This window comes from Streptococcus lactarius, assembly GCF_016642265.1.
In the GTDB taxonomy this organism is placed as follows: Bacteria; Bacillota; Bacilli; order Lactobacillales; family Streptococcaceae; genus Streptococcus; species Streptococcus lactarius.
This window is the reverse complement of record NZ_MRXX01000011.1, coordinates 36,059-76,512: the sequence shown is the minus strand read 5'-3', so window position 1 is coordinate 76,512 and position 40,454 is coordinate 36,059. Positions and strand designations below refer to the sequence as shown.

Sequence of the window (40,454 nt, the reverse complement as noted above, 5' to 3'; positions counted from 1 at the left end):
TAACTATTTATTATCACTAGTATATCATAGATTCATATCTCCAATATGTTTTCGATTGTAGTTTTCTTACTTTTTTATATTCTTAAAGACTTTTTGAACAGTCTCATAGTACTTTTTCTTCAATAACTAAATATGTGGTATTCTATCCATTAGCAACAACGCACCAAAAATGGTGCGTTTATCTTTTTTGTGCTATAATAGAAATAAATAAAAGGAGGGCTCTCATGATCGGAGAAAATATTAAAGCGTTACGTAAAACACATAACCTAACCCAGCCTGAGTTCGCAAAGATTGTTGGTATCTCTCGAAATAGCCTAAGTCGTTATGAAAATGGAACAAGTTCAATTTCGACAGAATTAATAGATCGTATCTGCCAGAAATTTAATGTTTCCTATATCGATATCGTAGGGGAGGAAAAGATGCTCACACCAGTAGAAGATTACCAGTTGACCCTGAAAATTGAAGTGATTAAAGAACGAGGGGCGAATATCTTAGCGCAACTTTATCGTTTTCAAGATGAACAAGGAATTGCATTTGATGATACTTCTAATCCTTGGGTTCTAATGAGCGATGATTTGTCTGATTTGCTGAACACGAAGATTTATCTTGTGGGGACTTTTGATGAAGTAGAGCGATTTAATGGCTATTTGGATGGCATTGAACGGATGCTAGAACAAGCTAGTCATCTGGTGGTGGCCTAATGAAACTAGAAGAGTTTAGTCAAGATGATTTTGAACGAGCATCCAGACGACTCGTTCGTTCTTTAACTCGTGGTAAAACAACTTCGTCTCAGCCCAAGGCTATCTTGCTAGGTGGACAGAGTGGTGCTGGGAAAACTACGATTCATCGTATTAAACAAAGGGAATTTCAAGGAAATATCATTATAATTGATGGAGATAGTTATCGCTCTTTTCATCCCAACTACCTTGACCTACAGGAAAAGTATGGCAAAGATAGTGTGGATTATACCAAGGTTTTTGCGGGAAAAATGGTTGAATATCTCGTAGATGAATTGAGTAAACTAGGCTATCATTTGTTAATCAAGGGAACCTTGAGAACAACAGAAGTTCCTAGAAAAACGGCACAATTATTGACAACTAGAGGTTACCAAGTCTCACTTGCACTGATTGCGACCAAGCCTGAATTGTCCTATATTAGCACCTTGATACGTTACGGAGAGCTCTATGCTATAGATCCTCGTCAAGCTAGAGCGACTCCCAAAGAGCACCATGATGGAATTGTAGAACATTTAGTTGATAACTTACGAGAGCTAGAAAATAACAAGATTTTTAATCAAATTCAAATTTTTCAAAGAGATCAATCGTGCGTTTATGATTCGCAAGTAGATCAAACCTCAGCAGCAGAAGTTCTACACGAATGCCTCTTCGGAAAATTGAGTAAGGTGGAGAAAGAAATGTTGAAGTTGGGACAAGAACGGTTGAGGGAGTTCAACACGGAAACTAAAAAGTAAGAGAGAATCTTTTTATACAGCGAAGATTTAAGCTACACAGTAAGGGAGACGTATGAGAAAAATTTTAAAGAATCAGCTATATTTAAGAGTTCTGCTTTCAGATCTGATATCAAATTTTGGAGACACCTTATACTTTATAGCTCTCATGACCTATGTGACGGAGCTGAAAGACAGTAATCTGGCTGTTTCAATCATCAATCTATCAGAGACGATCCCGATCTTATTTACAGTATTTTTTGGAATCATTGCAGATAGGACACTGAATAAAGTTGAGACCATTATTAAAACCTTGTGGATACGGGTAGGTTTGTATTTATTAGTGGCTATGGTGATGAATTTTAAGGCATCTATTATGGTAGTCATACTGGCTAGTATGGTGAATCTTGTCTCAGATACACTGGGACAATTTGAAAATGGTCTTTTCTACCCAATTTCGAATCGAATTGTGGAAAAATCAGAGAGAGAAGAGGCGATGGCTTTTAGGCAGACGGTAACGTCAACCATGAACATTGTCAATCAATCATTGGGGGCCTTTTTGATCACGGTTCTTAGTTTCTTTCACTTAGCTCTTATCAATTCTCTGACCTTTGCGATTAGTTTGTTCATCATGCTAGTGATCAAACATCAAATTGATGATAATTATGACGATCAAACCTCGTCTAGCACGGGCTCTACATTTCAGTTCAGAGCTTTGTTTTCCGAGATCATGTCAAACTTAAAACTCTCCATCAAGCATCTATTTAGTATTAGCAATATGAAGGCTGCCCTACTTGTGATACCGATTCTTAATGGAAGCTTAGCTATTCTCACACCATTAGTTGTCGTTAATCTTTCTAAAGGTTCTGCTCTGACCATTATGAATACAGCAACCACCATCTCACTTTTAGGCATTAGTACGGTTGCTGGAGGGATTTTAGGAGGTGCTTTCATTCTGATTAGTAAAAGATTTAAAAGCCTCTCCATAGGAGCTTTGCTAAAAATGAATTTAATGACTGTTTTGCTTTCATTTATTGCATTTTACTACCAAAATATTTATTTCATGCTATTTGCATCCTTTCTTTCGAGTGTATTCGTTAGTGCGATAAACCCTAAAATGGGCGCGATCATATTTAATCATATAGATGAAACGAAATTGGCGACCATATTTGGTGGAATGGTGACCTACTTCCAAATGGGGGATGTTATCTCCAGATTATTGTTTTCGACCTTGGTCATCTATCTACCTTCTAATTACATAGCAGTAGTGTATATGGTGTTAGTTTTGCTAGCATTTCTATATACAATTAAAAAAGTAGAGGTAACGATATAAGAAAATATTAATCGGCCCAACTCCACCTATCTGTTCGATGGCTAAACCAGTATGTTGCTAATATTAGCAAGGCTGGGATTGGAAATTGTCAATTCAAAAGAGTGATAATACGCCCAGGAAGCACCTTTCAGGTGTTTTTTGTTTACCTAATTGAATCAGAAGCAAACAAAAAACCACCCTATTTTCTAAGTCGAATACGACGATAGAAAATTGAGTGGATTTAGAACATTAAAGCTTATTTATCGTCTTTGTGAAAGATATTCTTCACGCCCTTGATAGCTCCTTCAACAGCTTCTTTTGCATCTTCAGCAACTTCTTTTGCTTTTGAAGCAACTTTTTCAGCAGTGCCTTCAGCTTCTGTTTTCTTGTCGCCGGTTAATTTACCGAAGCCTTCTTTAACAGAGCCTTTGGCTTGGTTCAGTTTTTCTTCTAATGACATAGCGTCACCTCCATGAAGTTAGTCGTTTATTCTCTGAATGCGATACAGTTGATTTAAAAAAATTAAAAATATTCGTCTCAGATTAGAATGAGTATATTCTTTTTGAAATTGATAGTCAAATTTTTGCTACGGCTCAAAAACAGGATCGCTTTCCGGTCACGAAGAATGACCGAATAATAAGTCACGACATTCCGTTTTTTAGCAAAGATTTGAAACGAAAAAAGGAAAAAACTTTCCTGTCTCCAATGAAATAAATGGTATAATAATCGTGAATGGAAACATCGTAACGTTATTTTTTGAAAAAGAGAAGATGAACATGAAAAAAATCCTCACAACCTACCCGGTTATCAGTACTTTAGCTCTAATCTGTTTATTGCTCGGTCTATTGACTTCCTTTTATGGGATGCTATGTATGACCTATTGGCTTTTCATTCGAAGCCGGTTTATGGTTGGCAATATGTCAGTGGGACCCTGATGCATGGCAGTAAAGGAGCCCCTATCTGGTTTTTATGGGTCCATTTGTTGTTAAATGGACTCATGATCCTTCCCTTCGGAGGACTGCTAGAAAGAAAAATAGGCTCTAGACAAGTCTTGATCGTTTTTGTGACGACGACAGTCCTCTCTTCTATCGTTTTTCACCTCTTAACCCAGGGGCAGGACATTCAAGCAACAGGAATTTCTGCTGTCGGATACGCCTTTGTGACCGGAGGGGTTATGATCCTGCCAAACGTGTGGAAAGAATTTTCACGTACCGTAAAATGGCTTTATCTATTCTTAATTTTTCTATCTGGCCTCATGCTCTTACCAGCAATTACCGGATGGATCTCAACGCTATTGCATCTTTCAGGGATTGTGAGTTATCTATTGGTCTTTATCGGAAGTAGAGGCTTGAAGAGGAGAAGTAAAGGTTCCTGATATAGTAAATGCAGGCTAGGGTCATCCATAACAGACGCTCGAGAGAAGAATCTTGGGCGTTTTTTTGATGAAAACTTTTTGCATTCTTTTAATTGAAGCTACCATTGAATAGTGGCTAGTTGTATGCTATAATAATCAAAAATTGAGTGATCGCTCAATTTTATAATGGAGGTATGTATTGTATGACTGTAAAAGCGGTTCAATTTCATCGTTTCAGTAATATAGATGTCTTAGAATTAGCAGAAGTAGAACCAGAACCACTAAAGGAAAATCAAGTGAGAGTCAAGGTAGCTGCCGTAGGATTAAATCCGGTGGATTATAAAATTTTTGAGGGTGTTAAACAGCTTCGTATGTTATCCCGTATAATGAAACTAAGGCATCCTAGTAAATGGTTTGAGAAAGCTTCTTCTATATTCCCTAGAGGCGTTGCACGTGATTTTGCTGGGACAATCATTGAAGTAGGTGAAAATGTGAATCAGTTTTCGGTAGGAGATAGAGTCTTTGGGACGATTATAAGTGCACCTGGTCTAGGTTCAAAAAGAGGAGCATTAGCAACTGAGATTTGTGTAAAGGAGACGGAGGTCGCTTCTTTGCCATCTAACATTGATTTTTTGCATGGCTCAGTCTTGGGAGTTAGTTCCTTAACGGTAGGTGGAGCTTTTAGAAAAATCGATATTGGAACGAAGGACACAATTGTTATTTCAGGAGCATCGGGAGGGATCGGATCGATTGCAGTACAATATGCCGTTTCAAAAGGTGCTAGAGTTATTGGAATAGCTAGTGCTGATAATGCGGACTACCTCAGATCGATTGGTGCCATCCCGATTTCCTATCAAGGATCGATCAAAGAAAAAATTCAAGAACTTTCAGGAACAACTGTTACCAAGATGTTGGATTGTTATGGGGGAGGCTATGTAACATTAGGTTTCCAATTGGGGTTGCGAGGTGATCAAATTGCTACCCTGGTTCCATCTCCTTCTGCTATCTTGAAAGGAGCTCAATTTACAGGACCACGGCATTCACAATATGATGACTTCCTAACACTTTCAGAACTTGTTTCCAAAGGGGAAATTTCAGTCCATTTGGATAAAATCTATCCATTCTCATTACCTGAAATAAAAGAAGCATACAAGGATCTTGAAAAAGGGCATACCAGAGGAAAACGCGTGATTGAGATTCAAGGAGAGCGAGGAAGAAAGGAAAATGGATAATCTAAATCAGGCTTGTGTTCGTCATATTCAACTCATGAGATTGAGTGATAAGCAAAAACGTGTTTTAATTGCAAGTTTAACCTTATTTTCCGAAATCGGTTTTGAAAAAACTACATCGCTTGATATTGCACGCCGAGCGGAAGTGTCAGAAGGAACTGTTTTTAGCTATTTTAAAACAAAAGAAGGCATACTCAATGCGCTTCTTCTCGTGTTTTTTGATCGGGTCATACCTGAAACAATTGCAACGTTTACTGATCAAAAAGTTCTGTGTAACGATGAAAGTGTAACAGTTTTTTTCCGGGGTATGATCGAAGATCGACTGAATTTTCTAATCAACAATAGAGATATTATAAAAATTCTCTTTTCAAGGTGTTTAATTGATTCATCTTTGTTTGAAAAAACTGGGAGCATCGTTCAGAACAATATTGTAACACCGCTCAATCCTATTTTAGATAGCTATAAGGCGAAAGGAGAGTTAGTTAATTGGCCTAATGAACGAATCATTCGTAATCTTATCTCCTTAATGCTATCTTACGCTGTGCCATCCATGCTAAATAGTACAGCAATTGACGTGGGAAAAGTTTCAGATGAGATGATTGAAATGCTAGCAAACAGGATAGTCTTGTGATGCCTATTCTGTACCAATGAAGTTCCAATGAGAGAGTTCATCTTTGATTTTTGTTCAATAAGAATCTCAAAAAATTGGAATGACCTCCTCTTACTTGACTCTTCCATCACCGCGCCGTATAATATTCAATATCAATGAAGAAATCACCTTTTGTCATTGTGCAAAGGGTGATTTTATAACGGTAAAAAGGAGACACGATGGGGTATATCTCTACTATTAAAACGGCTGTTCAGCTCTTTCCTTTTTTGGCATTTTTGCTGACCTTGCCCTACATGATTTTGAATTATCGAAAATATGGTTCGGTCAATAAATTGCGGGTGCTGATTTTCTATTCTTTTATGCTTTACTTGCTGACGGTCTATCTATTGGTGATCTTGCCTCTGCCAGATCCGAGTAAGATCCATACTAGCTACTCGGAAATGATCAATCTCCATCCCTTTGCTTTTGTGGTGGATTTTTTCAAGGAGAGCCCCTTTGATTTAGCGCAGACTGGTACTTGGATTCAAGCTCTTAAGCATCCGACTTTTTATGTGCCTGCCTTTAATGTCCTGATGTTGATTCCTTTTGGGATGTATCTGCGCTACTATTTCAAGTGTGGTTTTAAGAAAACGATTCTTCTGACAGCCCTCTTTAGTCTCTTTTTGGAACTGACCCAGTTATCAGGTCTCTATTTTATGTATCCGTGTCCTTACCGCCTAGCAGATGTCGATGATATTATTCAAAATACCACCGGTGGTGGAGTAGGCTACTTGCTCGGTTGGTTCCTGGTTTGGTTATTGCCAACACGAGACGAAATTGACGAGCATTCTTTCCGAGTAGGAACGAGAGTATCTGGTCTTCGGATGGGTCTTGCCTTCTTGATTGACTTTGTGATGCTATCCTTGCTTTATGCGGTAATCGAGCGTTTAGGGACGATTCCTTATGTAGTGGTTTTAGCACTTTACTTCAGTTTGCTTCCCTTGTGGCGAGGCAAAACCTTGGGAATGGCTTTACTGAAATTTCGCTTGCATTTTGACAAGCAAAAATGGCTTCACACCATCTTGCGGGGGATTCTAGTAGTGGGTTATTTCTATCTGATTCCTCAAGGATTGTTCTATTTGATTTCGCTCTTGAATAGCGATTTGACAGATAATTCCCTCTTAACCCTGTCCATGATTTTATTGCTCTTCTTTGTGGTTATATTGTACCTGATTCTCACTCTTGCTATCGTCTTGCTCAATCGTCGCTTTCCTTTTGACCGTTTAGCTGGAGCTGAGTATGAGAGTACGGTACGTACAAATGCGGCAAAATCAAAATAATTTCCGACGTTTACATAAATCGATTGCTAGTAACAAGGATATGACAGACATTCAGGGTGACCTTCTTGGATGTCTTTTTATTCTTTCAAAATAAAAATAAGAAACTATTTTTGTCAGAAAAGTAGAAAGAAAGGAACGAGGCAAATGTGCCTCGTTCCTTATTGAAACAGCTTTTTACTCATGATGCATCTTGTTCACTAGAGTAGTTATTTTTCAACTAGTCTTTTAGTTTCCGATGGAATACTAAGAGTGAGAGGATAGCGGTGATGGTAGCTAACCACAGTAAAGCTGTAGCTGTTTCTTCGCCTGTGTTTGGCAGTTGCTTTTCTGCTTTTGTGGTTTTCACACTTGAGGTGTTGCTATCTTTAGTTGGCGAAAGTGTAGCATCTTCTAACTTGGTGTTAACTCTTGTTCCCACTGGATTTGCCAGTACTGAAACTTCTGATGGCAATGGATATTCAGGACGAGCAACGATTGGAGGGAGCTCTGTTCCGAATGAATGCTGAGGAATTTCCTTGGTGCCTACTTCAATGATTTCATCTACTGGAGGAGTGGTTTCGATCAGTAGACTAGTTCGTTCGTTTCCATTTACCTGGATATATTCGACTTGATCGCCTGCTTTACCTTGAGTAAGGACTTGTTCGTTTCCTTTTTCAAGTTGAGTGGTATCACGGCGAATCGTCTTAAAAGGAAGGGCGTGGTGAACGATTTCCAGACTAGGAAGGTGATAAACTAAATCTTTGACACCTTCTGAAGGAGTGGAAGTGGCAAACACTTTTTCAACGGGTTTCACAGGTTCAGCTGGTTCCACAGGTTTTGCTGGTTCGCTAGGTTCAGCCGGGTTTTCAGGTTGCACTGGTTTCACAGGTTCAGCTGGCTTTTCCGGTTGAGTTGGTTCGCTAGGTTCAACTGGCTTAACAGGTTGAGCTGGTTCGCTAGGTTTAGCCGGCTTTTCCGGTTGAGTTGGTTCGCTAGGTTCAGCCGGGTTTTCAGGTTGCACTGGTTTGTTAGGTTCAACTGGTTCCACAGGTTTTGCTGGTTCGCTAGGTTCAGCCGGTTTTTCAGGTTGCACTGGTTCGCTAGGTTCAGCCGGTTTTTCAGGTTGCACTGGTTCGCTAGGTTCAACTGGCTTTTCCGGTTGCACTGGTTTAGTAGGTTCAGCTGGTTCCACAGGTTTTGCTGGTTCGCTAGGTTCAGCTTTTGGAGTGGCTTGAAGCTGGTGGATAGCGGTTAGGACATCTTGGAGAGCCTTGTCAAGCGCTTCTTGTGTTTTAGCTTCTTGTATTGTCGCTAATGCGTGCTCGGTTAGATCCACCAATTTCTTCAAAACTACTTTATTGCCAGTTAACTCTTTTGCTTTCTGATCAAAGGCTTCTGTCAAGTCTTGAATGGCCTTGTCATACACGATTTTCGAATCAGTTGGCTTACTTGGTTGAGCGGTTTCTTCAGGATTTTTGAGGTTTGGAATTTCTTCTACTTTGGCGAAGTTATCATCGTTCGCAAGAATTTCTTGCAGAGAAGTCACGGTTAGTAGGAGTTTTTCTACATCCACTGGACTTGTTGTCAGTTGTCTAGAGAATGTTTCCAAATTTGTTTTAAAAGCTTGACGAGCAACAGGGGTATCTTTTAAATCACTTTGATCAAAGGCTTCTAAATCCGTCTTCCATTGCTGCATGGCCTGAACGACTTCTTCTTTGGTGTAAAGAGCACTGTTTTCTCCATGTGTGATAAATTGGTCAACTTGAATACCAATGTTTCGGCCAAGATCGTTTCGTTCAGGATCCAATTGGAGGCGAAGGGCGTGCCAGCCTTCTTCTAAGTCCATCAAGCGAACGATGGTCTGATCCCCTTGCCGGCTAGAGGCTTTGCCACTGAAGTATTTTTTACCATCAAGAACAGAAGCATTGCCTTGCCCGTCTTGGTAATCCAGTACCTTTCCGTCTAGACTTACCTTGTAAATACCATGTCCTGGATCCACAAATCCTTTGATTTCCAGTCCAGTACCATAGAAATAAGCGGTCACACTTGTGTTTTTCTTTTGCTCATCCGTCATACGACCAAAGGATGCCCAAGATTCTGTATTTTGGTATTTTCCAGCTGAATTGGTTTCATGGTGCCAACCAGGACTATATTCTAGTTGTTTTGCCTGATCATCGTAGTTGTTTTCATGCTGTTTGAGCAAATCCGCTTTCATCACGCGTACGGTGGCTTCACTAGCAAATCCCAATAAAGCATTGTCTGAGGCGCTTGTCATCTTTACTTTGAAGTCAAAAATGGAGTCTGCTTGTTCGGTGAAGTCAATAGTTGGGACGGTCATTGCTTTTTCAGTTTCGCCGTCTGCAAAGGTCAGATCAGCTGTTGTATCCTTATAGACTTTACCATGAACCCCTGTTCCTGGTTCTGTTACTACATGGACAGTAGCGGTTCCATTATGACCGCCAACACGCTTGATGGTAATTGTTACGGGCTGGCCTTTTTGAACATCGTAGCTTGTTTCTTTTAGTTCAAACATCCCCTTACCAGCATTGTTTAGAGTATAGATCCCTTCTGTTGCAATCGGTTCACCTGTCTTATTGACCAATTTAAGGGTATGTTCACCAGGAGCTAAATCTCCTGTTTCATAAACCAGTTGGCTCCGTTTGCGACTCGCATTTTTGGTTTGTACATCGGCAACTTTCTGGCCATCAACATAAACGGACATTTCTCCGTGATGGGGATCCACAGTGGCTACTACATAAGCCTTGCTTCCTTGGAAGTGGTATGTAGCACTCGCGTTTTGTTGGTTGGTCCACATGGAAGTACCGCGAACCCCTTCCGCTTCATTGTACCAAGTTGTTCCAGCGGTATCAGCGCTTGTATTTGAATGGTATTCGAGCCCGAGTGGGAAACCATCGGTTTTTTCGATGCTACTTGGTACTTTATAGACGGAGAAGTTGTTTAGGATAGGAGTGGCTTGTGCATCTGTAATTCGTACCCGAATTTTTTGGGCTTCTACGGGTTGCCCTTGGATAAGGCGACGATAGCCAACGGTTGAGCCTTCTCCGTAGGGAACCCAGCGTCCGTTTAGTTCGACATCGATCTTAAATCCAGAAATACGTTGTCCTTTTGCGATATCTTCTTTGAGTTCAATGACATCAAAACGTCTCTTTTGCCCAAGATCCACCGTGAATTCCCCAGTTTTGGCATCATTTGCCGGTGCCCAGCTGGTATTTTCGTTTCCGTCTGTAAGGAAGCTTGCTTGATATAGATGATTTTTACGGGTCGAGCTTGCAGTAACGGTTGCACCCTTAGCGAAGTCAGTTGCGTACATCTGATCTAAAGTAGCACGAAATTCCTTCAAACGGGCAACATCTGCCTCAGCAAATTTTCCTTCTTTGTTCGGTGGAATGTTGAGGAGCAATGGCGTGCCACGACCAACAGACTTGAAGTAGATTTCCATCAATTCTTTGAGAGATTTTGGCTGTTGATTGTCATGGTAAAACCAACCTGAGCGAATAGAAACGTCTGCTTCACCGACAGAGTACATATCTCCGTCTGGATCCCCGTGGTTTAAATAGTCATTTGTAACATTATCTGTAATGTTGGCTTTCTTTACTTTTTGCCAAACGGGATCACCAGCAGTTCCGCGCTCATTTCCGATCCAACGGATACTGGTCGGTTGTGCAGAGAAAATAGCAATATCCCCTTCGGCTTCCTTGATGTATTGGAACCATTTGTCAAAGGTGTAGGTGACTTTTTGAGCGCCGCTTCCGCGAGCACCATCCATCCAAACTTCAATGAATTTGCCCTTGTTCCCATATTTAGGATTGCCTAGAATTTCTTTAAGCTGGTTGAGATAATATTCATTGTAGTCTTTTTCAGTAGCTACCGTATATTTTGGATTATTGACATCCCAAGGGGAGAGATAGACTCCTAGATTCATATCATACTTGGTAGCTGATTTTGAAATTTCTGCTAAGACATCCCCTTTCCCATCCTTCCAAGAGCTACTAGCGACAGTATGGTCCGTGTAGCGAGAGGGGTAGAGGACAAATCCATCATGGTGTTTGACAACTAAGATGGTACGTTTAAAGCCGGCATCCTTTAGGGTTTTTATCCACTGGTCTGTATCCAGATTGGTTGGGTTAAAATTTTTTGGATCTTCCTTCCCATTTCCCCATTCAGAATTGGTATAGGTATTCATACCATAGTGGATGAAGGCAGCCAACTCTTCCTTATGATAATCCAGTTGTGCCTTGCTTGGAAGAGGGCCATAGTTTCCGATTTCTGCTTCGTCATCCTGAGTATGAACGGAAGGAGTAGCAGGAGTGACGGGATTGGCATGGTTGATTTCGGATGGACTTTCAGAAGTGTTAGCAGATGGTAAAGGTTTATTGGAATTTGCTGTATCCAGCTTCATGTCAGTCATTTCAGAATTTCTAGTGGTTGTTTCGGGAGTTGGTTTTTCTGATGTATTTTCAGAAATCTTATCCTCAGAACTTGTAGGAACCTCTCTTTCGGTGACGGAAGGGGTTTGGTGGAGAAGGGCTGCGCGATCAGGTTTCGCGGCACTATCTAGTGTTGGTTTATCAGCTGAGACAGTATTTTCTAGATTTGCAGGGGTTTCTGACGCTTGGTCGTCAGCATGGGCCACCCCAGAAGCAAAAAAGCTAAGTCCGACAATGACAGAAGCAACCCCCACGCTTAACTTGCGGATACTAAAGGTTAATCCTTTTTCAAAAAAGTAACGGTTCATAATTGACTCCTAACTGGTAAGCAAGCAGTCAGCTACTGCTGGAGCCCAAGAGAAACTTGGATCGTATGCTGATGTGGTGTTCAAATGGATGCGATCATCCTTGCATTGTTTGTAGAATAAATCCCTCCTTTTTTATCTTATAATATTTAAGGAATATCAATATAATAACTATACTAAAATTTTAGGGAAAATGCAATAGAAAGGAAGAGGAAATTAAAACTATTTTAGGAAGAGAGTGGGACAGAAATCGGTAATTCGTTAGAATTCGATTTCGTCGTCCCACCTCCGCACAGTTGAGTAGGGCTGTAAAAGCTGATGAAATTAGCGTAGTAGAGCCCACTCAACCACTGCGTCTTGCTCGACAATCCAAAAACAATTGAGAGACTAGGACATTTGTCCCAGCCTCCGAGTAAGATATAGTAGAATCCCCGAACGATTCCAGCTGTTTTCGGCGATTTTAAGGGGAATGTGCTACAATGGAAGCAAATAGATAGAATGGAGCAGTGAAATGAAAGCAATTATTACAGTCGTCGGAAAAGACCAAAAAGGAATCGTAGCCGGTGTCGCAACGAAAGTGGCAGAGTTGGGACTCAATATCGACGATATTTCTCAAACCGTATTGGATGAATACTTTACCATGATGGCGGTCGTCTCATCGGATGAGAAAAAAGATTTCACCCAGCTTCGTTCAGAATTGGAAGAATTCGGTCAGTCTCTTCATGTGAAAATTAACATCCAAAGTGCTGCGATTTTTGATGCCATGCACAATTTGTAAGATAGGGGTTGAGAATTTATGGACATTAAACAGGTAACAGAAACCATTGCCATGATTGAGGAGCAGAACTTTGATGTTCGGACCATCACCATGGGCATCTCCCTTCTAGATTGTATTGATCCAGATATCGATAAGGCAGCGGAAAAAGTCTACAATAAGGTCGTGACAAAGGCCAAGGATCTTGTGGCTGTTGGAGATGAGATTGCGACGGAACTTGGTATTCCGATTGTCAACAAGCGGGTTTCGGTCACTCCGATTTCCATTATCGGAGCAGCAACCAATGCGACAGATTATGTGCCCTTTGCCAAGGCACTAGATCGTGCTGCTAAAGAAGTTGGGATCAACTTTATCGGTGGCTTTTCAGCCCTGGTTCAAAAAGGCTACCAAAAAGGGGATGAAATCCTCATCAATTCCATTCCTCGCGCTCTAGCAGAGACCGATTTTGTCTGCTCTTCAGTCAATATTGGATCGACTAAGACGGGGATTAATATGACCGCTGTCCGAGACATGGGCCGTATCATTAAAGAAGCATCGGAAGCAGATCCGATGGGGCCAGGGAAACTCGTTGTCTTTGCCAATGCAGTAGAGGACAATCCTTTTATGGCGGGTGCTTTCCACGGTGTTGGTGAAGCGGATGTTGTCATCAACGTCGGCGTTTCCGGTCCTGGTGTTGTCCAACGGGCCATTGAAAAAGTTCCCGGTGCAAGCTTTGATGTCTTGGCTGAAACCGTCAAGAAGACAGCCTTCAAGATTACCCGTGTCGGCCAATTAGTCGGTCAAATGGCTAGTGAACGTCTCGGGGTTGAGTTTGGAATCGTCGACTTGTCTCTCGCGCCAACACCAGCTGTTGGGGATTCGGTTGCCCGTGTCCTTGAAGCGATGGGGCTTGAAGTAGTCGGAACCCATGGAACTACCGCAGCGCTCGCTTTGCTCAATGACCAAGTGAAAAAAGGCGGCATCATGGCTTGTAACCAAGTCGGTGGGCTATCAGGTGCCTTCATTCCGGTCTCAGAAGATGAGGGGATGATTGCGGCGGTTCAATCGGGTCATATTAACCTGGAAAAATTGGAAGCCATGACGGCCATCTGCTCCGTCGGTCTGGATATGATTGCCATCCCAGCTGATACTCCAGCTACGACCATTGCGGCCATGATTGCCGACGAAGCAGCCATCGGGGTCATTAACCAAAAGACAACAGCAGTTCGTATCATTCCTTATGGAAAAGAAGGCGATATGTTGGAATTGGGTGGACTGCTTGGTTATGCTCCGGTAATGAAGGTGAACAAGGCCTCATCAGCTGACTTTATTGCCCGTGGTGGTCAAATTCCAGCACCTGTGCATAGCTTTAAAAACTAAAAGAAATTTAGTATAATAGATAGAAGAATGAAAAGGTCTGTGAAGAGGAAACTCCAGACTTTTTTCATTGTACAAAGGAGATCAGAATGGCTAAGACAAATTTATATGTTATCCGTCATGGAAAAACCATGTTTAACACAATGGGACGAGCCCAAGGGTGGTCTGATACCCCATTAACACCAGAAGGAGAGCGAGGGATTCAAGCTTTGGGAATTGGGCTACGTGAGTCCGGCTTGGACTTTAATCACGCTTATTCCAGTGATTCTGGGCGGGCCATTCAGACCATGGGGATTATTCTAGACGAGTTGGGGTTAAAAGATCAGATTCCCCATCAATTTGAAAAGAGGATCCGTGAATGGTGTTTTGGAAGTTTTGACGGAGCCTATGGAAGCGAGCTTTTTCATGGAGTGATCCCGCGCTTGTATCATATCACCAATTATAAAGACCTCTCTCTAGAAGATTTGGTCAATGGCATCTACCAAGTCGATACAGCCGGCTGGGCTGAAACTTGGGAAGCAGTCAGCCACCGAATTTTAGAAGGTTTTACCGCAATTGCCAAAGCAGTAGAAGTACAAGGGGGTGGAAATGCCCTAGTGGTCAGTCATAGCTGGACGATTCAGACCCTCATTTGTTTGTTGCAGGCAAAAGCCAATCTGAATCTGCCATTACCAAACGGAAGTGTCAGTCTCTTAGAATATGAAGATGGCCAATTTACAGTCCGCTCAATCGGAGATGCAAGTTATCGACAAATAGGTGAAGCCATACAGAAAGACTAAACGATCAGAAAAAGGCTATTTTTCATGGCGGGATGCTGTATAGATAAAAAATGTAAGAGCTTTCCTTCTGTCTGATAGGAAAACATGATATAATAAAGTGGACAAGTACGGAGGAATACAATGACAAAAACCAGATTATACATTGCTCGACATGGAAAAACTATGTTTAATACCTTGGGGCGTGCCCAAGGGTGGTCGGATACACCCCTGACACAAGAAGGAGAACGGGGCGTTCAAGAACTAGGAATTGGCCTAAAAAAGGCTGGAATTGACTTTGATCAAGCTGTTTCGAGTGACTCTGGTCGTGCGATTCAGAGTATGGGCATCATCCTTGACGAGATGGGCCTGGCCGGTAAGATCCCTTATCGCTATGATAAGCGTATCCGTGAGTGGTGTTTTGGTAGCTTTGATGGTGCCTATGATGGAGACCTCTTTTTTGGTGTTCTCCCTCGGGTTTTTCAAATCGATGATTTTAGAAAACTAAGTCTAATGGAAATGGCTGAAGGCATTGTTGAAGTGGACACTACAGGCTGGGCAGAATCCTGGGAAAAATTAAGCAAACGGATCAAAGAAGGTTTTGAAGCGATTGCCAAGGACTTAGAAGCAGCAGGCGGTGGCAATGCCATTGTGGTCAGCCACGGTATGACGATTACGACCCTAATCTACTTGATTGATCCAAAAGCTGTAGAGGAATTGGTTCTTGACAATGGAAGTGTCACGGTCGTGGAATATGAAGAGGGGACTTTCACCATCAAAAAAGTTGGGGATCTCTCCTATCGTCAGGTAGGAGCGCAGATCCTAGAGGAGGGGCATGAGTAAGAAGTTCAAGCGAGCACGAAAAAAGCGCAAGAAATGGTGGCCTTACTTAGTGAGCCTGCTTCTCTTGGTGGTTGTTGGAGCAGGAATTGGTGCCTATATGGCTAAGCCAAGCCTCTTTTCAGGGCTTGTATTTTGGAAGCCTAAAAAAGGAGCTGTAACGACTCCATCTTCAACCAAGAAAAAACGATCCGATCTACCAGCTGTCTCGACAAAAGATTGGCAGTTGATCTTGGTCAATCGCGAAAATGTCAAGCCTGAGCTGAACCCACAGTTGACGGATATCGATGCTATCAAAGTGGATAGTCGGATTGTGGATCCAACCCGACAATTTTTAGAAGCCGCTCGAAAAATCGCTCCTCAAGAGACCTTGATATCCGGTTATCGTAGTGTGGCTGATCAAACCGAACTCTATAATGAACGTGTCAATCAGTTGAAAGCTAACGGTCTTTCGCAAGAAGAGGCTGAGAAACAAGTGCAAACCCAAGTGCAAGTTCCAGGTGCTAGTGAGCACCAGACAGGACTTGCGATTGATATGAGTGTAGAGGCAGGGCAAAGCGATGAGTTAGGTCTACAGCTTGCTGCGATTGCACCGCAATATGGCTTTGTCCTTCGCTATCCAGATGGCAAGAGCAACATTACGGGTGTGAATTTTGAAAATTGGCATTTCCGTTATGTTGGAGTGGAGTCCGCTCGCTATATGCAGGCCCACAATCTGGTCTTAGAAGAATACATCCAACTTTTAAAAAAAGACGGTAAGTAGCAAGAAATGGCCCTTTCTAGGTCTGAAGAATGATTTTTAGCACTCTTTTAAAAAGAGTGCTAATTTTTTTGGTTTTTTCTCTTGACTTTCTTCTGGATGGGTGTATAATAGAATCATGGTTTAGCACTTGAGTGCATCGAGTGCTAAATGTGAAAGAGAGGTGAGGTCATGGTTACAAAACGTCAAAATGAGATTTTAAATCTTGTCATCGATATGTTTACCAAGACCCACGAACCTGTTGGTTCTAAAGCTCTTCAGAATATCATTCAATCCAGTAGTGCGACGATTCGTAACGACATGGCTGCTCTCGAAAAACAAGGTTTACTAGAAAAGGCCCATACGTCTAGCGGTCGAATGCCAAGCCGAGCAGGTTTTCAATATTTTGTTCAGAACTCGCTCGATTTGGAGTTGATTGATGAGCAAGACATCTACCAAGTGGTGAAAGGCTTTGATTTTGAAGCCTTTCGGTTAGAAGATATCCTGGATGCCACCGCGAAGTTGTTAGCCCAGATGACGGGTTACACTGCCGTGATCCAAGATGTTGAGCCTACCAGACAGCGTCTGACAGGTTTTGATATCGTACCATTATCGAGTCATGATGCCCTAGCAGTCTTGACCTTAGATGAATCAAAGCCGGTAACCGTTCAGTTTGCCATTCCAAAGAATTTCTTGACCACTGATCTGGAAATCTTCCATCAGTTGGTGAGAGAACGCTTTGTTGGCAATACGGTCCTGGATATTCACTACCGCTTGCGAACAGAGATTCCACAGATCGTACAGCGTTATTTCAAGACGACAGACAATGTATTGGATCTCTTTGATTACATCTTCTCACAATTATTTAAAGAGCTGGTCTTCGTTGAAGGAAAGGTTTCATCGTTAAGCTATGCCGATCTCTCAACCTATCAGTTCTTGGATAATTCCCAACACGTAGCCCTCGAGTTGAGAGCGGGGATTCCGGAAGACCAACTGACTCAGGTATTGGTGGCAGAATCAAAAGATCCAGCCTTGAAAAATGTGACCGTCATTAGCCACAAGTTCCTAATTCCTTATCGAGGAGTCGCACTGATGCATGTGATCGGTCCTGTTGAGATGGACTACCGACGTGTTGTGAGTCTCGTCAATGTTATCGGACGAGTCCTCGTCATGAAGTTGACGGATTACTACCGTTACCTCAACAGCAACCATTATGAAGTAAATTAAGACCAAATGAAAGGGGTGTATGCCTTGACAGAAGATATCAAAAAAGAAGATGTGAAAGATGAGGAAGTTGTAGAGACGACAGAAACTGTCGAAGAAGAAAAGCAACCTTCTGAATTGGAAGCAGCACAAGCGCGTGCAGATGAATTTGAAAACAAATACCTTCGTGCTCACGCAGAAATGCAAAACATTCAGCGCCGTGCCAATGAAGAACGCCAACAATTACAAAAATACCGTAGTCAAGATTTGGCAAAAGCAATCTTACCATCACTGGACAATCTCGAACGTGCCCTTGCCGTTGAAGGGTTAACAGATGATGTGAAGAAGGGCTTGGAAATGGTCCAAGAAAGTTTGGTACATGCCTTGAAAGAAGAAGGCATTGAAGAAATTGTGGCAGAAGGAGACTTTGATCATAACTACCATATGGCTATTCAAACCATGCCAGCAGATGACGAGCATCCAGCAGACACCATCGCACAAGTCTTCCAAAAAGGCTACAAACTCCATGACCGCATCTTAAGACCGGCTATGGTAGTTGTCTACAATTAGGCTAAAGAACTTACCTTGTCCGAAACGACAATAAACTATGAAAGAAAGATTAACATTGGTTCAGCTTTACTAATAGTGAGCGAAGCGAACCAAAGGCGATGCTCTTCGCCGTGGCGCTATTTTCGCAAACTTTGAGACCTTAGGCTCAAAGTTTAGTCAAAGAGATTGGCGAAGTCAAGCTCTGACGGCGTCGCCACTTAAGAAGAGTATCAAAAGGAAAATTAAATTAAAAAGAGGAAAAAATAATGAGCAAAATTATCGGTATTGACTTAGGTACAACAAACTCAGCAGTAGCAGTTCTTGAAGGAACTGAATCAAAAATTATCGCAAACCCAGAAGGAAACCGCACAACACCTTCAGTAGTATCCTTCAAAAACGGTGAAATCATCGTTGGTGACGCTGCAAAACGTCAAGCAGTCACAAATCCAGATACAGTCATCTCTATCAAATCTAAGATGGGTACTTCTGAAAAAGTTTCTGCTAACGGTAAAGAATACACACCACAAGAAATCTCAGCTATGATTCTTCAATACTTGAAAGGTTACGCTGAAGATTACCTTGGTGAAAAAGTAACTAAAGCTGTTATCACAGTTCCAGCTTACTTCAACGATGCTCAACGTCAAGCAACTAAAGACGCTGGTAAAATCGCTGGTCTTGAAGTAGAACGTATCGTTAACGAACCAACTGCAGCAGCCCTTGCTTACGGCTTGGATAAGACAGATAAAGAAGAAAAAATCTTGGTATTCGACCTTGGTGGTGGTACATTTGACGTGTCTATTCTTGAATTGGGTGACGGTGTCTTCGATGTATTGGCAACTGCAGGGGATAACAAACTCGGTGGTGATAACTTTGACCAAAAAATTATTGATTACATGGTTGAAGAATTTAAGAAAGAAAATGGTATCGACTTGTCAACAGACAAGATGGCGCTTCAACGTTTGAAAGATGCAGCTGAAAAAGCGAAGAAAGACCTTTCTGGTGTCACTTCAACTCAAATCAGCTTGCCATTCATCACCGCTGGTGCTGCTGGACCTCTTCACTTAGAAATGACCTTGACTCGTGCTAAATTCGACGATTTAACTCGTGAACTCGTAGATCGTACAAAAACTCCAGTTCGTCAAGCTCTTTCAGATGCAGGTTTGAGCTTGTCAGAAATTGATGAAGTCATCCTTGTTGGTGGTTCAACTCGTATCCCAGCTGTTGTTGAAGCTGTTAAAGCTGAAACTGGTAAAGAACCAAACAAATCAGTGAACCCTGATGAAGTAGTTGCTATGGGTGCTGCGATCCAAGGTGGTGTCATCACTGGTGATGTCAAAGACGTTGTCCTTCTTGACGTAACGCCATTGTCACTTGGTATTGAAACAATGGGTGGAGTATTTACAAAACTCATCGAACGTAACACTACAATTCCAACTTCTAAATCACAAGTCTTCTCAACTGCAGCAGACAACCAACCAGCCGTTGATATCCACGTTCTTCAAGGTGAACGCCCAATGGCAGCGGATAACAAGACTCTTGGACGTTTCCAATTGACTGATATCCCAGCTGCACCTCGTGGTATCCCACAAATCGAAGTAACATTCGACATCGACAAGAACGGTATCGTATCTGTTAAAGCCAAAGACCTTGGAACTCAAAAAGAACAAACAATTGTTATCCAATCAAACTCAGGTTTGACAGATGAAGAAATTGAAAAAATGATGAAAGATGCCGAAGCAAACGCTGAAGCAGATAAGAAACGTAAAGAAGAAGTTGACCTTCGTAATGAAGTAGACCAAGCGATCTTTGCGACTGAAAAGACAATCAAGGAAACTGAAGGTAAAGGCTTCGACGCAGAACGTGACGCAGCTCAAGCAGGATTGGATGACCTTAAGAAAGCTCAAGAATCAGGCAATCTTGATGACATGAAGGCTAAATTGGAAGCTCTTAACGAAAAAGCTCAAGCTCTTGCCGTTAAACTCTACGAACAAGCTGCAGCAGCACAACAAGCTCAAGCAGGAGCAGAAGGCGCACAAACAACAGGAAACGCAGGCGGCGATGACGTCGTAGACGGAGAGTTTACGGAGAAGTAAGATGCAAAGCCCGTTAAAACCTCACAGTGAAAATAGGAAATCTGACGCAGAAACTTTAGTTTCTAGAAAGATTTGTCTTTTTCACCAAGAGGTTAGGGCGTGCTCGATTTAAGCTGAAACTCAATTCAGCCTTACTAGTAAATGATAAAAAGAAATCCAGAGGTTGCAACCCAGCCTCTGTTTTTCGGTAAAATGGGACGATGCTAATATTTTAGTTCGTTTCGCAACACTAGAAAGAAAGGAACAAAGAGTGTTCGCAACTGAACACGGGTTCCAAAGTTTCTAATTCGATATAAAAGAAAGGAATCGACCCCGACCTAAATCGAGGTTTGATTCGCAATATAAAAGAAAGGAACAAAGAGTGTTCGAGTAATTGAACACGGGTTCCAAAGTTTCTAATTCGATATAAAAGAAAGGAACTGAACCCGACCTAAATTCTCGGAAAAAAGATAAATCTGTCTAGGAGCATCGCTCCTGCGTCAGATTTCCTATTTTTCAGTCGAATTTTACGGTCTTGGTATCTTAAATGAACAATACTGAATTTTATGACCGTTTGGGCGTTTCTAAAAATGCATCTCAAGATGAGATCAAGAAAGCCTATCGGAAATTATCTAAAAAATATCACCCAGATATCAACAAGGAGCCTGGTGCTGAGGAAAAGTACAAGGAAGTTCAAGAAGCTTATGAGACTTTAAGTGACGAACAAAAACGGGCGGCTTATGACCAATATGGTGCTGCGGGTGCTAATGGTAGCTTCGGTGGTGGAGCTGGTGGCTTTGGTGGCTTTGATGGCGCTGGTTTTGGTGGCTTTGAAGACATCTTCTCTAGCTTCTTTGGAGGCGGTGCAAGCCGCAACCCTAATGCTCCTCGTCAAGGAGATGATCTCCAATACCGCGTCAATCTCAAGTTCGAAGAAGCGATTTTTGGTGTTGAAAAAGAAGTGAAGTACAATCGGGAATCCAGCTGTCATACTTGTCATGGCTCTGGGGCGAAACCAGGTACGAGTCCAGTGACTTGTGGTCGCTGTCATGGTTCTGGTGTCATCAATGTCGATACGCAAACCCCTCTTGGTATGATGCGCCGTCAAGTGACCTGTGATGTCTGTCATGGTCGTGGTCAAGAAATCAAAGATCCATGTACGACTTGTCGTGGAACAGGTCATGAAAAGCAAGCCCATAGCGTGAACGTCAAGATTCCTGCAGGAGTTGAAACAGGTCAACAAATCCGCTTAGCAGGGCAAGGAGAAGCAGGTTTTAACGGTGGCCCTTATGGTGATTTGTATGTCGTTGTCAGTGTAGAGCCAAGTAATCAGTTTGAACGGGATGGTTCAACCATCTACTACAAGCTAGATCTGAACTTTGTCCAAGCAGCTCTTGGAGATACGGTCCATGTGCCAACTGTCCATGGAGATGTCGATTTAGTCATTCCTGAAGGGACTCAAACCGGTAAGAAATTCCGACTCCGTGGAAAAGGAGCGCCTAGTCTTCGTGGTGGTGCCATGGGAGACCAGTACGTATCAGTCAATGTCGTTACCCCGACTGGTTTAAATGACAAGCAAAAAGAAGCTCTTCGTGCATTTGCGGAAGCTGGTGATATCAAGGTAAATCCAAAGAAAAAAGGCTTCTTTGATAAGATGAAAGATGCCTTGGATGACTTATAAGAATAAACGAGTTTCCTTTTGAGTAAGGGGCTCGTTTTATTTTGGATCGAATCCAAGAACTTCCTCTCCTAATTAAAGAATAATGAGAAGCCTCATTGAATTTATTAAGATATCGTGGTAAAATTAAGAAAACGATTACAAAGACAATTTAGGAGGTCCTGATGAAATCACATCAACCACGTTATGCGATTCGTAAGTACGCAGTAGGGGCGGCTTCGGTGCTCATAGGATTTTTTGCTGGCGCGAATGTTGTAGCAGCTGATACACCAACGACTACTGAAAGTCCTTCAACGACAGTACCAACTCCGCCAAGCGAGGGTGAGTCGACTGCTTCCCTAAACGAGAAAGCTTCTCAGCCAGCAGTAGAAACACCGACTGCTCCTGCCCCGATCGTCGATCAAAGTCAACCGACACTGCCTGATCGTGAATTGCGGGTATCAGATCTTGACCGTTTGATTCACGAAGAAGCGAGCTCGGTCGCAGAGTCGAATGTGGCAACTCAACCAGCGACAGCAGCTACGGAAACTCCTGCTAAAGATCCTGATCAGGAAGAAAAATTAGCCAAGAAAAAGATTGTTTCGATCGATGCCGGTCGCAAGTACTTCTCACCAGACCAAATCAAGGAAATCATTGATGAGGCAAGTAAGACGGGCTATACAGACTTGCATCTCCTCGTCGGAAATGACGGCTTGCGCTTTGTGCTGGATGATATGTCTTTGAAAGTAGGATCTGCTTCTTATTCTAGCCAAGATGTGACAAATGCAGTTGAAAAAGGGACGAAGGCTTATTATGATGATCCGAACGGGACAGCCTTGACCCAGGCTCAAATGGATGATATTTTGGCCTACGCCAAATCGAAGAAAGTAGGCGTCATCCCAACCATTAATAGTCCAGGTCACATGGATGCGATTTTGACAGCCATGGAACAATTGGGGATCGAAAACCCTCACTTTAATTATTTTGGTACAAAGAAATCAGCTCGGACCGTTGATTTGGACAACAAAAAAGCCTTAGACTTCACCAAGGCTTTGGTAGACAAGTATGCGACTTATTTCAGTGGCAAGGCAGATATTTTCAATATTGGTTTGGATGAGTATGCCAATGATGCCACAGATGCCCATGGTTGGCAGGTTCTCCAAGCCAGCAAGCATTGGCCGGGTGAAGGGTACCCAGAAAAAGGCTATGAAAAATTCATACAATACGCCAATGATCTAGCAGCTATTGTGAAAAAACACAAGATGAAACCAATGGCTTTCAATGATGGAATCTACTACAATGGAGATACTTCCTATGGCACTTTTGACAAGGATATCATTGTGTCCTACTGGACAGGTGGTTGGAACGGCTATGATGTCGCTTCTTCAAAACTTTTGTCTGAACTAGGTCATCAGATTCTTAATACCAATGATGCCTGGTATTATGTGATTGGACGGGACAAGGCTGGATCTGGTTGGTACAACCTTGATCAAGGTCTCGAAGGAATTTCCAAGTCAGCAATTGATGTTGTTCAAAAAAATGACGGGGCTAAGGTGCCTTTCATAGGTGGAATGGTAGCTGCCTGGGCAGATAGGCCATCTGCAACCTACAAAAAAGAGCTACTCTTCAAGCTCATGCATGCCTTCGCGGACAAGAATGCAGACTACTTTGTAGCAGATCCTGAAGTCGTCGAAAAAGCTCTTTCGGAAGCTCCAACAGATTTGGATCGCTATACACCAGAATCTCTAGTAGCTTTTACGGCAGCTAAAAAAGCTTTAGAAGGGGCAGGTACAGACACCACTCGAGCAGAAGCTAAAACCTTGATCGACAATCTCAAAGCGGCTCAAGATGCTTTGGTATATACAGAAAGCTACGCGAAAGAAGTTGCAGCAAAAGAAGCAGAAGAAAAACTTGCCATGAAGAAGGTCATCTCGATCGATGCAGGTCGCAAATACTTCTCACTGGATCAGTTGAAACGGATCGTCGATAAGGCCAGTGAGCTAGGTTATTCTGACTTGCACCTCCTGGTCGGAAACGATGGTATGCGCTTCGTACTCGATGATATGACGGTGGAAGCCAATGGCAAGACTTATGCTAGTGACGATGTGAAAAAGGCCATTTTAGAAGGTACCAAGGCCTATTACGATGATCCAAATGGTCAAGCCTTGACCCAAACAGAAATGGATGAGCTCCATGCTTATGCTACTGCTAAAGGAATCGGCTTGATTGCGGCGGTCAATAGTCCTGGCCACATGGATGCCTTGTTAGTGGCCATGGAAAAATTGGGCATTGAAAACCCACAAGCCAGCTTTGATACGGTTTCAAAAACAACCATGGATTTGACCAATGAAGCAGCAGTCAACTTTACCAAAGCCTTGATTGGCAAGTACATGGACTACTTCAAAGACAAGTCTAAGATCTTTAACTACGGAACAGATGAATATGCCAATGACGCTACCAGTGCGCAAGGCTGGTACTACCTCAAGTGGTATGACCTCTATGGTAAATTTGCGGAGTATTCCAATAGTCTTGCAGCTATGGCGCGTGAAAAAGGCTTGCAGCCAATGGCCTTTAACGATGGTTTCTATTATGGAGATGAAGATGATGTTGCCTTTGACAAGGACGTCTTGATTTCATACTGGTCTAAAGGATGGTGGGGCTATAACCTCGCATCTCCACAGTATTTGGCAGATAAGGGTTATAAATTACTTAATACCAACGGAGACTGGTACTATGTTTTGGGCCACAAGGGGGATCAAAGTTATCCGCTCGAAAAAGCTATCCGAAATTCAGAAACTGTTCCGTTTGAACAGTTGGCTTCAACTAAATATCCTGATGTCAAGATACCAACATCTGGAAGTATGTTGGGAATCTGGGCTGATGAACCTGCCAATGAATACAAGGAAGATGAGGTCTTCCAGGTCATGGAAGCTTTTGCCAACCATAACAAGGACTATTTCAAGGCAGACTTCACTGCTCTTAGAAAAGTAGTTGCTACGGTGCCAACAGATCTAGCCATTTACACACCAGAATCTCGCGCAGCACTTGCGAAAGTCTTAGATAGCTTGAATTGGAATGTGAGCCGTGCTCATCAAGATCAGGTGGATCAAGAAGTGGCCACTTTGACCCAAGCCCTTGCGGGGCTCAAGCCAATCACGCAAATAGGTAGCTTGGCTGAAAATGACGTCAAAGCCCTAGTGGAAGACAAACCAAGTCTTGAAATCGTAGAGAAAGAACTTGATTTTGACCTTGTGGAACGTACCAATCCAGATCTCTCTAAAGGAGAACGCAAAGTGACCCAGGCTGGAGTTAAAGGGCAAGGCCTTGAGTATGTAGAGGTTTCGCAACTTGATCAAAGTCGAAAAGTGATAGCTACAGAAATTGACACAGAGCCGGTTGCAGAAATTGTTGAAGTCGGTACCAAAGAAGTCGTGATCCCGACAAGCCCTTCAGCAGAGGCACCAGTGAAATTAGACGTGCTCGTAAACAAAATGGCTCCAGATCAGTCAACACCTCATGTGATCTCGAAGGATCAACCAGTAGCACCAGTAAATACCCAAGCGTCAATTCCAGCAACTGTGGAAAAAGCAGTTCGTCCAGAAACAGTAAACCCTGATAAGCAACTTCCAGAAACGGGAGTGGAATCTGCTCTGGGACTCGCTTTACTAGGAGCGATCTTAGGAGCAGCAGGAATGAACTTGAAAAATAAAAAAGAGACTGAGACCTAGTTGATTTGTAACAGGTCGGAGTTAGGAGGCAGGATGTTCATCATTCTGCTTCTTTTTGTGTTTGTAAAACTGTACCCGGACAGTTTGCTTTTTCCACTCTTGTAACCCCTTCTATATCCTGTTAAAATAAAACCATGACACGATACAAAGCAACCATTTCATATGACGGGACCTTGTTTGCGGGGTTTCAACGCCAACCGCATGCTCGGAGTGTGCAAGAAGAAATTGAAAAGACCTTGACGCGTCTTAATCAAGGAAAGCCAGTGATGATTCACGGTGCCGGCCGAACGGATTCCGGTGTCCATGCTCTTGGTCAGGTCATCCATTTTGATCTCCCTCAAGCGCGGGATGAGGAGAAGCTCCGCTTTGCCCTGGATGCCCAAACGCCTGAGGATATCGATGTGATTCGTGTTGAGACAGTTTCAGATGACTTTCACTCACGCTACAACAAGCACAGCAAGACCTATGAATTTATCGTGGATTATGGACGTCCTAAAAATCCAATGATGCGCCATTATGCAACTCACTACCCTTATCCGTTGGATGTAGACAAGATGCAAGTGGCCATTCAAAAGTTGGAGGGAACCCATGACTTCACTGGTTTTACCGCTTCGGGAACCAGCGTGGAAGATAAGGTTCGGACGATTACAGAAGCTCGCTTGGTCGAGGACGCGGCAAATTATCGCCTGCTCTTTACCTTTTCGGGCAATGGCTTTCTCTACAAGCAAATCCGCAATATGGTGGGAACTTTGCTAAAGATCGGAAATGATCGGATGCCGATCGAACAGATCGATCTGATTTTGGAAAAGAAGGACCGCACTCTCGCGGGTCCAACAGCAGCGCCCAATGGCTTATATTTAAAGGAGATACGCTATGAGTAATGAATTAATTCTTGCAATTTCAGGAAATGATATTTTTAGTGGGGGAGGTCTTCATGCAGACCTTGCAACCTATACAACCAACAAACAACATGGCTTTGTGGCGGTGACCTGTTTGACAGCTATGACTGAACACGGTTTTGAAGTGATTCCAGTAGATCCAACTACTTTCGCTCAACAACTGGGTTCTCTCAAAGATGTTCCTTTCTCTGCTATTAAACTCGGCCTTTTGCCAAATGTTCAAGTGGCAGACCTAGCTTTGGACTATGTCAAAGCTCATGCAGATATTCCAGTAGTACTAGATCCTGTTTTGGTCTGCAAGGAAAGCCACGATGTAGAAGTTTCAGCTCTTCGAGACGAATTGATCAAGTTCTTCCCTTATGTGACCATCATCACACCAAACTTACCAGAAGCTGAGATCTTGACCCAAAGTCAGATTCAATCGCTCGATGACATGAAAGCTGCTGCTCGCAAACTCCATGAGTTAGGAGCTCCAACTGTTGTGGTCAAAGGGGGCAATCGTCTCAATAAAGAAAAAGCCATCGATGTCTTTTATGATGGCACAGATTTCACCGTGATCGAAGAACCTGTTTTAGAAAAGAACAATACAGGGGCTGGCTGTACTTTTGCATCTAGCATTTCTAGTCAATTGGTTCAAGGGAAATCTCCACTTGAAGCTGTGAAAGCCTCTAAAGACTTTGTCTTCCAAGCGATCCAACATTCAGACCAATATGGAGTTGTACAATATGACATCTAATCGAACTCAACTCATTGCCCGCCTTTCCATTTTGACAGCCTTGACAGTTGTGCTTGGCTACTATACCAAACTCCCAACTCCCACAGGGATTGTCACCCTGTTAGATCTTGGAGTGTACTTTACAGCCTTCTATTTTGGGCGCAAGGAAGGAGCGATTGTAGGTGGTGTCGGAGCCTTCCTACTCGACCTCATTTCAGGCTATCCTCAGTGGATGTTCTTTAGTCTCCTCTTCCACGGGGGACAAGGCTATTTCGCTGGCTTTAAGGGGAAAGCCCGTTACCTAGGCTTGCTTCTTGCGACAGTCGTCATGGTAGGCGGCTACGCACTAGCTTCTGCTCTCTTTTTAGGCAATGGCTGGGGAGCTGCTATCTCGGATATTCCAAATAACCTTGCTCAGAATTTTGTTGGAATGGCTTTAGGCTATGTGATCTATTATGCCTTCCAAAAGAAAGGAAGCTAACTCATGGATCTGGAGCAACTGAAGAAAGATACAGGGCTCATTCTTTTTGATGTTTTAGACAAGGCCAATCTTCGCCAGGGGCAAATTCTCGTCTTAGGCCTATCTTCAAGTGAAGTAGCGGGAGGTCAAATTGGCAAGGCGTCGAGTATCGAAATCGGTGAGGTGATTGTTAAAACCTTGCTGGACGAATTGACATCAAGAGGAATTTTTCTTGCAGTTCAAGGGTGTGAACACCTCAATCGGGCCTTGGTGGTCGAGCGAGAGTTGGCTGAAAAGAAGGATCTCGAAATCGTCAATGTCCTTCCGAGTCTCCATGCAGGAGGTGCTGGGCAACTCGCAGCCTTCAAGTATTTTAAAAATCCTGTCGAGGTGGAATTTATCACGGCCCAAGCGGGACTAGACATCGGAGATACCTCAGTTGGAATGCATGTCAAACATGTCCAAGTCCCCATTCGTCCAGCCCTGCGTGAACTAGGAGGTGCCCATGTCACAGCCCTGGCCAGTCGGCCAAAATTGATCGGTGGATCCCGAGCACGATACCAGGAAGACCCGATCCGAAAAGCATAACATCAACTAGCTTTCAGGAGCTAGTTTTTTTGGATGAAAAGAGAGGCAAAAACGTTTTAAAACTTGCTTTTTCAAACTTTTATGGTAAAATTATAGAGAATGACTATATTATTTTAAGGAGAGACAGAATGTCTGTATCATTTGAAAACAAAGAAACAAACCATGGTGTATTGACTTTCACAATCAGTCAAGAACAAATCAAACCAGCTTTGGACCGTGTGTTTGAATCTGTTAAGAAAACTTTGAACGTACCTGGATTCCGTAAAGGTCATATTCCTCGTCCAATCTTCAACCAACGTTTTGGTGAAGAAGCTCTTTACCAAGATGCTTTGAATGATGTTCTTCCTGCAGCTTATGAAGCAGCTGTGAAAGAAGCAGGTCTTGAAGTCGTTGCTCAACCAACATTTGACGTTGTTTCTATGGAAAAAGGTCAAGACTGGACATTGACAGCAGCTGTTGTGACAAAACCTGAAGTTAAATTGGGTGCTTACAAAGACCTTGAAGTTTCAGTAGAAGTTTCTAAAGAAGTCACAGATGCTGATGTAGATGCTCGTATCGAACGCGAACGCAACAACTTGGCTGAATTGGTCGTTAAAGAAGGCGCTGCTGCTGAAGGGGATACAGTAGTGATCGACTTCGTTGGTACAATTGATGGTGTTGAATTCGACGGTGGTAAAGGAGATAACTTCTCACTTGGACTTGGTTCAGGTCAATTCATCCCAGGATATGAAGAGCAATTGGTAGGACACTCTGCTGGTGAAACAGTTGATGTTGTTGTAACCTTCCCAGAAGATTACCAAGCTGCTGACCTTGCAGGTAAAGAAGCAAAATTTGTAACAACGATCCACGAAGTGAAATCAAAAGAAGTGCCAGCTCTTGACGACGAATTGGCAAAAGACATCGATGAAGAAGTTGAAACACTTGCTGAATTGAAAGAAAAATACCGCAAAGAATTAGCTGAAGCAAAAGAAGAAGCATACAAAGATGCTGTCGAAGCAGCAGCGATCGATAAAGCAGTTGAAAATGCTGAAATCGTAGAACTTCCAGAAGAAATGATCCATGAAGAAGTTCACCGTTCAGTAAATGAGTTCCTTGGAAACATGCAACGCCAAGGAATCTCACCTGACATGTACTTCCAAATCACTGGTACAACTCAAGAAGATCTTCATAAACAATACGAAGCTGAAGCTGAAAGCCGTACCAAGACAAACCTTGTGGTTGAAGCAGTAGCGAAAGCAGAAGGCTTCGAAGCAACTGAAGAAGAAATCAATGCTGAAATCGAACAATTGGCAAGCGACTACCATATGGAAGTTGCACAAGTTCGTAACCTTCTTTCACCAGAAATGTTGAAACATGACATCACTGTGAAGAAAGCTGTGAACGTGATTACAAGCTCAGCAAAAGTAAAATAATTTAGAACAAGGAGAAGAGTCGCGAGGCTCTTCTTTTTTGATTTCTGATTTCCTGGAGAATCCTGGAATTTTCCTTTGACGAAAGGGGAAATTTATCGTACAATAGAGTGTAACGATAAAATGCCTGATAGAGGCTTTTCGTCTATCAGTGAGGATAGGATGAGGTGTGAGACCGGATTCCTCTCCATTTAGGAAATGAAACATAAGGAGATCTACCCTTGGAATTAGAAGTATTTGCTGGACAAGAAAAAAGTGAACTTTCTATGATTGAAGTGGCGCGTGCGATCTTGGAATTGCGTGGACGTGACCATGAAATGTACTTTAGTGATCTTGTAAATGAAATTCAAAACTATCTTGAAAAATCAAACAGCGAGATCCGCGAAGCTCTTCCATTGTTCTACACTGAGTTGAATGTGGATGGAAGCTTTATCCCGCTTGGAGATAACAAATGGGGCCTTCGTTCGTGGTATGCCATCGATGAAGTTGATGAAGAAATCATTGCTCTTGAAGAAACAGATGAAGACGAAACACCTAAGAAACGCAAGAAAAAACGTGTCAATGCCTTCATGGATGGAGACGAAGATGCGATTGATTACAACGACGACGATCCAGAAGACGAAGAAGTTTACGAAGCAGATCCTGCTCTTTCATATGATGAAGAAAATCCAGATGATGAAAAGAGTGAAGTCGAAGCTTACGATGCTGAAATCAATGAAATCGTACCAGATGATTTGGGCGAAGAAGTTGAATTGAGCGAAGAAGACGACGAAGAAGAAGAGTCTGACGACGAAGAAGAATAAAACATATGAAGAGGCTGGGACTAAAGTCCAAGCCTCTTATCTATGATAGATAGAACTGCAAGAGGCAGTAGCTGATTGTTCAAAGCACTGCTTTGAGGTGGTGGATAGAACTTGCGAGCAAGTTTCCTAAGTCTTTGTTCGCCTTTTAAGCTCCAAAAATGACCTATGGTGACGGAAACTATGTTTCCTTTATCTGCAACCTCCAACAGTCTCCCAGACTGTTGGAGCCTTGCGTGGGTGGGAGAAGGAACGATTTTTAGTCAACATTCGTTCTGTCTCGCTCCCTTTTTGTTTGCATTGAAAACGGTGGCAAGTTAGAGTATAATGAACATGTAAGTATTTCCCAAATAGGAGGTGTTTCAAATGGACTTTCGTTTAGATGACAGTTTAGTAGATGCCGGTATTGACACGGTTGTGGTCGGCATAGCTAAACATGTGGATCCTCAAGCTGTTTTACCTGTCGCTTTTCTCGAAAAAAAGCAAGCGATGGAACAATGGGCGCTCCAGTGTGAGGTGGAAGAAGTTGCAGAATCAGCGGTTGTTACAGGTTATACGGATTTGTTGCAAAAGGTAGGGCGCAGTGTCAAGAAAAATCCGCCAACAATTCTTGCCCTCATCCGAAACATCCAGCATCGAGGTTCTCTGCCTCAGATCAATAGTATCATTGACATTTATAATGTTGAATGTCTGAAATCTTTTCTCGCTATTGGAGGACACGATCTGGATAAGATTGAAGGTCCGATAGAATTTACGATCAGTCAAAGAGAAGATCTCTTCTTACCTATCCTTTCTAGCGAAAAGCATGTAGCGCCGACAGACCCTGTATACAGAGATCAAAAAGGGGTTCTAGCTTGGTTGGATGTGCGGGATAGCGACCTTTACAAATTTGAGGAAACAACAAAAAACGCTCTCTTTGTCATCCAAGGAAATCAAGAGACCACAGTAGAGATGCGTTTAGAAGCGCTGGAACGAATCCACAAGGATCTTGCTTCCTGCATGCCTGATCTTCAATTTGAGAAATTTCTTGTCACACGAAATGGCGTTAAGCCAGTCTCTTAAGTATATGATAATTAGTATCATGAAATTTTTCAATTTGACAAAAAAGAGCATTTGCGGTAAGATATTGTTCGGGCACCTCATTTTGAGGTCGGAGCTCCCTATGGATTAGGGAGCTATTTTTGTTTTTCTACAAAGAGGAATGGCCTCTACAACATTAGAAGAAGAGGAAAGCGCATGTCAACAAAATATATTTTTGTCACGGGTGGTGTCGTATCATCCATCGGAAAAGGAATCGTTGCAGCAAGTCTTGGTCGCTTGCTCAAAAATCGTGGATTGAAAGTGACCATCCAAAAATTTGACCCTTATATCAATATCGACCCAGGGACGATGAGCCCTTACCAACACGGGGAAGTTTTTGTCACCGACGATGGTGCTGAGACAGACTTAGACCTTGGTCACTATGAACGCTTTATCGATATCAACCTCAATAAATACTCAAACGTCACGACAGGAAAAATCTATAGCGAGGTTCTTCGGAAGGAACGCCATGGGGAATACTTGGGAGCAACGGTACAGGTCATTCCTCATATTACGGATGCCTTGAAAGAAAAAATCAAACGAGCAGCGACGACGACCGATTCAGATGTCATCATCACAGAAGTTGGCGGTACCGTTGGAGACATTGAGTCCCTTCCATTCCTTGAAGCTCTTCGTCAAATGAAGGCAGATGTCGGTGCTGAAAATGTTATGTACATCCACACCACCCTTCTTCCTTACTTGAAGGCTGCAGGAGAAATGAAAACCAAGCCGACCCAACACTCTGTGAAAGAATTGCGTGGTCTTGGGATTCAACCAAATATGTTGGTCATCCGTACGGAAAAGCCTGTCGGGCAAGGAATCAAGAACAAGTTGGCTCAATTCTGTGACGTAGCTCCAGAAGCCGTTATCGAGTCTCTTGATGTGCAGCATTTGTACCAAATTCCGTTGAATTTGCAAGCGCAAAATATGGACCAAATCGTGTGTGATCATTTGAAATTGGATGTCCCACAAGCAGATATGACAGAATGGTCCGCTATGGTCGATAAGGTCATGAGCCTCAAGAAACAGGTCAAGATTGCCTTGGTGGGCAAATACGTAGAATTGCAAGATGCCTACATCTCAGTTGTAGAGGCTTTGAAACACTCTGGATATGCCAATGATGCTGAAGTCAAAATCGACTGGGTCAATGCCAATGATGTGGCAGCTGATAATGTAGCTGAACTCCTTGACGGAGCTGATGGAATCATCGTGCCAGGTGGTTTCGGCCAACGGGGCACAGAAGGCAAGATTCAAGCTATCAAGTATGCGCGTGAAAATGATGTACCAATGCTGGGAGTTTGCCTTGGTATGCAGTTGACCTGTGTCGAGTTTGCACGTGATGTTTTGGGACTAGAAGGAGCCAACTCAGCAGAATTGGATCCAGAAACCAAGTACCCTGTGATCGATATCATGCGCGATCAAATCGATGTAGAAGATATGGGAGGAACCCTTCGTTTAGGGCTCTACCCATCAAAACTCAAGCGAGGATCAAAAGCAGCAGCAGCCTATGACAATCAAGAAGTGGTGCAACGTCGCCACCGTCACCGTTATGAGTTTAATAATGCTTTTCGTGAACAATTCGAAGAAGCAGGACTGGTCTTTTCAGGTGTTTCTCCAGACAACCGTTTGGTCGAAATCGTTGAAATTCCAGAAAATAAATTCTTTGTGGCTTGCCAATACCACCCAGAATTGTCAAGCCGTCCAAACCGTCCAGAAGGTCTTTACACAGCCTTTGTGACCGCAGCTGTCGAAAACCACGATAGTAAGTAAGAAGAAGAGGTTAGGTTTCGTCACCTGGCCTCTTTTCATTGAAAGAGATGGCAAACCCTGAAAAAAGTTTGAAAAAAATCTTGACAAACATCTCGATGATTGATATACTAGTAAGGTACTCAATCGCGGGGATGGCGGAATTGGCAGACGCGCAGGACTAAGGATCCTGTGACCGCTTTAGGTCGTGAGGGTTCAAGTCCCTCTCTCCGCATCGGATGAAGATAGCTTCGGCTGTCTTTTTTTGTTTCTCGAAACCTTTGTGGTAGAATAGGTGTGAGATGAGGTGAGAACATGAAGAAGTATCTGATTTTGGCCGATGGGTTCCTAGCGCTCTTGGGAAGTGCCATTAATTTTTTCGGTCCTATTATGATTTTAGCTATGGCGATAGGCGCATACAAGGATGCTTTTAGATATTTTATCGCCTTAAACATATGGAACCTCCTCGTTTTTCTAGCAGCGATTGCTTCTAAGTATTTGCTCAGGAAAGAGAAAAGGATTAAAAAGTGGATTCCCAATCTTTTCTTGATGGCAGGCTGTATTCTCTTTCTTGCGGCAATACTTGCTATGTACGAGAGCTTTCCGTTTCTTGAAGGATTGGTAAACGGGCTTCTTGGAAAACTATTTACCGACAGTCAGTTATTTGATGCTTATTTCTATTCACAATGGGTTGCAGCGGTATCCCTTGTGATTTGCGGGATTGGCTTTCTAGTCTCATTAAAAAATTTCAAAGAGAAGGATTGAAAGGGGGTTAGCTCCCTTTTTTGCTTTTTGAAAAGGTAGGAGGGAGAGGGTTTCTCCTCAATTATCAGAAGAAATCACGTAAAGCTAATGGAAAGACTAGCAATTTTAGCGTAAAAGTGATAAAATAAACAATGTAAGTGGTTTAACCACAAAAAATTAGAGGAGGCCTACTACTAATGGCAATCGTTTCAGCAGAAAAATTTGTCCAAGCAGCTCGTGACAATGGTTATGCAGTTGGTGGATTTAACACAAACAACCTTGAGTGGACTCAAGCTATCTTGCGTGCAGCAGAAGCTAAGAAAGCTCCAGTACTTATCCAAACTTCTATGGGTGCTGCAAAATACATGGGTGGTTACAAAGTATGTAAAGCCCTTATCGAAAACCTTGTAGAAGCAATGGGAATCACTGTACCAGTTGCTATTCACCTTGACCATGGTCATTATGAAGATGCTCTTGAATGTATCGAAGCTGGTTACACTTCAATCATGTTTGATGGTTCACACCTTCCAGTTGAAGAAAACCTTAAATTGGCGAAAGACGTCGTTGAAAAAGCTCATGCTAAAGGCGTTTCCGTTGAAGCTGAAGTTGGTACTATCGGTGGTGAAGAAGACGGTATCATCGGTGACGGTGAATTGGCACCAATCGAAGATGCTAAAGCAATGGTTGCTACAGGAATTGACTTCTTGGCAGCAGGTATCGGTAACATCCACGGTCCTTACCCAGCAAACTGGAAAGGTCTTCACCTTGACCACTTGCAAAAATTGACTGAAGCTGTACCAGGATTCCCAATCGTATTGCACGGTGGATCAGGTATCCCTGATGATCAAATCCAAGCAGCCATCAAACTTGGTGTTGCGAAAGTTAATGTTAACACTGAATGCCAAATCGCATTTGCAAACGCTACTCGTCAATTCGTACGTGAATACGATGCAAACGAAGCAGAATACGACAAGAAGAAACTCTTCGACCCACGTAAATTCTTGAAACCAGGTTTCGAAGCAATTACAGCAGCTGTTGAAGAACGTATCGACGTATTCGGTTCAGAAGGCAAAGCTTAATAAAAATAGGAAAACAAGGTCCCATGTGGATCTTGTTTTTTTGTTTGGGAAAAGTTGCTTCCGGGATTTAATTTTTGTACAATAATGCTATGAAAAAACTGAAAAAATACTGTCTAGCCTTTCTTGGTTTCATTCTTTTGTTTTTAGTAGCAACATTTATCTTTCATCGTATCAGCTTAGAAAAGGAACAAGCATCTCTAACTCCTACGGGTAAAACTGTTCTCGTTAATGGGCACAAAATCAATGTTTACGTTGAAGGGGATGGTCCAGAGACAATAGTATTTCTTTCAGGTGCAGGTATTGCTTCACCTATATTAGACTTTAAGAATCTATTGGACCCTCTATCAAAAAAATTCAAAGTAGTCGTCGTAGAGCGAGCGGGATATGGTTTTAATGAAGATAGTGATCAATCAAGAGATGTGATGACGGTTCTTTCTGAGACCCGTCAAGCTCTATCACAAGCAAATATATCAGGACCTTTTATCATTCTGTCTCATTCAATGGCTAGTCTTGAAAGTCTGGCTTGGCAGGAAAAGTATCCTGATGAAGTGAAAGCCTTGGTTGGTCTGGATTGGGCATTACCAGCAAGTTATGAGGATTTAAAGGATAATCAGGCCTTGCTTACTGTGGCTTATTGGAGCAGTAAGATTGGCTTATTACGCTATTTCCCTGAGTCCTTTTATATAAAAAATCCAACTCTGACTGAAACTGAACGACAACAATATAAATTACTAGCATATAAGCAGTTGATGTCACAAGCCATGCTCCATGAATCCCGTTTGGCAAGGGAAAATGCCAAGAAAGTTCCCTCTAGCATTAATCCGAAAATTCCAGCCTTACTCCTGGTGTCTAACGGTGAAGGCACGACCTTTAGCCAATCAGAGTGGCAACGTTATGCAGAGAGATTTGCAAGCGACCAGTCTAATGTTCAAGTCGTCTATATGGATGCGCCTCACGACCTCTATCATTATCAAAGCGATGCTATTGTTTCTCGGATTAAAGAATTTTTGGAGAATAATTGAGGGCTTAAAAATCCATTGAGACTGATGATAATCATTAAATGCTGGAGGATTTACAGTAGAATCGTTAATTTTCTCGATTAAAAAAATTCTTTTTCTTAACAAAAAACCTGCCCCTAGGGGCAGTTTTTTTGGTGTCTTAAGGAAACTATTAAACATAATTTTTGCTTAAAAGTATCATTTTAAGAGAGAAATCTCTCATTTCATAATCAATAAGCAAACGCTTGCATTCCTATTTTTATTAGATTATAATAGGTTGGTATAAAGCCTTCTGTAATAATATTGAGAAAGTGTAGAAAGTAAGGATTTAGAATATTTGTAGTCAAAAATACAATGTTGCTTCTTACGATAAGGAGATAGATATGGCAATGATAGAAGTGCAACATCTTCGGAAAAATTTTGTGAAGACAGTTAAGGAGCCGGGGTTAAAGGGAGCCTTGCGCTCCTTTATTCATCCTGAAAAGCAGACCTTTGAAGCGGTCAAGGATTTAACTTTTGAAGTTCCAAAAGGGCAGATTTTAGGATTTATCGGGGCAAATGGTGCTGGGAAGTCAACCACCATCAAAATGCTGACAGGGATTTTGAAGCCCACATCTGGCTTTTGTCGGATTAACGGCAAGATTCCCCAGAATAATCGCCAAGATTATGTCAAGGATATTGGAGTGGTTTTCGGACAACGCACCCAGCTATGGTGGGATTTGGCTCTGCAAGAGACCTACACGGTTTTGAAAGAGATCTATGATGTACCGGACTCGCTTTTCCATAAGCGCATGGACTTTTTGAATGAAGTTTTGGATTTGAAGGAATTTATCAAGGATCCTGTGCGGACTCTTTCACTAGGTCAACGGATGCGGGCGGATATTGCGGCTTCTTTGCTTCACAATCCCAAGGTTCTCTTTTTAGATGAGCCGACTATTGGTTTGGATGTGTCGGTCAAGTACAACATTCGACGTGCTATCACCCAGATCAATCAAGAGGAAGAAACAACCATTCTCTTGACCACTCACGACTTGAGCGACATTGAGCAACTCTGTGATCGGATTTTTATGATTGATAGGGGGCAAGAGATTTTTGATGGAACGGTTAGCCAGCTCAAGGAGACCTTTGGCAAGATGAAGACTCTTTCCTTTGAACTGGTGCCAGGTCAAAGTCATCTCCTTTCTCACTATGAGGGCTTGCCTGATATGTCCATTGATAGACAAGGAAATACTCTCAATATTGAATTCGATAGTTCCCGCTACCAGTCGGCCGATATTATCAAGCAAACCTTATCTGATTTTGAAGTCCGTGATTTGAAGATGATGGATACGGATATCGAGGATATTATCCGTCGCTTCTACCGAAAGGAGCTCTAAGATGGTCAAATTGTGGAGACGTTATAAACCCTTTATCAATGCAGGAATTCAGGAGTTGATTAGCTATCGAGTCAACTTTATTCTCTATCGGATTGGTGATGTCATGGGGGCTTTTGTCGCTTTCTATCTCTGGAAGGCTGTCTTTGATTCCTCACAGGAGCCTTTGATTCAGGGCTTCAGTATGGCAGATATCACTCTCTACATCATCATGAGTTTTGTGACCAATCTGTTGACCAGGTCTGATAGCTCCTTTATGATTGGGGAGGAGGTCAAGGATGGCTCCATTATCATGCGCTTGCTGAGACCAGTGCATTTTGCGGCCTCTTACCTTTTCACCGAACTTGGCTCCAAGTGGTTGATTTTTATCTCAGTTGGACTGCCATTTTTAAGTGTCATTGTTTTGATGAAAATCTTATCTGGGCAAGATATTGTAGAAGTACTGGGCTTAACTGTCCTTTATCTCTTTAGCTTAACTCTGGCTTATCTGATTAACTTTTTCTTTAATATCTGCTTTGGATTTTCAGCCTTTGTATTTAAAAATTTATGGGGTTCCAATCTACTCAAGACTTCAATAGTGGCCTTTATGTCTGGCAGTTTGATTCCCTTAACGTTTTTTCCAAAGGTGGTTTCAGATATTCTCTCCTTATTGCCATTTTCATCCTTAATTTACACTCCGGTCATGATCATTGTTGGGAAATACGATGCTAGTCAGATTCTTCAAGCACTTTTGCTTCAGCTTTTCTGGCTTATAGTGATGGTGGGCTTGTCTCAGTTGATTTGGAAACGAGTCCAGTCATTTATCACCATTCAGGGAGGTTAGTATGAAAAAATATCAACGCATGCATCTGATTTTTATCAGACAGTACATCAAGCAAATCATGGAATACAAGGTAGATTTTGTGGTTGGTGTCTTGGGAGTCTTTCTGACACAAGGACTAAACCTCTTGTTTCTCAATGTCATCTTTCAACACATCCCCTCGCTAGAAGGTTGGACCTTTCAAGAGATTGCCTTTATCTATGGATTTTCCTTAATTCCCAAGGGATTAGATCATCTCTTTTTTGACAATCTCTGGGCTTTAGGTCAACGACTAGTTCGAAAAGGGGAGTTTGACAAGTATTTGACTCGACCTATCAATCCTCTCTTTCATATCCTCGTTGAGACCTTCCAGATTGATGCTTTAGGCGAACTTTTGGTCGGTGGCATTCTATTAGGAACAACAGTGACTAGCATCGCTTGGACTCTTCCAAAATTCCTGCTTTTCCTAGTTTGTATTCCTTTTGCGACCTTGATTTACACTTCTTTAAAAATCGCGACAGCCAGCATCGCTTTTTGGACCAAGCAGTCAGGTGCCATGATTTACATTTTCTATATGTTTAATGATTTTGCCAAGTATCCCATTTCTATTTACAATTCGCTCCTTCGTTGGTTAATCAGTTTTATCGTGCCTTTTGCCTTTACGGCCTACTATCCTGCCAGCTATTTCTTGCAGGGCAAGAATGGGCTCTTTAACATCGGTGGTTTGATTCTGATTTCCCTTGTCTTCTTTGGCATTTCCCTCAAACTCTGGGATAGGGGATTGGATGCTTACGAAAGTGCTGGTTCGTAAGAGGTAAAGTAAGACTAAAATCAAGAAAGGAACTGATGATGTTTGTAATTAAAGAAGTCAAGGATGAAGATCAAAAAATGGCAGTTGTCGCTGAGGTTTTAAAGGATTTGCCAGAATGGTTTGGAATACCAGAAAGCACGCAAGCCTACATCGAAGGAGCTAAAGATTTACGAGTTTGGGCTGCTTATCAAGAAAGTGATGTAGTAGGGTTTATAAGTTTATCATATTCGAGTGAAGATTGTGCTGAAATTGACTGTCTAGGCGTGAAAAAATCATTCCAAGGTCAAGGAATTGGAAGGGAATTAATTACGACTATAGAAAGAGAAGCAGTCAAACAAGTGGACTACCTACAGGTCAAAACAGTCGCAGAAGGTTCAAATAAAGATTATGACCGAACAAATCTCTTTTATCGCAGTCTTGGTTTTAAAAAATTAGAGATTTTTCCTCAACTATGGGATCCACAGAATCCATGTCAGATTCTGATTAAAAAGATCAACTAAAAGTGCTTGACATCCGTTCTCAGAGTGCTATACTAAGAAGGTAATCGCCGATTTAGCTCAGTTGGTAGAGCAACGCACTCGTAACGCGTAGGTCACAGGTTCGATCCCTGCAATCGGCATCAAATGATACAGTAAAAAGTCTGTTGTGACGGGCTTTTTTGATGTTTAATTGCTTTTTGTACCAAATTAATTATAAAAGGCTTCGATGAATATTAAAAGGACCTGCTTGATGTAGTAGTGATGGCTAGAAGCACCACTTGGAGGGGCGAGATAATGAATGATGGTGATAAACGATTCGTTCTGTCTCGCTCCTTTTTTTGACCGCATAGGCGCTATTTTTAACCACTTAGTCAAAAGTCCTTGTTACTTTTCACTCCCTCTGCTATCATAGAATCATCAAAGGAAGGAACCCTTCCGAATAGTGAAAATGAGGTGTTAGGATGAAAAAAATACTTGGACTTGGATTTATTCTTGCTGCTCTTGCGGTTGTTTCAATGGGAATGGGTGGCTTTCCAAAACTTGATGTGAATATCTGGCCTTTATTCCCCGTTCTCTTATTTGCTTTCTTTACTCTTGAAAATCTGATGAAACAGGACTACAAGGCAAGTGTCATCTGTGCTTTAATTGCGCTGATGATTGCAAACGCGATCTACGATCTTTTGCCGGTTTCAAATGGCTTAGTGATCACAGCGGGTGTTCTTGCTTGCGTGGGTCTTGGTTTTCTTTTACAAGATAAGGAAAGTAACAAATAAAGAAGGGAGGCTGGGACAAAAGTC

35 protein-coding genes, 2 tRNA genes and 3 pseudogenes are annotated in these 40,454 nt (G+C 42.4%); 35 read left to right on the top strand and 5 right to left on the bottom strand.

What is annotated here, in order from left to right; translation table 11 throughout:
• Nucleotides 1–224 precede the first annotated feature (224 nt).
• The 3 genes from pezA to BTU61_RS08365 are packed head-to-tail and all read left to right on the top strand — an operon-like array spanning nucleotide 225 to nucleotide 2,780.
• On the top strand, nucleotides 225–701 hold the full coding sequence (gene pezA, locus BTU61_RS08375; protein ID WP_200773150.1) for a type II toxin-antitoxin system antitoxin PezA: 477 nt from the start codon (nucleotides 225–227) through the stop codon (nucleotides 699–701).
• The gene (gene pezT, locus BTU61_RS08370; RefSeq protein ID WP_200773149.1) at nucleotides 701–1,471 is read left to right on the top strand and encodes a type II toxin-antitoxin system toxin PezT; all 771 of its coding nucleotides are present in this window, start codon (nucleotides 701–703) and stop codon (nucleotides 1,469–1,471) included. Before pezA ends, pezT begins: the two co-directional genes overlap by 1 nt.
• A gap of 52 nt (nucleotides 1,472–1,523) precedes the next feature.
• Nucleotides 1,524–2,780, top strand: coding sequence for an MFS transporter (locus BTU61_RS08365; protein WP_200773148.1), 1,257 nt, complete (start codon nucleotides 1,524–1,526; stop codon nucleotides 2,778–2,780).
• A gap of 235 nt (nucleotides 2,781–3,015) precedes the next feature.
• Here the strand turns inward: BTU61_RS08365 and BTU61_RS08360 are convergent, their stop codons facing one another.
• On the bottom strand, nucleotides 3,016–3,219 hold the full coding sequence (locus BTU61_RS08360) for a CsbD family protein (RefSeq protein WP_200773147.1): 204 nt from the start codon (nucleotides 3,217–3,219) through the stop codon (nucleotides 3,016–3,018).
• A 316-nt stretch (nucleotides 3,220–3,535) separates the two neighbouring features.
• Here BTU61_RS08360 and BTU61_RS08355 point away from each other — a divergent pair.
• The 4 genes and pseudogenes from BTU61_RS08355 (at nucleotide 3,536) to BTU61_RS08340 (ending at nucleotide 7,271) form a co-directional block, all read left to right on the top strand.
• Nucleotides 3,536–4,134, top strand: a pseudogene (locus BTU61_RS08355) (rhomboid family intramembrane serine protease).
• A gap of 182 nt (nucleotides 4,135–4,316) precedes the next feature.
• Nucleotides 4,317–5,345, top strand: coding sequence for an NADP-dependent oxidoreductase (locus BTU61_RS08350; protein ID WP_200773146.1), 1,029 nt, complete (start codon nucleotides 4,317–4,319; stop codon nucleotides 5,343–5,345).
• Nucleotides 5,338–5,973 carry a TetR/AcrR family transcriptional regulator gene (locus BTU61_RS08345; protein WP_200773145.1) on the top strand — a complete coding sequence of 212 codons (636 nt, stop codon included), beginning with the start codon at nucleotides 5,338–5,340 and terminating at the stop codon, nucleotides 5,971–5,973. The genes BTU61_RS08350 and BTU61_RS08345 overlap by 8 nt, the downstream gene beginning before the upstream one ends.
• Before the next feature lie 197 nt (nucleotides 5,974–6,170).
• Nucleotides 6,171–7,271, top strand: a complete 1,101-nt coding sequence (locus BTU61_RS08340; protein ID WP_200773144.1) for a VanZ family protein — start codon at nucleotides 6,171–6,173, stop codon at nucleotides 7,269–7,271.
• A gap of 217 nt (nucleotides 7,272–7,488) precedes the next feature.
• Here the strand turns inward: BTU61_RS08340 and BTU61_RS10405 are convergent, their stop codons facing one another.
• The 3 genes and pseudogenes from BTU61_RS10405 to BTU61_RS10385 all read right to left on the bottom strand — a co-directional run.
• Nucleotides 7,489–7,617 (bottom strand): LPXTG cell wall anchor domain-containing protein, encoded by a 129-nt coding sequence (locus BTU61_RS10405; protein WP_478078802.1) that lies wholly within the window; start codon nucleotides 7,615–7,617, stop codon nucleotides 7,489–7,491.
• Between the two features lie 93 nt (nucleotides 7,618–7,710).
• Nucleotides 7,711–11,592 (bottom strand): annotated as a pseudogene (locus tag BTU61_RS08335) (alpha-L-fucosidase); the annotation flags it as partial.
• 306 nt (nucleotides 11,593–11,898) lie between these two features.
• A pseudogene (locus BTU61_RS10385) lies at nucleotides 11,899–12,006 on the bottom strand (YSIRK-type signal peptide-containing protein); the annotation flags it as partial.
• 508 nt (nucleotides 12,007–12,514) lie between these two features.
• Here BTU61_RS10385 and BTU61_RS08330 point away from each other — a divergent pair.
• The 27 genes from BTU61_RS08330 (at nucleotide 12,515) to BTU61_RS08200 (ending at nucleotide 39,797) form a co-directional block, all read left to right on the top strand.
• A complete protein-coding gene (locus BTU61_RS08330) occupies nucleotides 12,515–12,781 on the top strand; it encodes an ACT domain-containing protein (RefSeq protein ID WP_003004214.1) in 267 nt (88 codons plus the stop codon).
• A gap of 18 nt (nucleotides 12,782–12,799) precedes the next feature.
• Nucleotides 12,800–14,137, top strand: coding sequence for a PFL family protein (locus tag BTU61_RS08325; RefSeq protein WP_200773142.1), 1,338 nt, complete (start codon nucleotides 12,800–12,802; stop codon nucleotides 14,135–14,137).
• Nucleotides 14,138–14,223: 86 nt separating this feature from the next.
• Nucleotides 14,224–14,913 (top strand): histidine phosphatase family protein, encoded by a 690-nt coding sequence (locus BTU61_RS08320; protein ID WP_200773141.1) that lies wholly within the window; start codon nucleotides 14,224–14,226, stop codon nucleotides 14,911–14,913.
• A gap of 120 nt (nucleotides 14,914–15,033) precedes the next feature.
• Nucleotides 15,034–15,732: a histidine phosphatase family protein gene (locus tag BTU61_RS08315; protein ID WP_200773140.1), complete on the top strand. Its 699-nt coding sequence runs from the start codon at nucleotides 15,034–15,036 to the stop codon at nucleotides 15,730–15,732.
• Entirely contained in the window at nucleotides 15,725–16,492 is a 768-nt protein-coding gene (locus tag BTU61_RS08310; protein WP_200773139.1) for a M15 family metallopeptidase, read from the top strand. Before BTU61_RS08315 ends, BTU61_RS08310 begins: the two co-directional genes overlap by 8 nt.
• A 168-nt stretch (nucleotides 16,493–16,660) precedes the next feature.
• Nucleotides 16,661–17,695 carry a heat-inducible transcriptional repressor HrcA gene (gene hrcA, locus BTU61_RS08305; protein WP_200773138.1) on the top strand — a complete coding sequence of 345 codons (1,035 nt, stop codon included), beginning with the start codon at nucleotides 16,661–16,663 and terminating at the stop codon, nucleotides 17,693–17,695.
• A gap of 24 nt (nucleotides 17,696–17,719) precedes the next feature.
• Nucleotides 17,720–18,241, top strand: coding sequence for a nucleotide exchange factor GrpE (gene grpE / locus BTU61_RS08300; protein ID WP_338058539.1), 522 nt, complete (start codon nucleotides 17,720–17,722; stop codon nucleotides 18,239–18,241).
• Between the two features lie 245 nt (nucleotides 18,242–18,486).
• The gene (dnaK, locus tag BTU61_RS08295) at nucleotides 18,487–20,313 is read left to right on the top strand and encodes a molecular chaperone DnaK (protein WP_200773136.1); all 1,827 of its coding nucleotides are present in this window, start codon (nucleotides 18,487–18,489) and stop codon (nucleotides 20,311–20,313) included.
• Nucleotides 20,314–20,839: 526 nt separating this feature from the next.
• Entirely contained in the window at nucleotides 20,840–21,973 is a 1,134-nt protein-coding gene (dnaJ, locus tag BTU61_RS08290) for a molecular chaperone DnaJ (protein ID WP_200773135.1), read from the top strand.
• A 161-nt stretch (nucleotides 21,974–22,134) separates the two neighbouring features.
• Nucleotides 22,135–25,677, top strand: a complete 3,543-nt coding sequence (locus BTU61_RS08285; RefSeq protein ID WP_200773134.1) for a family 20 glycosylhydrolase — start codon at nucleotides 22,135–22,137, stop codon at nucleotides 25,675–25,677.
• A 134-nt stretch (nucleotides 25,678–25,811) separates the two neighbouring features.
• Nucleotides 25,812–26,558 (top strand): tRNA pseudouridine(38-40) synthase TruA, encoded by a 747-nt coding sequence (truA, locus tag BTU61_RS08280; protein ID WP_200773133.1) that lies wholly within the window; start codon nucleotides 25,812–25,814, stop codon nucleotides 26,556–26,558.
• The gene (locus tag BTU61_RS08275; RefSeq protein ID WP_200773132.1) at nucleotides 26,551–27,312 is read left to right on the top strand and encodes a bifunctional hydroxymethylpyrimidine kinase/phosphomethylpyrimidine kinase; all 762 of its coding nucleotides are present in this window, start codon (nucleotides 26,551–26,553) and stop codon (nucleotides 27,310–27,312) included. The genes truA and BTU61_RS08275 overlap by 8 nt, the downstream gene beginning before the upstream one ends.
• The gene (locus BTU61_RS08270; protein WP_200773131.1) at nucleotides 27,302–27,772 is read left to right on the top strand and encodes an ECF transporter S component; all 471 of its coding nucleotides are present in this window, start codon (nucleotides 27,302–27,304) and stop codon (nucleotides 27,770–27,772) included. The genes BTU61_RS08275 and BTU61_RS08270 overlap by 11 nt, the downstream gene beginning before the upstream one ends.
• A gap of 3 nt (nucleotides 27,773–27,775) precedes the next feature.
• Nucleotides 27,776–28,339, top strand: coding sequence for a TIGR01440 family protein (locus BTU61_RS08265; protein ID WP_200773130.1), 564 nt, complete (start codon nucleotides 27,776–27,778; stop codon nucleotides 28,337–28,339).
• A 128-nt stretch (nucleotides 28,340–28,467) separates the two neighbouring features.
• Nucleotides 28,468–29,751: a trigger factor gene (gene tig / locus BTU61_RS08260; protein ID WP_200773129.1), complete on the top strand. Its 1,284-nt coding sequence runs from the start codon at nucleotides 28,468–28,470 to the stop codon at nucleotides 29,749–29,751.
• 218 nt (nucleotides 29,752–29,969) lie between these two features.
• Complete coding sequence (gene rpoE / locus BTU61_RS08255) at nucleotides 29,970–30,551, top strand: DNA-directed RNA polymerase subunit delta (protein WP_200773128.1); 582 nt, start codon at nucleotides 29,970–29,972, stop codon at nucleotides 30,549–30,551.
• Between the two features lie 363 nt (nucleotides 30,552–30,914).
• Nucleotides 30,915–31,610, top strand: coding sequence for a B3/B4 domain-containing protein (locus tag BTU61_RS08250; RefSeq protein WP_200773127.1), 696 nt, complete (start codon nucleotides 30,915–30,917; stop codon nucleotides 31,608–31,610).
• Nucleotides 31,611–31,784: 174 nt separating this feature from the next.
• Nucleotides 31,785–33,398, top strand: coding sequence for a CTP synthase (locus BTU61_RS08245; RefSeq protein WP_200773126.1), 1,614 nt, complete (start codon nucleotides 31,785–31,787; stop codon nucleotides 33,396–33,398).
• 125 nt (nucleotides 33,399–33,523) lie between these two features.
• A tRNA-Leu gene (locus BTU61_RS08240) sits at nucleotides 33,524–33,609 on the top strand.
• Between the two features lie 80 nt (nucleotides 33,610–33,689).
• The gene (locus tag BTU61_RS08235; protein ID WP_200773125.1) at nucleotides 33,690–34,139 is read left to right on the top strand and encodes a hypothetical protein; all 450 of its coding nucleotides are present in this window, start codon (nucleotides 33,690–33,692) and stop codon (nucleotides 34,137–34,139) included.
• Between the two features lie 176 nt (nucleotides 34,140–34,315).
• On the top strand, nucleotides 34,316–35,197 hold the full coding sequence (locus BTU61_RS08230) for a class II fructose-bisphosphate aldolase (protein WP_187540761.1): 882 nt from the start codon (nucleotides 34,316–34,318) through the stop codon (nucleotides 35,195–35,197).
• A gap of 89 nt (nucleotides 35,198–35,286) precedes the next feature.
• Nucleotides 35,287–36,219 (top strand): alpha/beta fold hydrolase, encoded by a 933-nt coding sequence (locus BTU61_RS08225; protein ID WP_200773124.1) that lies wholly within the window; start codon nucleotides 35,287–35,289, stop codon nucleotides 36,217–36,219.
• Between the two features lie 359 nt (nucleotides 36,220–36,578).
• Nucleotides 36,579–37,571, top strand: a complete 993-nt coding sequence (locus tag BTU61_RS08220; protein WP_200773123.1) for an ABC transporter ATP-binding protein — start codon at nucleotides 36,579–36,581, stop codon at nucleotides 37,569–37,571.
• Nucleotide 37,572: 1 nt separating this feature from the next.
• The gene (locus BTU61_RS08215; RefSeq protein WP_200773122.1) at nucleotides 37,573–38,391 is read left to right on the top strand and encodes an ABC transporter permease; all 819 of its coding nucleotides are present in this window, start codon (nucleotides 37,573–37,575) and stop codon (nucleotides 38,389–38,391) included.
• A gap of 1 nt (nucleotide 38,392) precedes the next feature.
• Nucleotides 38,393–39,178 carry an ABC transporter permease gene (locus tag BTU61_RS08210; RefSeq protein WP_200773121.1) on the top strand — a complete coding sequence of 262 codons (786 nt, stop codon included), beginning with the start codon at nucleotides 38,393–38,395 and terminating at the stop codon, nucleotides 39,176–39,178.
• Between the two features lie 38 nt (nucleotides 39,179–39,216).
• Nucleotides 39,217–39,678, top strand: a complete 462-nt coding sequence (locus tag BTU61_RS08205; protein WP_200773120.1) for a GNAT family N-acetyltransferase — start codon at nucleotides 39,217–39,219, stop codon at nucleotides 39,676–39,678.
• 46 nt (nucleotides 39,679–39,724) lie between these two features.
• Nucleotides 39,725–39,797, top strand: a tRNA-Thr gene (locus tag BTU61_RS08200).
• Between the two features lie 67 nt (nucleotides 39,798–39,864).
• On the opposite strand, the gene BTU61_RS08195 is transcribed toward BTU61_RS08200, so the two are convergent.
• The gene (locus tag BTU61_RS08195; protein WP_200773119.1) at nucleotides 39,865–40,005 is read right to left on the bottom strand and encodes a hypothetical protein; all 141 of its coding nucleotides are present in this window, start codon (nucleotides 40,003–40,005) and stop codon (nucleotides 39,865–39,867) included.
• Between the two features lie 113 nt (nucleotides 40,006–40,118).
• Here BTU61_RS08195 and BTU61_RS08190 point away from each other — a divergent pair, with 113 nt between their 5' ends.
• A complete protein-coding gene (locus tag BTU61_RS08190; RefSeq protein WP_200773118.1) occupies nucleotides 40,119–40,430 on the top strand; it encodes a hypothetical protein in 312 nt (103 codons plus the stop codon).
• Nucleotides 40,431–40,454: the final 24 nt, after the last annotated feature.

Coding starts and splice junctions, on each gene's coding strand:
- BTU61_RS08360 (WP_200773147.1), bottom strand. CDS start 3,219: ATGTCATTAGAAGAAAAACTGAACCAAGCCAAAGGCTCTGTTAAAGAA.
- BTU61_RS08340 (WP_200773144.1), top strand. CDS start 6,171: ATGGGGTATATCTCTACTATTAAAACGGCTGTTCAGCTCTTTCCTTTT.
- BTU61_RS08310 (WP_200773139.1), top strand. CDS start 15,725: ATGAGTAAGAAGTTCAAGCGAGCACGAAAAAAGCGCAAGAAATGGTGG.
- BTU61_RS08245 (WP_200773126.1), top strand. CDS start 31,785: ATGTCAACAAAATATATTTTTGTCACGGGTGGTGTCGTATCATCCATC.
- hrcA (WP_200773138.1), top strand. CDS start 16,661: ATGGTTACAAAACGTCAAAATGAGATTTTAAATCTTGTCATCGATATG.
- BTU61_RS08250 (WP_200773127.1), top strand. CDS start 30,915: ATGGACTTTCGTTTAGATGACAGTTTAGTAGATGCCGGTATTGACACG.
- dnaJ (WP_200773135.1), top strand. CDS start 20,840: ATGAACAATACTGAATTTTATGACCGTTTGGGCGTTTCTAAAAATGCA.
- BTU61_RS08210 (WP_200773121.1), top strand. CDS start 38,393: ATGAAAAAATATCAACGCATGCATCTGATTTTTATCAGACAGTACATC.
- truA (WP_200773133.1), top strand. CDS start 25,812: ATGACACGATACAAAGCAACCATTTCATATGACGGGACCTTGTTTGCG.
- BTU61_RS08235 (WP_200773125.1), top strand. CDS start 33,690: ATGAAGAAGTATCTGATTTTGGCCGATGGGTTCCTAGCGCTCTTGGGA.
- pezT (WP_200773149.1), top strand. CDS start 701: ATGAAACTAGAAGAGTTTAGTCAAGATGATTTTGAACGAGCATCCAGA.
- BTU61_RS08315 (WP_200773140.1), top strand. CDS start 15,034: ATGACAAAAACCAGATTATACATTGCTCGACATGGAAAAACTATGTTT.
- dnaK (WP_200773136.1), top strand. CDS start 18,487: ATGAGCAAAATTATCGGTATTGACTTAGGTACAACAAACTCAGCAGTA.
- BTU61_RS08270 (WP_200773131.1), top strand. CDS start 27,302: ATGACATCTAATCGAACTCAACTCATTGCCCGCCTTTCCATTTTGACA.
- BTU61_RS08205 (WP_200773120.1), top strand. CDS start 39,217: ATGTTTGTAATTAAAGAAGTCAAGGATGAAGATCAAAAAATGGCAGTT.
- BTU61_RS08285 (WP_200773134.1), top strand. CDS start 22,135: ATGAAATCACATCAACCACGTTATGCGATTCGTAAGTACGCAGTAGGG.
- BTU61_RS08365 (WP_200773148.1), top strand. CDS start 1,524: ATGAGAAAAATTTTAAAGAATCAGCTATATTTAAGAGTTCTGCTTTCA.
- BTU61_RS08215 (WP_200773122.1), top strand. CDS start 37,573: ATGGTCAAATTGTGGAGACGTTATAAACCCTTTATCAATGCAGGAATT.
- tig (WP_200773129.1), top strand. CDS start 28,468: ATGTCTGTATCATTTGAAAACAAAGAAACAAACCATGGTGTATTGACT.
- BTU61_RS08265 (WP_200773130.1), top strand. CDS start 27,776: ATGGATCTGGAGCAACTGAAGAAAGATACAGGGCTCATTCTTTTTGAT.
- BTU61_RS08190 (WP_200773118.1), top strand. CDS start 40,119: ATGAAAAAAATACTTGGACTTGGATTTATTCTTGCTGCTCTTGCGGTT.
- BTU61_RS08195 (WP_200773119.1), bottom strand. CDS start 40,005: ATGCGGTCAAAAAAAGGAGCGAGACAGAACGAATCGTTTATCACCATC.
- BTU61_RS08325 (WP_200773142.1), top strand. CDS start 12,800: ATGGACATTAAACAGGTAACAGAAACCATTGCCATGATTGAGGAGCAG.
- BTU61_RS08350 (WP_200773146.1), top strand. CDS start 4,317: ATGACTGTAAAAGCGGTTCAATTTCATCGTTTCAGTAATATAGATGTC.
- BTU61_RS08345 (WP_200773145.1), top strand. CDS start 5,338: ATGGATAATCTAAATCAGGCTTGTGTTCGTCATATTCAACTCATGAGA.
- BTU61_RS08225 (WP_200773124.1), top strand. CDS start 35,287: ATGAAAAAACTGAAAAAATACTGTCTAGCCTTTCTTGGTTTCATTCTT.
- BTU61_RS08330 (WP_003004214.1), top strand. CDS start 12,515: ATGAAAGCAATTATTACAGTCGTCGGAAAAGACCAAAAAGGAATCGTA.
- BTU61_RS08220 (WP_200773123.1), top strand. CDS start 36,579: ATGGCAATGATAGAAGTGCAACATCTTCGGAAAAATTTTGTGAAGACA.
- BTU61_RS08230 (WP_187540761.1), top strand. CDS start 34,316: ATGGCAATCGTTTCAGCAGAAAAATTTGTCCAAGCAGCTCGTGACAAT.
- BTU61_RS08275 (WP_200773132.1), top strand. CDS start 26,551: ATGAGTAATGAATTAATTCTTGCAATTTCAGGAAATGATATTTTTAGT.
- BTU61_RS08320 (WP_200773141.1), top strand. CDS start 14,224: ATGGCTAAGACAAATTTATATGTTATCCGTCATGGAAAAACCATGTTT.
- pezA (WP_200773150.1), top strand. CDS start 225: ATGATCGGAGAAAATATTAAAGCGTTACGTAAAACACATAACCTAACC.